Consider the following 41,332-nt stretch of genomic DNA (forward strand, 5'->3'; position numbering starts at 1 on the left):
GCAGGCCCCGCGGCCCCCGACCACTGGGTCGTGGACGTTCCCGGCGGCACCCTCGGCGTGCGGATGCCGGAGGTCGCAGGCGAGCGGCACGTGCTGCTCTCCGGGCCCGCGACCCTGGTCTACACCGGCGAAGTCACGCTGGCCTGACGGCTCTCAGATCTCCGGCAGTGAGATGGGCTCGCTCTGGGGCGAGCCGTGGCGCCGGACCTTCAGCACGCGGAAGCCGCGGGCGGTGGCGGCACGGTAGACGCTGAAGCGGCGATCGAGCGTCGATGCGAGCCATCGCTGCAGGGAGTCCGAGCCGAGATTGCGCTGCACGACGAGCCAGGCGTCCGCCTGCTCGTCCAGGCGGGGAATCCACCGCTCGAGCAGGCCGTGCAGTTCGTTCTTGCCGACGCGGATGGGCGGATTCGAGCGGATCGTGCGGAACACGATGTCGTCGGGAACATCGTCGGGCAGCGCGGCGTTGACATTGTCGAGCCCGAGGTCGGCCGCATTTCGCCGCACGAGGTCCAGCGCTCGCTCGTTCACGTCGACGGCCCACACGGTCGCGTGCGGGGCGTCGAGTGCCAGGCTGAGTGCGATCGGTCCCCACCCGCAGCCGAGGTCGAGGAAGTTCCCGCCGGCCGGTGGCGGGGGAGTGTTCGACAGCAGCACCGCGGTTCCCGCGTCCACGTGGTCGGGGCTGAAGACGCCTCCGGCGGTCGTGACTTCGAGATCGCGTCCGGCGAGCGAGACGCGGATGCGGCGCAGGTTCTCGGGGCTGGCGGGCGTCGCACTGAAGTAGTGGTCGCTCCCCATGGCTGACGAGCCTAGCGGAGGTGCTCCCCGGGAGGGGAGCGTAGAATTCACGGATGCCGCGAACCGGCCGATGAGCGCCGGAAAACGGCATCCCGAAAGGAACACATGACGGATACGACGACACCCCAGAGCACCGACGAGACGCCGGTCGACCCGGTGGATCGCGTGCTGGCGCGCGCCGAAGCGCGCTCGGGGGTGCACGTCTTCGGAGCAGCCCAGGCGCTCCAAGACGAGACCACGATCGGGCGCGCAGACAGCGACGGCGAGCAGTGGGACCGCGAGGAGCGCGCGGCGCTGCGGCGCGTTCCTGGCCTGTCCACCGAGCTCGAAGACGTCACAGAGGTCGAGTACCGGCAGCTGCGACTCGAGAACGTCGTGCTGGTCGGCGTTCACGCGCAGGGCGAGACGGAGGATGCCGAGAACTCGCTGCGCGAGCTCTCGGCGCTCGCCGAGACCGCCGGCGCCGTCGTGCTCGACGGCGTGCTGCAGCGGCGTCCGCACCCGGACCCCGCGACCTACGTCGGCCGCGGCAAGGCCGAGGAGCTGCGCGACATCGTCGCCGCGGTGGGCGCGGACACCGTGATCGCCGACACCGAGCTCGCGCCCAGCCAGCGACGCGCGCTCGAGGACGTCGTCAAGGTCAAGGTGATCGATCGCACCACGGTGATCCTCGACATCTTCAGCCAGCACGCCAAGAGCCGGGAGGGCAAGGCGCAGGTCGAACTCGCCCAGCTCGAGTACCTGCTCCCGCGCCTGCGCGGCTGGGGTGACTCGATGAGCCGCCAGGCCGGTGGCCAGGTGGGTGCGGGCGGTGCGGGCATGGGCTCGCGCGGACCCGGTGAGACGAAGATCGAGCTCGACCGTCGCCGCATCCGCACGCGGATGGCGATGCTGCGGCGGCAGATCCGCGAGTTCACCCCCGCTCGCGACGCCAAGCGCGCCGAGCGCAAGCGGAACACCATCCCGTCGGTCGCGATCGCCGGGTACACGAACGCCGGCAAGTCGTCGCTGCTGAACCGGCTGACGAGCGCCGGCGTGCTGGTGGAGAACGCGCTGTTCGCGACGCTGGATGCCACCGTCCGGCGGAGCGAGACGAGCGACGGCCGCGTCTACACGCTCACCGACACCGTCGGGTTCGTGCGAAATCTCCCTCACCAGCTGGTCGAGGCATTCCGCTCGACGCTCGAGGAGGTCGGCGACGCCGACGTCATCGTCCACGTCGTCGACGGGTCGCACCCGGATCCCGCCGCCCAGCTCGCGACGGTTCGCGATGTGATCGGCGACGTCGGAGCGCGCGACGTCCCCGAGCTGATCGTGTTCAACAAGGCCGATCTCGTCGACGACGACACTCGTCTGCTGCTGCGCGGTCTCGAGCCGAAGGCGATCTTCGCGTCGTCGCGCACCGGCGAGGGCATCGACGAGCTGAGGACCGCGATCGAGGAGGCGCTGCCGCTGCCGGCGGTGGAAGTGCGCGCTCTCGTGCCGTACGACCGGGGCGATCTCGTGTCGGCCATCCACGAGCAGGGCATGATCCTCTCGCAGGAGCACGAGGAGGGCGGCACGGCGGTGCACGCCCGCGTGGGGCAGCATCTCGCCGCGCGCCTCGCGCCTTTCGAGGTCTAGAGCCCGCGTTCCCCGTCGGTGCAGGGCGTTTCGTCTCGCTCGTTCCTCGCTCGCTCAACGACCGGGACGCGAGGGCGAGGGCGTTTCGTCTCGCTCGTTCCTCGCTCGCTCAACGACCGGGACGCGAGGGCGAGGGCGTTCCGTCTCGCTCGTTCCTCGCTCGCTCAACGACCGGGACGCGAGGGCGAGGGCGTTCCGTCTTGCGCGTTCCTCGCTCGCTCGTCGACCGGACTCGGAGTCCGATCGACGAGCGAGCGAGGCTCCGACAGCGCCCGGCGACGACACGCCGGAGCGCGGCGGGCGTCTCACTCCAGCTCGAGCGGCGGCACCCCCGGCGTCTCGAAGCCGAGCACTTGGCCGAGGAACGCGAGCTCGGCCTCCATCGTGCGCACGAGGGTGTCGGCGCCGCGGAACCCGTGTCCTTCGCCCTCGAAGGCCAGATATGCGTGGGCGACGCCGTTCTTCGCGAGGGCGTCGCGCACCGCCTCCGACTGCGAGGGCGGCACGACCAGGTCCTCGAGGCCCTGCTCGATCAGCAGCGGCGTCCGCATCCGGTCGAGGTGCGTCAGCGGCGACCGCTCGACGTACAGCGCCTCGGCGGACGGGAGCGGCCCCACCATGCCGTCGAGGTAGCGGGACTCGAAGTCGTGGGTGTCTGCGGCGAGGCGCCGGAGATCCGCGACGCCGTAGCGACTGATGCCCGCGGCGAAGACGTCGGAGTTCGCGAGTGCGCACAGCACCGTCCAGCCACCGGCCGAGCCGCCGGCGATCGCGAGCCGACGGGCGTCGGCCGCACCTGATGCGGCGAGCCCCTGCGCCGCGGCCACGACGTCGTCGACGTCCACGACGCCCCACTGCCCGCGCAGACGCTCGCGGTAGGCGCGGCCGTACCCGCTCGAGCCGCCGTAGTTGACGTCGAGCACGCCGATGCCACGACTCGTCAGATAGGCGATCTTTCCGGATGCCGCGCCGCCGACATGGTCGGTCGGCCCGCCATGGACGAACACGACGTAGGGGGGCAGCTCGTCCTCAGGTCCCACCACGTCGGGGTTCGTGGGCGGGTAGTCGAAGGCGTGCACCGGGCCGTGCGGCCCGGGCATGGTGACCGCGCGGGCCTGCGGCATCCAGCCCGCGCCCCAGGGTGAGCTGCCGCCGGCTATCAGCCGCGTCGCGGCCGGGTCGTCGACGTCCAGCTCCCACAGTCCGGCGCCGCCGGAGCCCGCGCCGGAGACCAGCACGCGCTGTCCGCGGGCGTCCTCGATCGAGAGCCGCGTGACGGCGTCGAGCGGCAGGATGCGCGTGGACCCGCTGGGTGCGATCACCACGAGGTGGTCGGCGCCATTTGTGCGGGCGGCGACGACACGCCCGTCGTGCAGCGCGACGAACCAGCGGGTGCCGAGCACCCACAGCGGGCCGCCGGTGTCGGCGTCGGCGGGGGCGAACGGCTCGTGGTGCAGATCGGCCGTGAGGCGCAGGTGCCAGAGGTTCCATCTCCCGGTCGGGTCGTCGGCGTAGAGCAGGTCGTCGTCGCCGACCCACACCGGCTGCAACGGGGAATGGAAATCGCCGTCGGACGACTCGCCGCCGGCCACGGTGGTCCATTCCACGACCTCGCCGTCCTCGAGCCGGCCGATCCGAAGCTCGGCGCGGTCCCATGCCATGTGCGGATGATCCCAGGCGATCCACGCCAAGCGGGTGCCGTCGGGCGAGAGCGCGGGATGGGCGACGAAGTCGCTGCCGCCGGCCAGCGAGGTCAGTCGTGAGGGATGCTCTGCTGCCGAGCCGTCGAGCGGAACGTCGACGATGTCGCGCACCGGCGCGCCTCCCGCCGTGTGGTCTTCGCGCACGGCCAGCAGGCGGCCGTGCTGCAGCGTCAGCCCGCCGTAGCGGACATCGCCGGCGTCGGGCGTGAGCGGGCGCGGCTCCTCACCCGGGGCGAGACTCCAGATGCGCTGGTCGGCCTTCTCCACGAAGAGCAGCACACCATCGTCGTCGGCGGTCCAGGATCCGCCACCGTACTCGTGCACCCGCGATCGCGCACTCCACGGGGCGGGAAGGACATCCACGACGGCTCCGGATGCCTCCCGCCGGCGCACGGCGGAACGGCCGCCCTCCTCGGGCACCGACTCGCCCCACCACACGTCGCCGCTCCACACGTCGCCCCGCCGCACCCGGGCCGCCGCGCCGCCGGTCTCCCCGGCCAGCACCTCACCGGCGCCGACGAAGCGGGCGCCTTCGATGCGCGACGACCCAGCCGACACCTGCGCGGCGGAGATGGGGGATGGCCAGCTGCCATAGGGAAGAACATCGCGGGTCGTCACGCCCCCCACGCTACGACCAACGTGTGCGCGATGCGATCGAAACAGTACGTCACAGGCGGTTCCGCACGGACTTGCTCCGCTACCGTGGACGCATCGACGCCCGGTCGTCCGCGAGGACGCCCCCCGAACCTCGGGGTTGCCGGGCAGGAGCGACAGCCGAGCCCGGCACCCGCCCGCGATGACACCCCTTCTGCCTCGCATGTCCTGAACAGCGCGGCGGAGGCGAGGTGCCGCGGCCGCCCGGGTCCTCCCGTTCGGCTGAGCCCGATTCCGATCCTGAGAAGCAGGCCCATGTCCATCGACCTGAGCACTCCTCCCGTGCCGATCTCGTTCGAGGTGTACCCGCCCCGATCCGAGGCCGGTGTCGCCGCGCTGCATGAGACCATCCGCCATCTGGCGTCGGTGGACCCCAGGTTCATCTCCGTCACGTACGGCGCGGGCGGATCCACCGGCGGTCGGTCCCTGGAGCTCCTGACCCACATCCTCCGCGAGACCCACGTCGAGCCGCTCGCCCACCTGACGTGCGTGGGAAACACCTACGCGGGCGCCAACACGCTGATCCGGGAGTTCCTGGATGCCGGCATCACGAGCTTCCTCGCCCTGCGCGGCGACCCGCCGGCGGGGGCATCCGAGGACGACGTGTTCCTGGGCGACCTCCGCAGCGCCGGCGAGCTCGTGCAGCTGATCGACCGGGTGCAGGCGGAGCGCGAGCCGTACACCGAGGCGCCCATCTCGGGCGTGCCCGGTGCGGTGCGGGTCGAGAAGCGGCCCCGGGTCGACATCGCGGTCGCCGCGTTCCCCAACGGTCACCCCCGCTCCCGGCACGCGTTCGAGGACATCGACGCGCTCCTCGCGAAGCAGGCGGCGGGCGCCACCCTCGCGATCACTCAGCTGTTCTTCCACGCCGACGACTACCTCGCGTTCGTGGCGCGTTCGCGCGACGCCGGCGTCAGCATCCCGATCCTGCCCGGCATCATGCCGATCACCTCGAGCACCCGGCTGCGGCGCGTGCTCGAGCTCAGCGGCGAGGCGCTTCCGGCCGACCTCGCGATCGCGCTCGACGTCGAGCCCACGGTCGAGGGGCAGCGCGACATCGGCATCGCCCATGCCGCTCGTCTCGCCCGCGAGGTCGTCGACGGCGGTGCCCCCGGCATCCACCTGTACGCGTTCAACAACCACGACACGGTCCTCGACGTGCTGCGTGAAGCCGGCGTGCTCGCCTCGGCGACGCGAATGCCCGACGCCGTCCACTGACCCGGACGCCGCAATCCGTCGGATGCCCCGATGGTCTCTTCGGCGACCCCGAAAACCCCACTCCGAGATGAACGAAGCGAAAGAGAGAGCACGATGACCGAACCCCGTAGCACCTTCCCCCACGGCACGATCCTGGGCTATCCCCGGATCGGGCGCCGCCGCGAGCTGAAGCGCGCGGTCGAGGCGTACTGGTCCGGAGAGACCGACGCCGAGACCCTCGAGCAGACGGCGGCCGGACTGCGCCGCGCGACGCGCGAGCGCCTCGCCGAACTCGGCCTCGGCCGCGACGACTCGTCGATCCCGGAGTCATTCTCGTTCTACGACCAGGTGCACGACGCGGCCGTCACGGTCGGCGCGCTGCCCTACCGGTTCGCCGCGCTCCGCGATGCCGACGGCGGCATCGGCCTCGACGCGTACTTCACGGCCGCGCGCGGTGCGGGCGAGGACGCCCCCCTCGAGATGACCAAGTGGTTCGACACGAACTACCACTACCTCGTGCCCGAGGTCGGCCCCGAGACGGTCTTCACCCTCTCGAGCGACCGCTTCGCGCGCCAGGTGGCAGAGGCGAAGGCTGACGGATTCACCGTTCGCCCGGTGATCGTGGGCCCGGTGACGCTCCTCGCGCTCGCGAAGGCGACGGATGCCGCGCCCCAGGGCTTCGACCCACTCAGCCGGCTCGACGACCTGCTGCCGGTGTACGCGGAGCTGCTGGCGAGTCTGCGGGCCTCGGGCGCTGAGTGGGTGCAGCTGGACGAGCCTGCGCTCGTCAGCGAGAGTCTGCCGGCCGACGCGGCCGCACTGGCGGATGCCGCGGCCCGCGCATATGCGGCGCTGGGTGTGCGTGGCGACCGGCCCGCGATCCTCGTCGCGGCCGGCTACGCGCAGCTGTCGACCGAGGCGTGGCCCGCGCTCGCGGCCGCTCCCATCGAGGCGGTCGCCATCGATCTGACCCGCGGTGCGGTGCCCGAGGCTGTGCCCGGCCTGGACCGCAAGACGCTCGTGGGCGGGGTCGTCGACGGACGCAACGTGTGGCGAGGCGATCTCGACGGCGCGTGGGAGCGGCTGCAGGCGCTGCACGCACTCGGAGCGTCGGAGATCAGCGTGGGCACCTCCACCTCGCTGCAGCATGTGCCGCACGACGTCGAGGACGAGACGACGCTCGATCCGCGCCTCGCGACGTGGCTGGCGTTCGCCGACCAGAAGGTCGGGCAGGTGGTGACGCTCGCGCGAGGCCTGGTCGACGGCCGCCTCGCCATCGCGGAGGCTCTGGCCGAGGCATCCGCCGCCCTCGCCGACCGTCGCAATGCGCCGGGCGTACGCGACGGTGCGGTGCGGGAGCGGGCGTCGGTGCTCGCCGCGGACGACTTCGCCCGCGGGAGCTACGACGATCGAGTCGCCGCGCAAGAGGCCGAGCTCGCCCTCCCCGTTCTGCCGACGACCACGATCGGATCGTTCCCGCAGACCGGCGACATCCGCCGCGCGCGTGCGCGGCACGGCCGCGGCGAGCTCAGCGCCGACGAGTACGAGAGCTTCCTGCGCGACGAGATCGCGCAGGTGGTGACGCTGCAGGAGGACATCGGCCTCGACGTCCTGGTGCACGGCGAGGCCGAGCGCAACGACATGGTGCAGTACTTCGCCGAGAACCTCGAAGGCTTCGCCGTCACCGAGAACGGCTGGGTGCAGTCGTACGGCTCGCGGGCCACCCGCCCGTCGATCCTCTGGGGCGATGTCGCACGCCCCGCGGCGATCACCGTCGCGTGGTCGGCGTTCGCGCAGTCCCTCACCGACAAGCCGATGAAGGGCATGCTGACCGGCCCGGTGACGATCCTGGCGTGGTCGTTCGTCCGCGACGACCAGCCGCTGGGGGAGACCGCGAACCAGGTCGCCCTCGCCCTCCGCGACGAGATCGCCGACCTCGAGGGGGCCGGCATCCGCGTCATCCAGGTCGACGAACCGGCGCTGCGCGAACTCCTGCCGCTCAAGCGCGCCGACCAGCCCGCCTACCTGGAGTGGTCGGTCGGCTCGTTCCGCCTCGCGACCGCCGGCGCGGCCCCGGCTACGCAGGTGCACACCCACCTCTGCTACTCGGAGTTCGACGCCGTGATCGACGCGATCGCGGCGCTGGACGCCGACGTGACCTCGATCGAGGCCGCGCGCAGCCGCGGCGAGGTGATCGGAGACATCGCCACGTCCGGCTTCGCCGCCGGCATCGGACCCGGTGTCTACGACATCCACTCGCCGCGTGTGCCGTCGGTGGATGAGATCGCCGAGCTCCTCGACCGCACGGTCGCTGAGCTGCCGCTGCGCCGCGTCTGGGTCAACCCGGACTGCGGGCTGAAGACGCGCGGGTACGACGAGACCGTCGCGTCGCTCAAGAACCTCGTGGCGGCGACGCAGGCGGTGCGCGCGGCCGTTCCGGCCTAGGAGCCCTTCTTCGATCCGGGTGCCGCGGCCGCATCGGTCGCGGCATCCGGATCGATCACGAGGGTGTCGGCGTCGGGGTCGGTCGTCGGGGACTCGTCGGCGAGCAGGATCTCCACCGTGGGATTCGCGTCGTCGTCCCCGATGGGTACGCCGCTGTAGAGCAGGTCCGCGTCGCCGACTGCGGCCGCCTCCTCGGGGCGGCGCTGCAGCAGTTCGAGGACCCAGGCGACGCCGAATGCGACGACGGCCACGAGCACGATGTCGCCGACCGACAGCGGCCGCAACAAGAAGAGCCAGATCACCGCGAGCACGGCGATGAGGGTCCGCACCAGGACGCGCTGCCGGCCGAGCCACAGCCCGAACGAATCGGTGTCGAGTCCTCGCGCGGCCAGTTCGCGCCGCCCCGACGCATTCATGCTGTCGATGGCGCTGCGCAAGCCGCGTGCCGGAGCCGACCTGCCGGTCACCCAGCCCAGAATCGCGATGAAGACACCGAGGAACGCGGCGACGAGCGCGGTCTGCTGCATGTTGCCGACCAGCTGCTCGTAGATGACGTTCAGCGCATCGGGTGAGAGGCCGAGCACCCCCGCCGTGACGCCCATGGCGGAATCGCCGATCGCGAGCATGATGGCCAGGGCCACGCCGCCGAGGGCGAATCCGATGCCCGTCCCGAGGACGGCGGCGCTGCGGCGGCGGGCGATCAGGATGCCGAAGCCGAACAGCGCGATCGCGATGATCGGCAGCCAGAGTCCGAGCGTGTTCGCGGCGGCGTAACCGGTGCGGATCGTCGCGAGGTTGTCGCCTTCGCCGAGGATGATGACGCGATCGACGGCGGGGATCAGCTCAGCGGCACCCAGGCCCCGATCGATGAGGTTCTGCTTCACACGCTCGACGACCGCGCCCAACTGGATCCCCACGCCCTCGTCGGTGCGGACGATGAGTCCGCCGCCGTCGGAAGTGGACACGCCCACCAGGGCGCGATGGGCGGCGCGCGTCGCGGTGGCCCACACTTCAGCGAAGGCATCGGACTCGACCACTCGCGTGACCGTCGTCGTCACGAGGCTCTCGAGGCCGTTGGCAGCCGGCGCCTCCAGGAGCTGGAGGGCGTCGGCGGCGCGGGGCGGCAGTCCGAGGCCGGCGATGCCGTCGAAGACGTCCGCAGTGATCTGGTCGAAGTCGACCTGGGCGTTGACCGCCTCCATGGACTCGTCGATGATCATCGACTGCACCGCGGGATCGTCCACCAACGGTGCCAGCGTGGCGACGAAGGCGTCCTCGTCGGTCAGCTGTACACGGGCCCACGCGCCGACGATCGACACCGGGACGAGGATGGCCGCGATGGTGATGCACAGGGCCGAGAGCAGCGAACGCCACCATCCACTGCGAGTGCGTGAGGGGGGTGCGACCTCGTCCGGAGCGACCACGCCCCGCCGGAGTGCTTCGTTCTCGGCCCGCAACGCGGCGAGTTCGGCCTGCAGGTCGACGGTGACTGGCTCGCTCATGAGGCCTCCTCTAGCCGGATGCACTCATTGTGTCGTAGATGCCACGTCCGGCATCACCCATTCCGAATGAATTCGTCCGACGCCGTTCAGACGGCGCGCAGCACCGCCACGACCTTGCCGAGCACCGTGGCCTCATCGCCGAGGATCGGCTCGAACGCGGAGTTGCGCGGGAGCAGCCAGGTGTGGCCGTCGCGCTGGCGGAACGTCTTGACGGTGGCCTCGCCGTCCAGCATCGCGGCCACGATCTCACCGTTGTCGGCCGTCGCCTGCGAGCGGACGACGACCCAATCGCCGTCGCAGATCGCGGCGTCGATCATCGACTCGCCCGAGACCTTCAGCATGAAGAGGTCGCCCTTGCCCACGAGCTGCCGGGGGAGCGGGAAGATCTCCTCGACCTGCTGCTCGGCCGTGATCGGAACGCCGGCGGCGATGCGCCCGACGAGAGGGACGAGGGCCGCATCGCCCACGGAGGGCGAGGCGTCCGCCGGGCTCTCGGTCGCCGTGCCGGGCAGGTCGATCAGCACTTCCATCGCGCGCGTCTTGCCCGCATCGCGCCGCAGATAGCCGCTCAGTTCCAGCTGGTTGAGCTGGTGCGTGACGCTGGAGAGCGACTTCAGGCCGACGGCGTCGCCGATCTCCCGCATGCTGGGCGGGTAGCCGTGGCGCGCGATGGAGCGCTGGATCACCTCGAGGATCGCCAGCTGCTTGTCGCTCAGGCTCTTGCGCCGACGAGTCTGGGGCTTCTCGCGCCCGGCCGCGTCGCTCATCTTCCGGCTCCGTCCTGCGCCCGGCGAGGAGCGCTGTTTCTTCGAATGTCGGAGGCCCGTGGTGGGGTTCTCGTATCGAAACCGTATCCGGATAGCGGGCTTCTGGGGAACATCTCAGCCGCGTGTCGCGTTCGAGAGATCGCCGTCCTGAACCGGTATTGACATCGTACAGACTCGAAGATAGCTTCGGAAGAGAGATTCGCATTCGCCGCTCCCGGCTGAGTGGTGAATGCGAATCTCTCCCCATCACGAGGAGCCCAGCATGACCGCGATCGACTTCACGACCTCCGTCCCGTCGCCGTCCCGCGCCGCGCGTGTCGCGGCGCAGCGCGTGAACAGCTCGGCACGACAGTTCGCCGCCGGCGCGGCTGCGCAGGCCTCGTCCGGGCGGTCCACACGGCTCCGCCTCACCCTGCGCGGGCGTCGGGTGCTGGCCGTCCTCGCGGCGCTGCCGGCCGTGATCGCGCTGAGCGCTGCCGTGATCGGCGGGGGAGCGGCACTCGCCTCCCGTGACGCGGGCGCCCCGGCGGGCTCCTTCAGCACGATGACGGTGGCTGCCGGCGACTCGCTGTGGAGCATCGCCGAAGAGGTCGCGCCCGAGCACGATCCGCGCGATGTGGTCGATGAGATCGTGCGGCTGAACGCTCTCGACACCGTGGTGGTTCAGGCCGGCCAGAGCATCGCGATCCCTGCGGCGTACGGCGACGGCCGCTGAGGCGGTCGCGTTCGGTCGAGCCGGCACTGGCGGCCGCTCACACGACGCTCGCGGGGGCCGCCCCGCGCGGTTCGCGAGCCAGCCCGATCTCCCGATCTCCTGACGTCACGCGGCGCCGGCACAGCCGGCCACGGGCCTAGCATGGGAGAGGTGAGTGCACGTCTCGAAGACCTCCCCTTGCGCACCGATCTCCGCGGTCAGAAGCCGTACGGTGCCCCGCAGGCGCCGTTGCCGGTAGCCCTGAACGTGAACGAGAACACGCATCCGGTTCCGGCGGAGGTCGCGGACGACATCCTCGACTCGATCGCCCGGGCGCTGAGCGACGTGAACCGCTACCCCGACCGCGAGTTCACCGCACTGCGCGAGGGCTTCGCCGACTATCTGGGTCACGGTCTGACGCGCGACGAGATCTGGGCCGCCAACGGCTCGAACGAGGTTCTGCAGCACATCCTGCAGGCCTTCGCGGGACCGGGTCGGACGGCATTCGGGTTTGCACCCACGTACTCGATGTACCCGCTGCTCACCCGTGGCACGGGCGCCGAGTGGATCTCGGGCACCCGATCGGCGGAGTATTGGATCACGGCGGACGATGCGGCATCCCAGATCGCGGATGCCGCGCCCGACGTCGTGTTCCTGTGTTCGCCCAACAACCCCACCGGCACCCCGCTCGGGCTCGACGTCGTCGAGGCCGCCTATGAGGCGACCGACGGGATCGTGATCGTGGACGAGGCCTATTTCGAGTTCGCCCCGCACGACGAGCGGTCGGCGCTGACCCTGCTGCCGGGCCGTGAGCGGCTCGTGGTCTCGCGCACGATGAGCAAGGCCTTCGCCTTCGCTGGCGCGCGCGTCGGATACATGGCCGCCGACCCCGCGCTCATCGACGCACTCCGGCTGGTGCGCCTGCCCTACCACCTGAGTGCGCTCACACAGGCCGCCGCGACGGCCGCGCTGCGCCACGCGCCCATCATGCTCGGCATGGTCGACGAGATCGTCGCGCAGCGCGACCGCATCTCGGCGACGGTCGAGGCGCTGGGCTACACGCCGCACGAGACGTGGACGAACTTCGTCCTGTTCGGGGGAGTGACCGATCCCGCTGCCGTCTGGCAGGCGCTCTACGACCAGGGCGTGCTCATCCGCGACGTCGGCATCCCCGCGCATCTGCGGGTGACGGCGGGGACGGCCGATGAGACCACGGCCTTCCTCGACGCGCTGGCCTCGGTAGGATCGGCGGCATGAGCGCCGCACCACGCACCGCCGAGCTGCGACGGGCGACGAGCGAGTCGACCGTCGAGCTCGAACTCGATCTGGACGGCACCGGCCGCAGCCGGATCGACACGACCGTGCCGTTCTTCGACCACCTGCTGACGGCGTTCGCGAAGCACTCGCTGACCGATCTGACGGTGCGCGCATCGGGCGACACCGACATCGACGCCCACCACACGGTCGAAGACATCTCGATCGTGCTCGGCCAGGCGATCCGCCAGGCGCTCGGCGACAAGTCTGGCATCGCGCGCTACGGCGACGCGCTGGTTCCGCTCGACGAGGCGCTGGCCCAGTCCGTCGTCGACATCAGCGGCCGCCCCTACCTCGTCCATGAGGGCGAGCCCGCGGGCTTCGAGCACCACCTCATCGGCGGTCACTTCACGGGTTCGCTGGTGCGGCACACGTTCGAGGCGATCGCGTACAACGCCGCCCTCACGGTGCACGTGCGCGTGCTCTCGGGGCGCGACCCCCACCACATCGCGGAGGCCGAGTACAAGGCCTTCGCGCGGGCCTTCCGTCAGGCGAAGGCGCTCGACCCGCTGGTCGAGGGCATTCCCAGCACGAAGGGCGCCCTGTGAGCGAAGGCGTGCCCATGGAAGGCGACCGGCCGGTCGTCGCGGTCCTCGATTACGGTTCCGGGAACGTGCACTCGGCCGTGAAGGCGCTCATCGCCGCCGGCGCCGACGCGCGGCTGACCGCCGACCGCGGCCTCGTCGGCGACGCCGACGGGCTCTTCGTGCCCGGTGTGGGCGCGTTCCGCGCCGTCGCCGAGGCGCTGCGGGCCAGCCGCGGCGACGAGCTCATCGAACGCCGTCTCGCCGGCGGACGTCCGGTGCTGGGCGTCTGCGTCGGCATGCAGATCTTCTTCGAGCGCGGCGTGGAGCGCGGCGTCGACACCGAGGGGCTCGGCGAATGGCCGGGGGTCGTGACCGAGCTCGACGCTCCCGTTCTGCCCCACATGGGGTGGAACACCGTCGAGCCGGGTGAGGGCAGTCGCCTCTTCCGCGGCATCGAGCACGAGCGGTTCTACTTCGTCCACTCCTTCGCCGCGCAGAAGTGGCTGCTCGACGTGCAGCCGCCGTTCCCCGAGCCGGTCCTGACATGGTGCGATTACGGCACGCCGTTCCTCGCCGCCGTCGAGAACGGACCGCTGTCCGCCACCCAGTTCCATCCCGAGAAATCGGGAGATGCCGGCATCCGCCTGCTGACGAATTGGATCGACGGGCTTCGCAGGGCTACCCTCTGAGACCGTGCCATCTGCGGGAGCGCGTGCTTCCCGGATCCGCCACCCACAGCTTTCGATGCCTGAGCCAGGAGCCATGAACGATTTCGCGTCCACACCCAAACTCGTCCTCCTGCCCGCCGTCGACGTCGCCGACGGCAAGGCCGTCCGCCTGACGCAGGGCGAGGCGGGCACCGAGACGAGCTACGGCGATCCCGTCGACGCTGCGCTGGACTTCGCGCGGCAGGGCGCCGAGTGGATCCACCTCGTCGACCTGGACGCCGCCTTCGGCCGCGGCAGCAACGCCGGGGTGCTCCGCAAGGTCATCAAGCAGGCCAAGGGCGTGCAGGTCGAGCTGTCGGGCGGAATCCGCGACGACCGCACCCTCGAGGCGGCGCTCGAGAGCGGTGCCTCCCGCATCAACCTCGGCACCGCGGCGCTCGAGAACCCCGAATGGGCCGCCGACGTCATCGGCCGTTACGGCGACGCGATCGCCGTGGGCCTCGACGTGCGGGGCACCACGCTGGCCGCCCGCGGGTGGACCCGTGAGGGCGGCGACCTGTGGACGGTCCTCGACCGGCTGGAGTCGGCGGGCTGCAGCCGTTACGTGGTCACCGACGTCACCAAGGACGGCACCCTCCAGGGTCCGAACCTCGATCTGCTGCGGGAGCTGACCTCGCGCACGCCGAAGCCGATCGTGGCGTCCGGCGGTGTGTCGAGTCTCGACGACATCGCCGCGCTCCGGGACCTCGTGCCCCTCGGTGTCGAAGGTGCGATCGTGGGCAAGGCGCTGTACGCCGGCGCGTTCACGCTCGCCGAGGCGCTGGATGTCGCCGGATACTGACCCTCACGCCGCCGGCCACGGTCAGGGGCAGGGTCACGGTCATGGACACGGCGGCGACTCCGCGGGCGTGCCCTGGGAGGGACGCAGCTTCCAGGCCAACCCGCACGCCTCGGACGACGGCTCGGCCGATCCCGCACTCCTCACCGCGCTCATGGCGTTCCGCGCAGGCTCGGGCAGCCAGCGCGAGGTGATCGACGCCTACCGCTCCGCGCGGCTGCTGATCCCGCTCGTCGCCGAGAAGGGCGAGCACGGCATCGGCGCACATGGCCTCGAGGTCGACAAGACGCAGGAGCTGTCGATCGTCACCGTCGCCGCGCCCGACGGGCGTCGCGTGCTGCCGGTCTTCTCGTCGGTCGATGCGATGGGACGATGGGATGCCGCGGCGCGGCCGGTTCCCGCCGACGGCGTCCGCACCGCGCTGTCGGCCGCCGCCGACGACACCGACCTGATCGTGCTCGACCCGGGATCGGACACCGAGTTCGTCATCCGTCGTCCGGCGGTCTGGGCGATCGGCCGAGGACAGCCCTGGGAGCCGAGCTTCCTCTCGCCGGAGGTGTTCACCGGCTTGCACGAGAGCATCGGGGGAGAGCTCGCGGTCATCGACCTCGCCGTGGAGCCCGGCGACCCCGACGCCCGCCTCCGCGGGCCCGAGCTCGTGGTGCGCCTGCACCTCATGGACGGCCTCGAGAAGGCCGAGCTCGATGCGGTGCTCGCGCGGCTCGCCGCGCGTTGGGCTGCCGACGACCGCATCGCGGTGCTCGTGGACTCGCTCACCGTGAAGCTCGTCCGCGCCTGAGACGCGACGTATCTCACGGCACGCTTCGCCGCCCTCCCTGCGACGGCACCGACGCCGAGGCTGCGTCGGACGGTCGACGCTGGGGCGCGCGGGGTGGTCGCGCTGGGCATCGGCGGGCGAGCCGGCATCGCCCGTCCTCCGGGTACAGCTAGCGGGCGCTGATCATGTGGTCCGTGTCCCGAAATCCGCCATTTGGACACCCGGTCGCGGCCGAATCCGGGACATGAAGGCTGGAAAGCGGGACACGATCGCGGGTGTGGTCAGGTGACCGGGCCGGTCCACTTCTCGCCCGGACCCTTGCCGATCGGGTCGGGGATCACGGATGCCTCGCGGAAGGCGAGCTGCACCGAGCGCAGGCCATCGCGCAGCGAGCGGGCGTGCATGTCGCTGATCTCGGGGGCGCCTGCCGTGATGAGGCCGGCCAGGGCGTTGATGAGCTTGCGGGCCTCGTCCAGGTCGGTCTGCGTCGCGGGATCGTCGGCGAGCCCGACCTTGACGGCGGCGGCGCTCAGCAGGTGCACGGCGGCGGTCGTGATGACCTCGACGGCCGGCACCTCGGCGATGTCGCGCGAGGCCGATGCGGCCGCGCGCTCCTGCTCCTCCCAGCGGGCTTGACGCTCGGCATCCACCGCCGTCGTGCTCGTCGTTTCGCCGTCCTGGTCTCGAATCGTGTCCACGCCGTACTCTCTGATAGACTGCTGCGGTCTCCGGTACGTTCTGTACCGGATCGGAAAGTGGATCACATCCCACCCGCGCTTGCCGTTCCAGGCTACCGGGTCATGCACTCCGCCCCGACCGTCCTGCGGCCACGCAGAAACGGGAGGGGTAGCCGCCAGGGCAACCGCGCGGGAGCTCCGTCACCGGAGAGGGTGCAGGAAGTCGGCGCTCGAAGCGTCTGACGGGTGGAATGGATCTTCCTCCGCCCGCGACATGAACATGTGTCGCGGTGGTCCAGCCCATAAACCCAAGGAGTTCCGCATCAGCGATCCCCGCACCAACGACCGCATCCGCGTCCCCGAGGTCCGCCTCGTCGGACCCGCGGGTGAGCAGGTCGGCGTCGTCCGCATCGAGGTGGCACTGCGCCTGGCCCAGGAGGCCGACCTCGATCTCGTCGAGGTGGCCCCGAACTCGAAGCCCCCCGTGGTCAAGATCATGGACTACGGCAAGTTCAAGTACGAGGCTGCGCAGAAGGCCAAGGAAGCGCGTCGCAATCAGGCGAACACCGTCCTCAAGGAGGTCCGGTTCCGTCTGAAGATCGAGGCCCACGACTACATCACCAAGCTCAAGCGCGCCGAGGGCTTCCTCCAGGCGGGCGACAAGGTCAAGGCGATGATCCTGTTCCGTGGCCGCGAGCAGTCGCGCCCGGAGCAGGGTGTCCGTCTCCTCCGCAAGTTCGCGGAAGACGTCGCCGAGTTCGGCACGGTCGAGTCGAACCCGACGATCGACGGTCGCAACATGGTGATGGTGGTCGCCCCGCACAAGAACAAGTCCGAGGTGAAGACCGAGCAGAACGCGCAGCGTGCCGCCAACAAGGAGGCAGCGCGTTCCGCCCGCAACGGCAGTGGCCCTCAGGGCGACGCCGACTCGGACAGCTCCGACACCGCGGCCGAGACAGCCCCGGCCGCCGAGTCCGAGACCGCCACGGCCGAATAGGCCCCACAGACTCCCGCACCGCGGGATACCGACTCCCGCCTGGGCGGGAAGTGAAACGAAGGAAGAAGAGATGCCGAAGCAGAAGACCCACTCGGGCGCCAAGAAGCGCTTCAAGGTCACAGGCAGCGGGAAGCTCATGAAGCAGCAGGCGAACCTTCGCCACAACTTCGAGGGCAAGTCCAGCCGCCGCACCCGTCGCCTGTCGCAGGAGCAGGTCCTCGCGAAGGGCGACGCCAAGGTCGCCAAGAAGCTCCTCGGTATCTGAGCGCCGACGCAGGAATAGGAATCAATCGAAATGGCTAGAGTCAAGCGGGCCGTCAACGCCCACAAGAAGCGTCGCGTCATCCTTGAGCGCGCCTCCGGTTACCGGGGCCAGCGCTCGCGTCTGTACCGCAAGGCGAAGGAGCAGGTCACCCACTCGCTCGTCTACGCGTACCGCGACCGTCGCAAGCGCAAGGGCGACTTCCGCCGTCTGTGGATCCAGCGCATCAACGCCGCTGCCCGTCAGAACGGCATCACGTACAACCGCTTCATCCAGGGCCTCGGCCTCGCGGGTGTGCAGGTCGACCGTCGCATGCTCGCCGAGCTCGCGGTGAACGAGCCCAAGACGTTCGCGTCGCTCGTCCAGACCGCCAAGAAGGCACTGCCCGAGAACGTCAACGCTCCGAAGAGCGCCTGACCCTCGGCATACGCTGTCTCGAAAGAGGCGCCCTCCTCACGGAGGGCGCCTCTTTTCGTCTCGACGGGACGCCGTCCGCGCAGAATGCGTGCCGGGGGACGGTCCCCACGCCCTCTCCCGACGCCGCTGGCGCGTCGTCCGGAGCCTCGGGGCGCGTGGGCCCAGCCGCGACCCTAGACTGATGCCGTGCTCGAGAACCCTCGCTCTCCGCGTGTCCGCGCCGTCGCGAAGCTGACCAAGCGCAGCGCGCGGCAGGAGACCGGGCTCTTCCTCCTCGAAGGGCCGCAGGCCGCGCGCGAGGCGCTGGCGTACCGGCCGGACACCCTCGTGGAGCTGTTCGCGACGCCGTCGGCGCTCGAGAGGCACGTGGATGTGCGCGATGCCGCGAAGGATGCCGGCCTCGAGGTGGTCTACACCACCGAAGCCGTGCTCGATGCGATGGCCGACACGGTGACGCCGCAGGGGATCGTCGCGGTGGCACGGCAGTCGCCGACGTCGCTGCGCGACATCTTCGCGGCCAGGCCCCGGCTCGTCGCGATCTGCGAGGAGGTCCGCGACCCGGGCAACCTCGGCACCATCATCCGCGCGGCCGACGCCGCAGGAGCAGACGCGGTCATCCTCACCGGCCGCACCGTCGACCCGTACAATCCGAAGGTGGTGCGCGCCACGACCGGTTCGCTCTTCCACGTGCCGGTCGCCGTCGGCGCCGATCTCGCCTCGGCTGTCGAGAAGGCACGCGCCGCCGGCGTTCGCGTCATCGCCGCCGACGTCGGGGGAGGAGACTTCCTCGCCGCGCGCGACGTGCTCGCCGAGCCGACCGCCTGGCTCTTCGGCAACGAGGCCCGCGGGCTCGACGACGAGGCGCTGGCGCTCGTCGACCTCTCGCTGCGGCTGCCGATCTACGGTGCCGCCGAGTCGCTGAACCTGGCGACGGCCGCCAGCGTATGCCTCTACGAGACCGCGTTCGCGCAGCGCGCCGCCGGCTGAGCGGCTCTCGTTCCGACCCTGTTACGGATCGGTAAAGGCTCGCGGGTCCACTGGCAGTGGGTCGCCGCTCGCCCCTAGGGTGAGGGACATGGCGACACCTGATGCCCCGGCGCCGGCGCCCCGGACTTCCAACATCTCGGTGCGACGAGGTGAGCCGCTCGTGGTCGTGGACCACGTCGACAAGCACTTCGGCGACCTGCATGTCCTGAAGGACATCAACACGGTGGTGAATCGAGGCGAGGTCGTCGTCGTCATCGGTCCCTCGGGCTCCGGCAAGTCGACGCTCTGCCGCGCGATCAACCGACTCGAGACGATCGACTCGGGCACGGTCACCATCGACGGAGCGAAGCTCCCGGAAGAGGGTCGAGCCCTCGCCACGCTTCGTGCGGACGTCGGCATGGTGTTCCAGTCGTTCAATCTTTTCGCGCACAAGTCCGTTCTCGAGAACGTCACGCTCGGTCCCATCCGCGTGCGCGGCATGAAGAAGAAGGCGGCCGACGAGAAGGCCATGGCATTGCTCGACCGGGTCGGCGTGGCTAATCAGGCAAAGAAGATGCCGAGCCAGCTGTCCGGCGGTCAGCAGCAGCGCGTCGCGATCGCCCGGTCGCTCGCGATGGATCCGAAGCTGATCCTCATGGATGAGCCGACGAGCGCCCTCGACCCGGAGATGATCAACGAGGTCCTCGACGTGATGATCGGCCTCGCCGCCGACGGCATGACCATGATCGTCGTCACGCACGAGATGGGGTTCGCCCGCAAGGCGGCTGATCGCGTGCTGTTCATGGCGGACGGCGCGATCGTGGAAGAGGCGACGCCCGACGAGTTCTTCACCAACCCGCAGAGCGACAGGGCGAAGGACTTCCTGTCCAAGATCCTCGAGCACTGATCCGTACGTCCGGTCGTCGCCCAAAAGCGGCCGGGATCCGAGAGGCCGTCACGAGCGGTCCCCACAGCAAAGGACGAAAACATGAAGCGAATGCGACTTCCGCTGATCGCGCTGGCAGCCGCCGGTGCGCTCGCGCTGTCGGCGTGCGCCACCGGTGGCACGCCGGGCGGCGAGGAGACGACGACTCCTGAGCCCGAGCCCACGTTCGAGGCCGGCACGACGATGGCCGAGCTCGCCGAGGCCGGCTCGATCACCATCGGCACCAAGTTCGACCAGCCGCTGTTCGGCCTCAAGGGCCCGTCGGGCGACCCCGAGGGCTTCGACGTCGAGATCGGCAAGATCATCGCGTCCGAACTCGGCATTGCCGAAGAGGGCATCGAGTGGAAGGAATCGGTCTCGGCCAACCGCGAGCCGTTCATCCAGAACGGTGAGGTCGACCTCGTCGTCGCGACCTACACGATCAACGACAAGCGCAAGGAGGTCGTCTCCTTCGCCGGTCCGTACTACATGGCCGGACAGTCGATCCTGGTGCTCGCCGACAACGAGGACATCGAGAGCGAAGACGACCTCGTCGGACAGCCCGTCTGCTCGGTGACCGGCTCGACGCCTGCTGCCAAGCTGGCCGAGATCGGCGCAGAGCCGGTGCTCACCGACACCTACTCGAACTGCCTTGAGCCGCTGCGCAGCGGCGCCGTCGTCGCGGTCTCGACCGACAACGTCATCCTCGCCGGTCTCGCCGCGCAGAACGAGGGCGAGTTCAAGGTCGTCGGAGAGCCCTTCACCGAAGAGCCGTACGGCATCGGCGTCACGCTCGAAGACACCGAGTTCCGTATGTGGATCAACGACGTGCTCGAGGAGGCGTACGAGGACGGCCGCTACGAGGAAGCCTGGAACGCGACGGCCGGCACCGTGCTGCCGTTCGTCGATCCGCCGGCACCCGATCGGTACTGATTGATCCGGATGCCTCGGGCCGCGCCCCGGCCCGAGGCATCCGATCCCCTGACCTGACTTCGATGCTCACGAGAGGAGGCGCATGGAACAGCTCTGGTCGCTGATGCCGACGTTCTTCGAGGGCTTCCGCGTGACTCTCCTGCTGCTCGCGGTCGCGGGTGTGCTCTCGCTCATCCTCGGCACGCTCATCGCGGCGATGCGGATCTCACCCGTCGCCGCGCTTCGCGGGTTCGCGGCGTTCTGGACCGAGATCGCCAGGAACACCCCGCTGACGCTTGTCTTCATCTTCACGATGTATGTGCTGCCGATGCTCGGCGTCCGACTGCCGTTCATCATCCTGGCGCTCGTCGCCCTCACCTATTACACGTCGCCGTTCGTCGCCGAGGCCCTGCGATCCGGCATCAACGGCGTGCCGGTCGGGCAGGCCGAGGCGGCCCGCAGCATCGGGCTGGGATTCGGGCAGACGGTCTCGCTGGTCGTCCTGCCACAGGCGTTCCGCATGACGATCCCGCCCCTCATCAACGTCTTCATCGCGCTCACCAAGAACACCTCGGTGGCCGGTGGCTTCTTCGTCCTCGAGCTCTTCGGGACGACCCGGCAGCTCGCGAACGACAACGGGAACATCGTCATCCAGATCCTCATCACCGCAGCCGTCCTCTACCTCGTCATCACGGTCCCGCTCGGCTTCCTCGCCGGGCGGCTCGAGCGGCGCTGGGTGGTGCAGCGATGAGCGCACCGAGCGTCCTCTTCGATGCGCCGGGCCCGAAGGCCAGGCGACTGTCGCTGATCCTGTCGATCGTCGCTCTGGTCCTGCTCATCGCGGGAGCCGTGTGGGTGGTCCTGACGCTGGCTGCGCCGCGCGACTCCGGCGGCATCACGCTTCCCGGCATGTTCGACGGCACCCGCTGGGATATCTTCATCGACCCGGTCGTCTGGGGCTTCATCCTGGAGGGTGTCGTTGCGACTTTGCAGGCGGCGGCGATCGCGGCGGTAGGGGCCATCGCCCTCGGCATCGTGCTGTCGCTCATGCGCAGCTCCCGCATCGCGTGGGTGCGGGTGCCGACCGCAGTGGTGATCGAGTTCTTCCGTGGGATGCCAGTCCTGCTGATGATGCTGTTCATCCTGCTGGTGGCCTCGACCGGCGCTTTCTGGGCGGTTGTGATCGCGCTGATCCTGTACAACGGCACGCTGATCGGCGAGATCCTGCGTGCCGGCCTCGTGGCCCTGCCGCGCGGACAGCGCGAAGCGGCGCTGAGCGTCGGCATGCGCGAGTTCCAGTCCAAGATGCTGGTGGAGTTCCCACAGGCGTTCCGGCAGATGCTGCCGATCATCATCGCGCAGCTCGTGGTGCTGCTCAAGGACACCTCGCTCGGCTACATCGTCGGCTACGAGGAGATCATCCGCAAGAACATGAACATCCTCGGCAGCTTCTACGGCAACCGCTATCTTTTCTCGCTGTTCGTCGTGACGCTGTGCATCTACCTGGCCATCAACTTGACCCTGTCGTGGTTCGCGCGGTGGCTGGCGCGTCGCACGGCGAGCGGGGGGACCCGCATCAAGCGGGGCACGAAGGTCACCGACCCCACCGCTCCCGGTGCGCTGCTCGAGGTCGAGGCCAAGGCCGACCTCCAAGGTCCACCACCGCGCTGAGCGGCTCCGAGGATAGGCGCGGAGGCGACGGTCCGCCGTCGGTAGACTCGACTCTCGTGTCAGACGCTGCTGAGAACACCGAGATCACGCCCGAGGCGGTGAACGCCGCCGTCGACGCCGCCCTCGCCGCGATCGCCGGCTCGGCAGACACCGCGGCGTTGAAGGCCGCACGGTCCGCGCACGCCGCCGAGGGTTCGCCGCTGGCGAAGCTCAACGCGCGCCTGCGCGACGTGCCGAACGACAGGAAGGCCGAGTTCGGCAAGCTCGTCGGCCAGGCTCGCGGCCGGGTGAACCAGGCGTTCGCGACGCGCGAAGCGGAGCTCGCCGCGGCGGAGACGGCCGCTCAGCTCCAAGCCGAGCGCGTGGACATCACCGCATTGGCCGCTCGCGCGCGCGTCGGGGCGCGGCATCCGATCTCCCTGCTCCAGGAGCAGATCGCCGACATCTTCGTGGGGATGGGCTGGGAGATCGCGGAGGGTCCCGAGCTCGAGCACGAGTGGTTCAACTTCGACGCGCTGAACTTCGACGTCGACCACCCGGCGCGTCAGATGCAGGACACGTTCTTCATCGACCCGGTGGAGCGCCATCTCGTCATGCGCACGCACACGAGTCCCGTCCAGGTGCGCTCGATGCTCGAGCGCGACCTGCCGCTCTACGTGCTGTGCCCGGGCCGCGTCTACCGCACCGACGAGTACGACGCGACGCACCTGCCGGTGTTCACCCAGTTCGAGGGCATCGTCGTCGACAAGGGCATCACGATGGCGCATCTCAGGGGCACTCTCGACCACGCCGCCAAGGTGCTGTTCGGCCCCGAGGCGAAGACGCGGTTCCGCGCGAACTTCTTCCCCTTCACCGAGCCTTCGGCCGAGCTCGACCTCTGGCACCCCACCTTCAAGGGCGGCGCCCGATGGATCGAGTGGGGCGGGTGCGGGATGATCAACCCGAACGTGCTCCGAGCGGCCGGGATCGACCCCGAGGAGTACTCGGGCTTCGCGTTCGGCATGGGCGTCGAGCGGACGCTCATGTTCCGCAGCGATGTCCAGGACATGCGCGACATGGCCGAGGGCGATGTCCGCTTCAGCGAGCAGTTCGGAATGGTGGTCTGATGCGCGTCCCGCTCTCATGGTTGCGTGAGTACGTCGACGTTCCGGCGGATGCCTCGCCCGAGGACGTCCTCGCGGCGCTCGTGCGCGTCGGGTTCGAAGAGGAGGACGTCCACCGCTTCGAGCTGCAGGGTCCCATCGTCGTCGGCGAGGTGCTCGAGTTCGTCGAGGAGCCGCAGTCCAACGGCAAGACGATCCGCTGGTGCCAGGTGCGCGTCGCGCCAGACGGCGAGACCGCGGCCGACGGCGGCGAGGCGGTGCACGGCATCGTGTGCGGTGCCCGCAACTTCTTCGCCGGCGACAAGGTCGTGGTGACGCTTCCGGGCGCCGTGCTTCCGGGACCCTTCCCGATCGCCGCACGCAAGACGTACGGCCATGTGTCGGACGGCATGATCGCCTCCGCCCGCGAGCTCGGGCTCGGGGAGGAGCACAACGGCATCCTGCGGCTCGTCGAGCTCGGCATCGACGCGCCCGTCGGCACCGACGCGATCTCACTGCTGGGCCTCGACGACGTCGCCGTCGAGATCAACGTGACACCCGACCGCGGCTACGCGCTGTCCATCCGCGGTGTCGCACGCGAGTACTCGCATTCGACCGGTGCCGCGTTCCGCGACCCTGCGGAGCGACCGTGGGACGAGGTCGCGCCGGGCCAGGGGTTCGCCGTCACCGCCGACGATCTCGCCCCGATCCGCGGTCGCGCCGGCGTCACCGAGTTCGTGGCGCGCGTCGTGCGCGACGTCGATCCGACGAAGCCCACGCCGGCATGGATGATCGCGCGCCTGTCGCTCGCGGGCATCCGTTCGCTCGGCATCCTGATCGACATCACGAACTACGTGATGCTCGAGCTCGGCCAGCCCATCCACGGCTACGACCTCGACAAGCTGCAGGGCGGGATCACGGTGCGCCGCGCCACCGCCGGCGAGAAGCTCGAGACGCTCGACGGCAAGGTGCGCACGCTCCACCCCGAAGACCTCCTGATCACGGACGAGTCCGGGCCGATCGGTCTGGCCGGTGTCATGGGCGGCGGCGCCACCGAGATGAGCGATACGACCCGCAACGTGCTCATCGAGGCCGCCACGTTCGACACCGTGTCGATCGCACGCACGGCTCGTCGGCACAAGCTGCCGAGCGAGGCGTCCCGTCGCTTCGAGCGCGGCGTCGACCCGCTCGTGCCGTTCGTCGCCGCCCGCCGCGTCGCCGAACTGATGGAGGAATACGCCGGGGGCACGAGCGACGACACCTTCGGCGCCGCGCTCTTCGCCGAAGTGTTCATGCCGGGCATCGAGCTTCCGCCGCTGTTCGTCCAGCACCTCATCGGCGTCGACTACACGCCCGGGCAGATCGAGGCGGCGCTGCGTCTCATCGGCTGCGAGGTCGTGCCCAACGAGGACGACGCCGCCGGCTGGCAGGTCATCCCGCCGTCGTGGCGCCCCGACCTCACCGACAAGTGGACGCTCGCCGAGGAGGTCGCCCGCATCGAGGGCTACGACCGCATCCCGTCGGTGCTGCCGCTGCCACCGTCGGGTCGCGGCCTCACCGCCGCCCAGCAGGGCCGGAGCCGGGTGGCCAACGCGCTCGCCGCCGCCGGCTACGTCGAGACGCCGTCCTTCGGATTCACCACCGAGGAGCAGAACGACCTGCACGGCTCGCCGTCGGGTGAGCACCTGCCCAGCGTCAAGCTCGCCAACCCGCTCGACGGCCAGTCGCCGTTCCTGCGCCGCTCGCTCGTGCCGGGGCTGCTGCAGGTCGCGCACCGCAACGTGGCGCGCGGGCTGACCGACCTCTCGCTGTTCGAGACCGGTGTCGTGTTCCTTCCCGAGCCAGGGGTGCAGTACGGCACGCCGCACGTGCCGCCGCTCGCGGTGCGCCCGGATGCCGCCACCCTCGCCGAGCTCGACGCCTCGATCCCGCCGCAGCACCGGCACATCGCCGTGCTGCTCACGGGCAACCTCGTGACGAAGCAGCCCGGGGTCGCGCCGGTGACCGCCGGGCTCGGCGACGCGCTCGACGCCGTCCGCACCATCGCCGCGGCCGCGGGCGTCACGATCGACGTCGTGCAGGGCGAGCGGGCGGCGCTTCACCCCGGCCGCACTGGCGTGCTGTCGGTCGCCTCGACGACCTCGGCGACCGGCGTCGAGGTGGGCTACGTCGGCGAGCTGCTGCCGGGTGTGGCGGAGGCATCCGATCTTCCCGGTCGTGTGATCGTCGCCGAACTGGATCTCGATCTCGTGCTGTCCCTGGCGGGCGAGAAGGTCGTCGCCGCGTCGCTGTCGGGCTTCCCCGCCGCGACCCAGGACGTGTCGCTCGTGCTGCAGGCCGACGTGCCGGCCGCCGAGGTGCAGGCGGCGCTCACCGAGGGCGCGGGGGAGCTGCTGGAGTCCGTGCGGCTGGTCGACGACTATCGCGGCCAGGGTGTATCGGAGGGGCAGAAGAGCCTGACATTCGCGCTGCGCTTCCGCGCCGCCGACCGCACGCTCACGGCCGCCGAGGCGAGCGAGGCCAGGCTGGCCGGCGTCGCCGTGGCGTCCGAGCGCTTCGGAGCAACGCTGCGCGAGTAGGCGCCCGCAGGCCGCGCAGATTGGTCGAGAGCCCGTGCTCACACTGAACGCCCACGTTCTGAACCGAGAACGACGTGGGCTTCCGGTGGGGAGCACGGGCTCTCACCGTTCTCGGATGAGGATGCCGCCACCCGCTGCGACGCAGGGATCGGGTGGGAACTACCGTCGCGGAGTGGCCGCGGCGATCACGTCGCCGAGGCGCAGGATCGCCTCGACGACGGCCTCGTCGTCGATGTTGCCGAAGCCGAGGACGAGGGCCGGCGGGAGGTCGCGCCGGTGCCGGGTGAATGCCGCGAGGCCGGCGATGCGGAGGGAGGCATCGGTGGCAGCGGCGACGACGCCCTCTTCGCGGACACCCGACGGAAGCCGCAAGACACCGTGGAATCCAGCCACTAGACCCGTCAACGTCAGCCCGGGAGAGATCCGGTCGAGCGTCTGGAGGACCACGGCTCGGCGGGCCGAGTACACGCCGCGCATGGTGCGCACGTGCCGATCATGGCGTCCGGACTGGAGCAGCGCCGCGAACGCGAGCTGGTCGATGACCGGTCCGCCGCGGTCTGCCGCGATCCTCCGTGCGGCGACATCGTCGATCAGCTCGCCTGGAATCGCCATCCATGCGACCCGCACGCCGGGCGCGTGCGTCTTGCTCGCCGAGCCGATCAGCACGACCCGGTCGGGCGCGAGGCCCTGGACCGCGCCGATGGGCTGACGGTCGTACCGGAACTCCGAGTCGTAGTCGTCCTCGATGATCCATCCGCCGCTGCGGCCGGCCCACTCCACCAGCTCCACCCGCCGGGACGCCGAGAGCACGACCCCGGTGGGTGACTGGTGCGCCGGCGTGACCAGCACCGCGTGGGCGCCGGCCCTGTCGAGCAGGTCGGTGCGGATGCCGTGCGCATCGACCGGGATGGGCGCGAGCTCCATTCCGGCGGCGGCAGCGGCAGCGTCGACGCCCCGGTCGCCCGGATCCTCCACGGCGAGCACGCGGGCACCGCGCGCGGCGAGCGCCGGCAGAACGAGGGCGAACCCCTGGGCGAAGCCCTGGCAGAGGACGACATGGTCGGCGTCGGTCGACGCGGCGCGGATCCGACGCAGATGGCCCGCGATGGCCTCGCGCGCTGCCGGATGCCCGAGCCCGTCGCCGTAGTCCAGATCATGCGAGCCCGCGCCTCGCGCCGCCCGTGCATAGGCCCAGGCCCAGTCGTCGGCGGGAAAGCGGCGGAGATCAGAGATCCCGGGACGCAGATCCGCGCCTGCCGGAGCCGCGGCCGGCGGCGAGGGCGGCGTGCCGCCCGGCGGGACGGCACGCGACGAGACCCGCGTGCGGCCGCCGGGGCGTGCGACGAGGTAGCCCTCTGCGCCGAGCTGCTCGTAGACATGAACGACGGTGCCGCGCGCGACCCCCAGCGCTGCGGCGAGCTCACGCGTGGACGGCAGCGCGTCGCCGTCGTCGAGCACACCCTGCCGGACGGCATCCCGCAGCGCGGTCTGCAGCTGCTCGCCGGGCCGTCGGCCGGGCGGAAGCGCCAGTGCGAGCGCCAGATCGGAAGTGGTCCAATTCTGAGCCATCACGCTGGACCATATCACTGGGCCACTTTCGCCATACGCTCCTGAGAGCCGGACCGACCGGCGGTATCCGAAAGGAGCGGCTCATGGGTTCGACGGTGCTGTACGTCTCGGTCTCGGTCGATGGATACGCCGCAGCGCCGGGCGACGACCTCTCGCGGCTCCACCGCTGGCTCGACGACACCGCGCCGCCGGACGAGGACCACGTCGCCGTGGAGCTGATCGACCGATTCCGCAGGGCGGGCGCGATCATCTTCGGGCGCCGCACCTGGGACGCCGGCCAGGAGCCGTGGGGCGACGACGACGTGTTCTCGAGCCCGGTCTTCGTGATGACCCACGAGCAGCGCCCGCCCGAGGTGAAGAACGGGACGGTGTTCACCTTCCTCTCCGGTGAGCCGGCGGCGGCGCTCGCGCTGGCGCAGGACGCCGCCGGAAGTGCCGAGGTGATCATCATGGGCAGCCCGAACACCGCCCAGCAGTTCCTCCGCGACAACCTCGTCGACGAGCTGCTGCTGCACATCGTGCCCGTCCTGCTCGGGGGAGGCATCCGCCTCTTCGACGGATTGCCGGCACCCGCCGAGCTGCGGCTCCTCTCGTCGCGTCGCGCCCGCGAGGTGACGGCCGTGAACTTCACCGTGCTCTCGGACGCGCTCCACTGACTCGCATCCGCCGTCGGCGGAGACGGATGCCGCGACCCGGCGCGTCTGGTTGGCTGGTGACATGACCGACGTACTGGTGCTGGGCGGGACGGGCTGGCTGAGCGGGCGCATCGCCGAGAGATGGGCGGATGCCGGAGCCGCCGTCACCTGCCTGGCCCGGGGTGGACGCGAAGCGCCCTACGGCACGACGCTCGTCGTCGCCGACCGCGACGATCCTGGCGCGTACGACGCCGTCGCCGGTCGCGACTGGGACGAGGTGGTGGACATCTCGTCGAACCCGGTGCACGTCGCGGCGGCGGTGACGGCGCTGGGGGAGCGCGCGAAGCACTGGACTTACATCTCTACCGTGTCGGTGTACGCGGCGAACGACGTTCCCGGCGCCGACGAGACTGCAGACCTGCTGGCGCCGGCCGGACCGGACGAAGAAGACGACTACGGGCAGGCGAAGGTGCGGGCCGAGGCATCCGTCCGTGCAGCGCTCGGCTACCGCGCCGCCATCGTTCGACCCGGTCTCATCGTGGGCCCCGGCGACCCCACCGACCGGTTCGGCTACTGGGTCGGCCGTCTCGCGCTCGCCGCGGACGGCGGCGTGCTGGTACCCGACACGACGGACCGCGGCGCGCAGGTGATCGACGTGGACGACCTCGCCGAGTTCGTCCAGGCGCTCGGCCGAGAGCGGTGGACCGGGGTGGTGAACGCCGTCGGAGACCCGATCGAGCTCGCCGAGGTGCTGAGGCTCGCTCGCGAGGTGGCCGGCCACACCGGCGCCCTGGTCCCGGCGTCCGACGAGTGGCTTGCGGCGCACGACGTGTCGTACTGGGCCGGCGCCCGGTCGCTCCCGCTCTGGCTGCCCGCCGGCATCCCCGGCTTCTGGACGCGATCCCACGCCGCCTTCCGCCTTCTCGGCGGTGGCCTGCGTCCGCTGCGCGCGACGCTCGAGCGCACGCTCGCCGACGAGCGCACCCGCGGCCTGGATCGCGACCGCCGCTCGGGGCTGACGCGGTCCGACGAGCTCGCGCTGCTCGCCGAGCTCGAGGGCTGACCCCGGAGGCGCGAAAGGGTAGATTCCCGCACCCTGACGTGCGGAAATCTACCCTTTCGCGATTCCGGAGGGCGGGTCGGATTTGCGGATGCCGCGGGCGGGCCGCTATCGTCGGCGCATGCCTTCGGCTGCCCAGGGATTCGCGACGCTCGTTCCGAGCGTCGTCCCCGCGCGCCGACGCCGTCTGGGAGACCGCCGACTCTAGGCGACCCTGCGCACCTTCTGAGGAGGGCAGCTGCGGGCGTCGCCGTCTCCGGCCCCTGCACCCAGACTCTAAGGTGGAATCCATGACATATTCGGTCGCCGTCTCCGGCGCATCCGGCTATGCGGGCGGCGAGATCCTGCGGATCCTCGCCGCGCATCCCGACGTCGAGATCCGCACCGTGACCGCGCACTCCAACGCGGGACAGCCGCTCATCCAGCACCAGCCGCACCTGCGGTCGCTCGCACACCTCACTCTTTCCGAGACGACGCCGGACGTGCTCGCCGGCCACGACATCGTCTTCCTGGCGCTGCCGCACGGACAGTCCGGGCAGTACACCGACGCGCTCGGCGACACGCCGCTCGTGATCGACGCCGGCGCCGACCACCGTCTCGAGTCGGTCGCGGACTGGGGCAGCTTCTACGGCGGCGACTTCCACGAGCCGTGGGTGTACGGCGTCCCGGAGCTTCCGGTGGCCGGCTCGAAGCAGCGTGACCGGCTCGTCGGCGCGACGCGCATCGCGGCCCCCGGCTGCAACGCCTCGACGGTGAGTCTCAGCCTCGCTCCGGGCGTCGCCGCGGGCGTCATAGATCCGTCCGACATCGTGACGGTGCTGGCGGTGGGCCCCTCGGGCGCCGGCAAGAGCCTCAAGACGAACCTCCTCGCCAGCGAGATCCTGGGCACGGCGAACCCGTACGCCGTCGGAGGGACGCACCGGCACATCCCCGAGATCCGTCAGGCGCTCGCCGCCGCTCGCCCGTCGACGGAGACGGCATCGTCGGATGCCGCGGACCAGGGCATCCGCATCTCGTTCACGCCCGTTCTGGTCCCGATGTCGCGCGGCATCCTCGCGACCTCGACGGCACCCATCGCACCCGGCACCACCGACGCGCAGATCCGCGCGGCCTGGGAGGCCGCCTACGGCGACGAGACCTTCGTGCAGCTGCTGCCCGAGGGCCAGTTCCCACGCACGGCCGACGTGCTGGGTGCGAACACGGCGCTGATGGGTCTCGCGATCGATCGCGCGGCGAATCGCGTGGTCGTCGTGACCGCCGTCGACAACCTCGTCAAGGGCACCGCCGGAGCGGCCGTCCAGTCCATGAACATCGCGCTGGGCCTCGCCGAAGGCACCGCGCTCACCGTGAACGGAGTCGCCCCGTGAGCGTCACCACGCCCCAGGGATTCGCCGCAGCCGGCGTCGCCGTCGGACTCAAGTCGTCGGGCAAGCCCGACGTGGCCGTCGTCGTCAACCGCGGCCCGCTCAAGGTCGGCGCGGCCGTCTTCACCAGCAACCGCGCGAAGGCGAACCCGATCCTCTGGTCGCAGGAGGTCATCCGTGACGGCGTCGTCGAGGCGATCGTCCTCAACTCGGGCGGTGCCAACTGCTTCACGGGCTCGTTCGGCTTCCAGACGACGCACCAGACCGCCGAGAAAGCGGCGGAGCTGCTCGACGTGAGCGCGGGCGACATCCTGGTGTGCTCGACCGGTCTCATCGGCACGGGCGATGAGGTGTTCCGCGCGAAGGTGCTGGCCGGCACCGAGCAGGGTGTCGCCGAGCTCTCCGCAGACGGCGGGGACGCGGCATCCCTCGCCATCATGACGACCGACTCCCATCCCAAGCGCTCCGCCGTAGCGAAGGACGGCTGGTCGATCGGCGGCATGGCGAAGGGCGCCGGGATGCTGGCGCCCGGTCTCGCGACGATGCTCGTGGTGATCACGACCGACGCCGTCCTCGACGCGGCACAGGCCGACGCCGCGCTGCGGCAGGCCACCGGTCGCACGTTCGACCGGCTCGACTCGGACGGCTGCATGTCGACGAACGACCAGGTCACGCTCATGGTCAGCGGCGCCTCGGGTGTCACGCCGGACGGCGACGCGTTCGCCGCTGCTCTCGCCGAAGTCTGCCAGGACCTCGCCAAGCAGCTGCAGGGGGATGCCGAGGGCTCGAGCCACGACATCACCATCGAGGTCGTCAACGCGGCCTCGGAGGAGGACGCCGTGGAGGTCGGCCGCTCGGTCGCCCGCAACAACCTCTTCAAGGCGGCGGTCTTCGGCAACGACCCCAACTGGGGCCGCGTGCTCGCGGCGATCGGCACCACCCAGGCGGCCTTCGACCCGTACGACGTCGACGTGTGGATGAACGGCGTGCGTGTGTGCAGCGCCGGCGGCCCGGACGCGCCGCGCGAGGCCGTCGACCTGACGCCCCGCGCCACCGACCTCGTCATCGACCTGAAGGTGGGCGCCGCGACGGCGACCATCCTCACCAACGACCTCACCCACGACTACGTTCACGAGAACAGCGCGTACTCCTCATGAAGAAGCAGGCCTCATGACTGATCTGCAAGAGACCGATCCCGGCGAGGCCAGCGCGCGGGCGGTCACGCTCATCGAGTCGCTGCCCTGGCTCAAGCGCTTCCGCGACCAGATCGTCGTCGTGAAGTACGGCGGCAATGCGATGGTGAGCGAGGAGCTGCAGGATGCCTTCGCCGCCGACATCGCCTACCTCCGCTACGTCGGGGTGAAGCCGGTCGTCGTCCATGGCGGTGGCCCTCAGATCTCGTCGATGCTCGACCGCCTGGAGATTCCGAGCGAGTTCAAGGGCGGATACCGCGTCACCTCCACCGAGGCGATCTCGGTGGTGCGCATGGTTCTCACCGGGCAGATCAACCCCCAGCTCGTGTCGAAGATCAATGCCCACGGCCCGGTGGCCACGGGTCTCAGCGGGGAGGACGCGGGCCTGTTCGGCGGACGCCGACGCGGTGTCGTGATCGAGGGCGTCGAGCACGACCTCGGCCGGGTCGGCGACGTCGTCGAGGTCGATCCGCAGCCCGTGCTCGACCAGATCACCGCCGGTCGCATCCCCGTCGTCTCGAGCATCGCGCCCGACCTCGACCACCCCGGGCATTCACTGAACGTGAACGCAGATGCCGCGGCATCCGCGCTCGCCGTGGCGCTGGGGGCGGCGAAGCTCGTCGTGCTCACCGACGTGGCCGGGCTCTACGCCGACTGGCCCAACCGCGACTCGCTCGTGTCGCACCTGACCTCGACCGAGCTGCGCGCGATGCTGCCCACGCTCGAGTCGGGCATGATCCCGAAGATGGCGGCGTGCCTGGAGGCCGTAGAGGGCGGCGTCGAGACCGCGGCCATCATCGACGGGCGGGTGCCGCACTCGGTGCTCGTGGAGATCTTCACCAGCAAGGGAATCGGAACAGAGGTGGTGCACGGATGAGTTGGCACGATGACGCAGGACGCGATCTCGTCCGCAGCTTCGGCGAGCGGATGGCGCTGTTCGTGCGAGGCGAGGGCTCGTATCTGTGGGACGCCGACGGCAAGCGGTACCTCGACTTCCTCGCGGGCATCGCGGTGGACTCGCTCGGTCACGCACACCCGGTGTTCGTCGACGCGATCGCGACCCAGGCAGCGACGCTGGCGCACGTGTCGAACTACTTCGCGACGCCGCCGCAGCTCGCGCTCGCGTCGACGCTGAAGCGTCTCGCGGGCACGGGCGACGATGGCCGGGTGTATTTCGGCAACTCGGGCGCGGAGGCCAACGAGGCGGCGTTCAAGCTCGCCCGCCTGCACGGGGGCTCCGAGCGCCCGCGGATCCTCGCGCTGCAGGACGCCTTCCACGGCCGCACGATGGGCACGCTCGCCCTCACCGGGAAGCCGTACATGCAGGAGCCCTTCCTGCCGATGACGCCGGGTGTCGAGTTCATCGACTCCACGGTCGAGGCGCTCGAGGCGGCGATCGACGACCGCGTCGCCGCGCTCTTCGTCGAGCCCGTCAAGGGTGAGGCCGGTGTGCTCCCGCTGCCCGAGGGCTACCTCGCCGCGGCCCGCGAGATCACCGAACGCCACGGAGCGCTGCTGATCATCGACGAGATCCAGACCGGCGCCGGCCGCACGGGGGAGTGGTTCGCCTTCCAGCACGAGGGCATCACCCCCGACGCGATCACGGTCGCCAAGGGCATCGGCGGCGGGTTCCCCATCGGCGCGCTGATCACCTTCGGCAGCGCGAGCGAACTGTTCTACCCGGGCACGCACGGCTCGACGTTCGGCGGCAACGCGCTCGGCACCGCTGTCGCGGGCGCCGTGCTCGGTGAGATCGAGCGTGCCGACCTCGTGCGCAACGCGGCCGAGCGCGGTGCGCAGCTGCGCGAGGCGATCGCGGGCATCGACTCCGAGCTGATCACCGGATGCCGCGGCGCGGGGCTGCTGATCGGCGTGGGGCTGCGGCATCCCGTCGCCAAGGCGCTCGTCGCGGCCGCGCAGGAGCACGGCCTCGTGATCAACGCGCCCAACGACGAGACCATCCGGCTGGTTCCCGCCCTCACGATCGGCGACGTCGAGATCGACGAGTTCATCGAGCTGTTCACGGCTGCGATCCGCACGGTGGAGGACGCCCTGGTGCTCGATACCCCGACGGAGGTTCCCGCATGACCCGCCACCTGCTGCGCGACGACGACCTGACGCATGCCGAGCAGGACGAGATCCTCGATCTCGCCATCGCGCTCAAGAAGGACCGCTGGAAGCTCAAGACGCTCGAAGGCCCCCAGACCGTCGCGGTCATCTTCGACAAGTCCTCGACCCGGACGCGCGTTTCGTTCGCCGTCGGCATCGCCGATCTGGGCGGCTCGCCGCTCATCATCTCGACCGCGAACAGCCAGCTCGGCGGCAAGGAGACGCCGGCCGATACGGCACGAGTGCTCGAGCGCCAGGTCGCGGCGATCGTCTGGCGCACCTACGCGCAGGCAGGGCTCGAGCAGATGGCGGAGGGCACGCGCGTGCCGGTCATCAACGCGCTCAGCGACGACTTCCACCCCTGCCAGCTGCTCGCCGACCTGCTCACCATCAAGGAGCACAAGGGCGACCTGAGGGGCCTGACGCTGGCGTTCTTCGGCGACGGCAAGTCCAACATGGCCCACTCCTACGTGCTGGCGGGCGTGACTGCGGGCATGCACGTGCGCGTGGCATCGCCCGAGACGTACGCGCCGCGCGACGACGTGATCGCGGACGCGGATCGACGGGCGGCGGAGACCGGCGGATCGGTCACCCTCTACACCGACGCGAACGAGGCGGCCGCCGGAGCGGACGTGATCGTCACCGACACGTGGGTGTCGATGGGCAAGGAGGAGGAGAAGCTCGAGCGGCTGCGCGACCTGGGCGGGTACAAGGTGACCCAGGAGCTCATGGCGCTCGCGCAGGACGACGCGATCTTCATCCACTGCCTGCCCGCCGACCGCGGCTACGAGGTCGACGCGGAAGTCATCGACGGGCCGCAGAGCGTGGTCTGGGACGAGGCCGAGAACCGGCTGCACGCCCAGAAGGCCCTGCTGGTCTGGCTCCTCCGTCAGGACTGAGCGCGGCGGCGCGGAAGAGCCCGGTCGTTGAGCGAGCGAAGCGAGACGAAACGCGCCGAGCCGCGCCACGACGGCTGGCTCGCATCGCGCTGGGTGCGCCTCAACGGGCCGGGCCGCATCGCCGGGGTCGATCTCGCGCGCGGGCTCGCGGTGCTCGGCATGTTCGCGGCGCACCTGCTGTGGATCAGCGGACCTTTCGACGCGACAGAGCCCGACACCTGGATCACCGTCGTCCAGGGCCGCTCGTCGATCCTGTTCGCGACCCTCGCCGGTGTCTCGATCGGCCTCATGACGGGCGGGCGGGTCCCGCTGCCGGCGGACCGCATGACGACGGCACGCGGTCGGCTCGCGGTGCGGGCGGGACTGCTGTGGGTGCTCGGCATCCTGCTGATCGCCACCGATGTGCCGGTGTACGTGATCCTCCCGGCGTACGCGCTGATGTTCCTGCTGGCGCTGCCGCTGACGTCGCTGCCGGTCCGCGTCCTGCTGCCGCTCGCGGGCGCCCTGGCCCTCGTCATGCCGTTCGTGCAGATCGTCCTCGATGCGCCGCTGGTCTGGAGCACGCCCACCGGGTACACGGTGTCGGCGGGACTCGGCTGGCATTACCCGTTCACCACCTGGATCGCGTTCGTGGTGGCCGGACTCGGCGTCGCCCGCGCCGACGTGACGCTGCTGCGCACGCAGGTGTGGCTGGTCGTCGCCGGCGCGTGCCTGGCCGTGGTCGGCTACGGAACGGATGCCGCGACCGGCGCCGGTCCGGAGGCCGAGACGGCGTCGTACCTCGGGGCGCTCTGGACGGCTCGGCCCCACTCCACGGGGCTGCTAGAGGTCATCGGGTCCGGCGGCTTCGCGCTCGCCGTGCTCGGTGCCTGCCTGCTCTTGTGCCGCACCGTGCTCCGGTGGGTCGTGCTGCCCCTGCGCGCCGTCGGTGCGATGCCGCTGACCGCCTACACGCTGCAGCTCGTGGTGTGGGCGGCGATCGCCGCCGCGACGCTCGACCGCGTCGGCGACCTCGCCGGCTTCCGCGCGCTCGAGCCGTTCTGGCCGCTCACGATCGGCACCGTCGTGCTGTGCACCGCGTGGGCGCTTCTGGTCGGGCGCGGCCCGCTGGAGACGGCGCTGGACGCGGCGTCGCGCTTCGCAGTCCCAGGTGACCGCCCGCCCAGGCATCCGGCGGCGTCGCCCACACGCTGACAGCGGTGACAGGGGCCGCTGGCGCCGCTGACACGGAGCGGGTGCGCCGCGGGCCGGCGGATAGGCTGGTCGGGTGAGTGAATCGAAGGCTGACGGCACCAACGAAGGCGCACTGTGGGGAGCCCGTTTCGCGACGGGGCCGTCCCCGGAGCTGGCCGAGCTCAGCCGATCGACCCATTTCGACTGGGACCTGGCGCTCTACGACATCGCCGGCTCGCACGCGCACGCCAAGGCGCTCGCCGCCGCGGGGTATCTCACCCCGGACGAGGAGCACGCCATGCACGACGGGCTCGATGTGCTCGCACGGGGCGTGACCGACGGCACACTTCGGCCCGCGGCATCCGATGAAGACGTCCACGGCGCTCTCGAACAGGCGCTGATCGGCGTCGTCGGCGCCGAGCTGGGCGGCAAGCTGCGCGCCGGACGCAGTCGCAACGACCAGATCGCGACGCTCGTGCGCATGTATCTGCTCGACCACTCGCGCACCATCGCACGCGAGATCCTCCGGTTGGTCGACGCCCTCGTGGCGCAGGCCGAGGCGCACCCCGACGCGGTCATGCCGGGCCGCACCCATCTGCAGCACGCGCAGCCGGTGCTGCTGGCCCACCATCTGCAGGCTCACGCGTGGCCGCTGGTGCGCGACCTGGAGCGCCTGCGCGACTGGTCCGCGCGAGCGGCGGTCTCGCCGTACGGCGGAGGCGCGCTCGCCGGCTCGACGCTCGGGCTGGATCCCCAGCTGGTCGCCCGGGAACTCGGCCTCGACCGCCCCGCCGAGAACTCGCTCGACGGCACATCGGCGCGCGACGTCGTCGCCGAGTTCGCGTTCATCACGGCCATGGTCGGCATCGACGTCTCGCGCTTCGCGGAGGAGATCATCCTCTGGAACACGCGCGAGTTCGGCTTCGTGACCCTCGACGACGGGTATTCGACCGGCTCGAGCATCATGCCGCAGAAGAAGAACCCCGACATCGCCGAACTCGCCCGAGGCAAGGCCGGGCGGCTCATCGGCAACCTCACCGGGCTGCTCGCCACGCTCAAGGCGCTCCCGCTCGCGTACAACCGCGACCTGCAGGAGGACAAGGAGCCGGTGTTCGACTCGGTGCGCACGCTTGAGACGGTGCTGCCGGCCTTCGCCGGCATGGTCGCGACGCTGCGGTTCGACACCGATCGCATGGCGGCGCTCGCTCCGCAGGGCTTCTCGCTGGCGACCGACGTCGCGGAGTGGCTCGTGAAGCGCGGCGTGCCGTTCCGCGATGCGCACGAGGTCTCCGGACACCTCGTGCGGGTGTGCGAAGAGAACGGGATCGAGCTGCACGAGGTCACCGATGAGCAGCTCGCGTCGGTCTCGCCGCACCTCGCTCCCGAGGTGCGGGATGTGCTCACCGTCGAGGGCTCCGTCGCGAGCCGCACCGGCGCGGGCGGGACGGCGCCCGTCAGGGTCGCCGAGCAGCGTGCCGAGCTGATCGAGCGCGTGCAGGCGGCCGCACACATCCTCGGGCTGTAGTCCGCTGCGCTGCGGGTGTGGCGGCGGCGATCACCAGATCGCCAGGCGCACCAGCGCGGCGACGATGCACGCCCAGACCAGACTGGCGAGCGTGCCGATGATGAATCTCTCGCGCGCTTCCGCGCTGGCCAGCTCCGAGAACCGGCCGATGCCCTTGAGAGCGACCACCACGGCGATCGCCTCGGGGAACCCGGCGATGATCCCGAGCGCCACCGCCACGCGTTCCAGATAGCCGATCGTGGTGCCGCCGCGCATCACCTCGCGCACGGCTCCTTCGCCGGCGACCGCTCCCGGCAGGGACGGCGCACGGAGGAGGATGCCGCCGTTGTCGCCCTCTTCCACGCGACCGTGGCTCGCGATGTCGAGCACCCGGCGGGTGACCGGGTTGCCGCCGAGCACGGCCAGGGCGGTTCCCAGCAGCGCGATGCCCAGTCCGAGCAGCAGCGGCACGTTCACCGGCGACACCGTCACGGCGAGCAGGCACAGGACCACGAGGACGCCCGCGACGATGAGCGGGATGTCGGTCGGCTTCCGCAGGCTGAGGACCACGAGCACGAGCGCTCCGCACAAGGCGACGAACAGGAAGATCGAGAGCACGGCGACGAGGAGCACGTCCGGGGAGACCATGGCGTCAGTCTGGCACGGCGGCCGGATCGAGGCCCGCGAGCACGCGGATCAGGGCCGGGACGGCCGCTTCCTCGGTCCGCAACCCGGCGGATCTGACGCGCAGGCTGACAGCGGCCTCCGAGATGCCGAGCCGCGCCGCCGCCTCGCGCTGTGTGATGCCCTCGGCCAGGAGGTCGTAGACTTCCCATCCTTCAGCGGTCCGGCGATCGCGCAGCTCCACGAGGAGGCGCACCAGCGCCTCGGCATCCTCCCCGCCCTCGGGCGCGGTGACCGCCACCCGTGTGGTGGCCTTCTTGGCCCGGTCGACGGCGTCGCGCGCGTTGAGGAACGCCTCGCCCCTGGCCGCGCGGACGCTGTCCGGCAGCGGCGTCTCGACGTCGCCGACGCCCACGCCGACACTCCATCGGCCGGCCCGGGTGAGGTCGAGGAGGATCGCGAGCACGGCCGCGGCGTCCGTGACCGCCACCTGCACCTCGTCGCCCGCGGTCCGCTCGGGCGCGAGTGCGACGCCCCTCGGTGCGTGCGTCGCCACGGCTGAGAGGGCGGCGGGCACGAGATCGGCGCTGGTGCGGCTGTCGCGCTGATCACTGGTGATCACGTACATGGCTCCACCCTTGTGCATCGAGACTTAATTATGACCTACTTTAGCCTGTGCACTTCAGTGAAGCAAGGCTCTGGGCTGAAGTGGGCCGACTTCAGCCCAGATCGTTAACGTGGCGTTCCCCCCCAGTGCCGGCGTTGCCAGGCACACGCCGCTGACCTCACGGCGGCTCGTCGGCGAAAGGGCCGCCCCATCCGCGCTGATAACCTGGCTCGCGTGTCTGAAACCGTCGTGAGCACGACTGCGCCTGCGATCGACCCCGCGTTCGAGAATGTGTGGGACGAGATCGTCTGGCGGGGGCTCGTGCATGTGTCCACCGATCAGGAGGCGCTGCGCGCCCTTCTCGCCGGGGACCCGATCACGTACTACTGCGGGTTCGACCCCACGGCGCCGAGTCTGCACCTCGGCAACCTCGTGCAGCTGCTCACGATGCGCCGCCTGCAGCTCGCGGGCCACCGGCCGCTGGGCCTGGTCGGCGGATCGACCGGCCTCATCGGCGACCCCCGGCCGTCGGCCGAGCGCACGCTGAACACCAAAGAGACGGTCGGGGAGTGGGTCGGCTACCTGCAGTCGCAGGTCGAGCGGTTCCTGAGCTTCGAGGGCGACAACGCCGCGCGCATCGTCAACAACCTCGACTGGACGGCGCCGATGAGCGCCATCGACTTCCTGCGCGAGATCGGCAAGCACTACCGGGTCGGCACGATGCTCAAGAAGGACGCGGTCGCGGCCCGCCTGAACTCCGAGGCCGGCATCAGCTACACCGAGTTCAGCTACCAGATCCTGCAGGGCATGGACTACCTCGAGCTGTACCGGCAGTACGGCTGCGTGCTGCAGACCGGCGGCAGCGACCAGTGGGGCAACCTCACCAGCGGCACCGACCTCATCCACCGCGTCGAGGGCGTCTCGGTGCACGCGATCGGCACGCCGCTGATCACGAACAGCGACGGCACCAAGTTCGGCAAGAGCGAGGGCAACGCGATCTGGCTCGACGCCGCGATGTGCAGCCCGTACCGGATGTACCAGTTCTGGCTCAACACCGACGACGCCGACGTGATCGAGCGCCTCAAGATCTTCACGTTCCTCACGCGGGCCGAGATCGAGGAGTACGAACGACTCGTCGCCACGGAGCCGTTCCGTCGCGCCGCGCAGAAGCGCCTGGCGATGGAGGTCACCGGCCTCGTGCACGGGGTGGATGCCGCGGCCGCCGTGATCGCGGCATCCGAGGCGCTCTTCGGTCAGGGCGACCTCGCGGCGCTCGACGCGACGACGCTCCGTCACGCTCTCGAGGAACTGCCCAACGCCACGGTCACCGCCGGCACGCCGGTCGTGCAGGCGCTCATCGACACCGGCCTCGTCTCGAGTCTGTCGGAGGGCCGGCGCGCGATCGCCCAGGGCGGGGTCTCGCTGGACGGTGCGAAGATCGAGGACGATGCGGCGACCGTGTCGGGCGCACTGCCCGGCGGGGTCTCGGTGCTCCGGCGCGGCAAGAAGACGCTCGCCGGCGTGTTCGTCGGCTGACGGGACGCTCGTGACCACGGCCATCGCGCCGACAGAGGGATGACGGATGCCGTTCACCCCGAGTCACGCGGTGGTCGCGCTGCCGTTCGTGCGCACGCCGCTCGTGCCGGCGGCGATCGCCATCGGGGCCATGACCCCCGACCTGCCGCTGTTCGTCCGCGGGCTGCCGTTGCATTACGGAGTCACGCACTCGTTCGCGTGGCTGCCCGCAACGGTCGTCCTGGCGCTGGTGCTGCTGCTCGTCTGGCGGTGCGTGCTGCGGCCGGCCGCGCGTGAGCTCTCGCCGCGATGGCTCGCGACACGACTGCCGGCGCAGTGGGATGCCGGTGCCGGCGCCGCGCTGCGCGAGACGCTGGGAGGAGCTCCGGCGGGCGAGCCGCGTGTGTCCTGGCGGGGGATGCTGCTCCTCGTCGCCTCGCTGCTGCTCGGCGTCGTGAGCCACATCGTGTGGGACCTCTTCACGCACGAGGGTCGCTGGGGCACGACCGTGATCCCCGTGCTGGCCGCAGAGTGGGGACCGCTTCCCGGCTACAAGTGGCTCCAGCACGGCTCGAGCGTGATCGGCCTCGCGATCATCGTCGTATGGATGCTCGTGTGGCTGCGTCGGCGTACCGCCGCGGCATCCGTTCCGTGCGTGCTGCCCGATGCGGCCCGCTGGATCTGGTGGGCGTCGCTCCCTCTCGCGCTCGCACTGGCATGGGGATGGGGCATCGCCGTTCATGGTCCCCTGGATGCCGAGTTCACCGCCGCGCATCTCGCCTACCGCGTGCTGCCGCCGGCGTGTGCGGTCTGGGGCGCCGTGACGGTGTCGCTCTGCATCGCGGTGCAGGTGATGCGAGCACGAGTGACCGCGAGCGTGTGACCGTCGGGGACGTCCGATCGAGGCCGAGCGGAGCACGGTTGTCATCACGATCCACCCGTCCGCCGTGCTGCGGCTGCGTGATTCGTCCGAGCGAGCCGCCGCGGTGGCCGGGCTCTCGGCCGATCTTCGGATGGCGGCGGAGGTGTCGGCGACCGCGTCTTCCGCGTGTTTCCGGGGGTGTGGGGGTGCGACACGCCC

38 protein-coding genes and 1 pseudogene are annotated in these 41,332 nt (G+C 70.6%); 31 read left to right on the top strand and 8 right to left on the bottom strand.

Going from position 1 to position 41,332, the window contains the following annotated elements; translation table 11 throughout:
- Positions 1-147 (top strand): annotated as a pseudogene (locus B2K11_RS20705) (diaminopimelate epimerase); the annotation flags it as partial.
- 6 nt (positions 148-153) lie between these two features.
- On the opposite strand, the gene B2K11_RS17900 reads toward B2K11_RS20705, so the two are convergent.
- Positions 154-801: a methyltransferase gene (locus tag B2K11_RS17900; protein ID WP_163620386.1), complete on the bottom strand. Its 648-nt coding sequence runs from the start codon at positions 799-801 to the stop codon at positions 154-156.
- A 105-nt stretch (positions 802-906) separates the two neighbouring features.
- On the opposite strand from B2K11_RS17900, the gene hflX reads away from it, so the two are divergent.
- Positions 907-2,424 carry a GTPase HflX gene (gene hflX, locus B2K11_RS17905; RefSeq protein WP_163620388.1) on the top strand — a complete coding sequence of 506 codons (1,518 nt, stop codon included), beginning with the start codon at positions 907-909 and terminating at the stop codon, positions 2,422-2,424.
- A gap of 305 nt (positions 2,425-2,729) precedes the next feature.
- Here the strand turns inward: hflX and B2K11_RS17910 are convergent, their stop codons facing one another.
- Positions 2,730-4,745, bottom strand: coding sequence for a prolyl oligopeptidase family serine peptidase (locus B2K11_RS17910; RefSeq protein WP_163620390.1), 2,016 nt, complete (start codon positions 4,743-4,745; stop codon positions 2,730-2,732).
- Between the two features lie 291 nt (positions 4,746-5,036).
- Between B2K11_RS17910 and B2K11_RS17915 the strand changes: the two genes are divergently transcribed.
- Together B2K11_RS17915 and metE are read left to right on the top strand one after the other, a co-directional pair.
- Positions 5,037-5,999 carry a methylenetetrahydrofolate reductase gene (locus B2K11_RS17915; protein ID WP_163620392.1) on the top strand — a complete coding sequence of 321 codons (963 nt, stop codon included), beginning with the start codon at positions 5,037-5,039 and terminating at the stop codon, positions 5,997-5,999.
- A 93-nt stretch (positions 6,000-6,092) separates the two neighbouring features.
- Positions 6,093-8,423 (top strand): 5-methyltetrahydropteroyltriglutamate--homocysteine S-methyltransferase, encoded by a 2,331-nt coding sequence (gene metE / locus B2K11_RS17920; RefSeq protein WP_163620394.1) that lies wholly within the window; start codon positions 6,093-6,095, stop codon positions 8,421-8,423.
- Here the strand turns inward: metE and B2K11_RS17925 are convergent.
- Together B2K11_RS17925 and lexA are read right to left on the bottom strand one after the other, a co-directional pair.
- On the bottom strand, positions 8,420-9,925 hold the full coding sequence (locus B2K11_RS17925; protein ID WP_163620396.1) for a hypothetical protein: 1,506 nt from the start codon (positions 9,923-9,925) through the stop codon (positions 8,420-8,422). The genes metE and B2K11_RS17925 overlap by 4 nt on opposite strands.
- A gap of 86 nt (positions 9,926-10,011) precedes the next feature.
- Entirely contained in the window at positions 10,012-10,692 is a 681-nt protein-coding gene (gene lexA / locus B2K11_RS17930; protein ID WP_163620398.1) for a transcriptional repressor LexA, read from the bottom strand.
- Positions 10,693-10,954: 262 nt separating this feature from the next.
- On the opposite strand from lexA, the gene B2K11_RS17935 reads away from it, so the two are divergent.
- The 6 genes from B2K11_RS17935 to B2K11_RS17960 all read left to right on the top strand — a co-directional run bounded on the left by B2K11_RS17935 (position 10,955) and on the right by B2K11_RS17960 (position 15,532).
- Positions 10,955-11,407 (top strand): LysM peptidoglycan-binding domain-containing protein, encoded by a 453-nt coding sequence (locus tag B2K11_RS17935; protein ID WP_163620400.1) that lies wholly within the window; start codon positions 10,955-10,957, stop codon positions 11,405-11,407.
- A gap of 141 nt (positions 11,408-11,548) precedes the next feature.
- On the top strand, positions 11,549-12,643 hold the full coding sequence (locus tag B2K11_RS17940; protein ID WP_163620402.1) for a histidinol-phosphate transaminase: 1,095 nt from the start codon (positions 11,549-11,551) through the stop codon (positions 12,641-12,643).
- On the top strand, positions 12,640-13,248 hold the full coding sequence (gene hisB, locus B2K11_RS17945) for an imidazoleglycerol-phosphate dehydratase HisB (protein ID WP_163620404.1): 609 nt from the start codon (positions 12,640-12,642) through the stop codon (positions 13,246-13,248). The genes B2K11_RS17940 and hisB overlap by 4 nt, the downstream gene beginning before the upstream one ends.
- Positions 13,249-13,262: 14 nt before the next feature.
- Positions 13,263-13,916: an imidazole glycerol phosphate synthase subunit HisH gene (gene hisH, locus B2K11_RS17950; RefSeq protein ID WP_163620406.1), complete on the top strand. Its 654-nt coding sequence runs from the start codon at positions 13,263-13,265 to the stop codon at positions 13,914-13,916.
- Between the two features lie 73 nt (positions 13,917-13,989).
- Positions 13,990-14,736, top strand: a complete 747-nt coding sequence (gene priA, locus B2K11_RS17955) for a bifunctional 1-(5-phosphoribosyl)-5-((5-phosphoribosylamino)methylideneamino)imidazole-4-carboxamide isomerase/phosphoribosylanthranilate isomerase PriA (protein ID WP_163620408.1) — start codon at positions 13,990-13,992, stop codon at positions 14,734-14,736.
- Positions 14,720-15,532, top strand: coding sequence for an SseB family protein (locus tag B2K11_RS17960; protein WP_163620409.1), 813 nt, complete (start codon positions 14,720-14,722; stop codon positions 15,530-15,532). The genes priA and B2K11_RS17960 overlap by 17 nt, the downstream gene beginning before the upstream one ends.
- Before the next feature lie 260 nt (positions 15,533-15,792).
- On the opposite strand, the gene B2K11_RS17965 is transcribed toward B2K11_RS17960, so the two are convergent.
- Complete coding sequence (locus B2K11_RS17965) at positions 15,793-16,161, bottom strand: DUF1844 domain-containing protein (RefSeq protein ID WP_163620451.1); 369 nt, start codon at positions 16,159-16,161, stop codon at positions 15,793-15,795.
- Positions 16,162-16,462: 301 nt separating this feature from the next.
- Here B2K11_RS17965 and infC point away from each other — a divergent pair, with 301 nt between their 5' ends.
- The 10 genes from infC to pheT all read left to right on the top strand — a co-directional run bounded on the left by infC (position 16,463) and on the right by pheT (position 25,999).
- On the top strand, positions 16,463-17,185 hold the full coding sequence (gene infC / locus B2K11_RS17970) for a translation initiation factor IF-3 (RefSeq protein ID WP_239526234.1): 723 nt from the start codon (positions 16,463-16,465) through the stop codon (positions 17,183-17,185).
- A 70-nt stretch (positions 17,186-17,255) separates the two neighbouring features.
- Positions 17,256-17,450 carry a 50S ribosomal protein L35 gene (gene rpmI, locus B2K11_RS17975; protein WP_163620411.1) on the top strand — a complete coding sequence of 65 codons (195 nt, stop codon included), beginning with the start codon at positions 17,256-17,258 and terminating at the stop codon, positions 17,448-17,450.
- Positions 17,451-17,480: 30 nt separating this feature from the next.
- Entirely contained in the window at positions 17,481-17,864 is a 384-nt protein-coding gene (rplT, locus tag B2K11_RS17980) for a 50S ribosomal protein L20 (protein WP_045297244.1), read from the top strand.
- Positions 17,865-18,050: 186 nt separating this feature from the next.
- Positions 18,051-18,851 (top strand): RNA methyltransferase, encoded by an 801-nt coding sequence (locus tag B2K11_RS17985; RefSeq protein ID WP_163620412.1) that lies wholly within the window; start codon positions 18,051-18,053, stop codon positions 18,849-18,851.
- A gap of 88 nt (positions 18,852-18,939) precedes the next feature.
- Positions 18,940-19,737 carry an amino acid ABC transporter ATP-binding protein gene (locus B2K11_RS17990; protein ID WP_163620414.1) on the top strand — a complete coding sequence of 266 codons (798 nt, stop codon included), beginning with the start codon at positions 18,940-18,942 and terminating at the stop codon, positions 19,735-19,737.
- A gap of 81 nt (positions 19,738-19,818) precedes the next feature.
- Complete coding sequence (locus B2K11_RS17995; RefSeq protein ID WP_163620416.1) at positions 19,819-20,688, top strand: glutamate ABC transporter substrate-binding protein; 870 nt, start codon at positions 19,819-19,821, stop codon at positions 20,686-20,688.
- An 82-nt stretch (positions 20,689-20,770) separates the two neighbouring features.
- A complete protein-coding gene (locus B2K11_RS18000; RefSeq protein ID WP_163620418.1) occupies positions 20,771-21,418 on the top strand; it encodes an amino acid ABC transporter permease in 648 nt (215 codons plus the stop codon).
- The gene (locus B2K11_RS18005) at positions 21,415-22,338 is read left to right on the top strand and encodes an amino acid ABC transporter permease (protein ID WP_163620420.1); all 924 of its coding nucleotides are present in this window, start codon (positions 21,415-21,417) and stop codon (positions 22,336-22,338) included. Before B2K11_RS18000 ends, B2K11_RS18005 begins: the two co-directional genes overlap by 4 nt.
- 56 nt (positions 22,339-22,394) lie before the next feature.
- On the top strand, positions 22,395-23,444 hold the full coding sequence (pheS, locus tag B2K11_RS18010; protein WP_163620422.1) for a phenylalanine--tRNA ligase subunit alpha: 1,050 nt from the start codon (positions 22,395-22,397) through the stop codon (positions 23,442-23,444).
- Positions 23,444-25,999, top strand: a complete 2,556-nt coding sequence (pheT, locus tag B2K11_RS18015) for a phenylalanine--tRNA ligase subunit beta (RefSeq protein ID WP_163620424.1) — start codon at positions 23,444-23,446, stop codon at positions 25,997-25,999. Before pheS ends, pheT begins: the two co-directional genes overlap by 1 nt.
- Positions 26,000-26,158: 159 nt before the next feature.
- Here the strand turns inward: pheT and B2K11_RS18020 are convergent, their stop codons facing one another.
- On the bottom strand, positions 26,159-27,568 hold the full coding sequence (locus B2K11_RS18020) for a PLP-dependent aminotransferase family protein (protein ID WP_163620426.1): 1,410 nt from the start codon (positions 27,566-27,568) through the stop codon (positions 26,159-26,161).
- Positions 27,569-27,651: 83 nt separating this feature from the next.
- Between B2K11_RS18020 and B2K11_RS18025 the strand changes: the two genes are divergently transcribed.
- The 9 genes from B2K11_RS18025 (at position 27,652) to argH (ending at position 37,526) form a co-directional block, all read left to right on the top strand.
- The gene (locus tag B2K11_RS18025) at positions 27,652-28,224 is read left to right on the top strand and encodes a dihydrofolate reductase family protein (RefSeq protein WP_163620428.1); all 573 of its coding nucleotides are present in this window, start codon (positions 27,652-27,654) and stop codon (positions 28,222-28,224) included.
- A gap of 61 nt (positions 28,225-28,285) precedes the next feature.
- The gene (locus B2K11_RS18030) at positions 28,286-29,266 is read left to right on the top strand and encodes an NAD-dependent epimerase/dehydratase family protein (protein ID WP_163620430.1); all 981 of its coding nucleotides are present in this window, start codon (positions 28,286-28,288) and stop codon (positions 29,264-29,266) included.
- Positions 29,267-29,553: 287 nt separating this feature from the next.
- A complete protein-coding gene (argC, locus tag B2K11_RS18035; RefSeq protein ID WP_163620432.1) occupies positions 29,554-30,630 on the top strand; it encodes an N-acetyl-gamma-glutamyl-phosphate reductase in 1,077 nt (358 codons plus the stop codon).
- Entirely contained in the window at positions 30,627-31,784 is a 1,158-nt protein-coding gene (gene argJ / locus B2K11_RS18040; RefSeq protein ID WP_163620434.1) for a bifunctional glutamate N-acetyltransferase/amino-acid acetyltransferase ArgJ, read from the top strand. Before argC ends, argJ begins: the two co-directional genes overlap by 4 nt.
- Before the next feature lie 13 nt (positions 31,785-31,797).
- Positions 31,798-32,697, top strand: coding sequence for an acetylglutamate kinase (gene argB / locus B2K11_RS18045; RefSeq protein WP_163620436.1), 900 nt, complete (start codon positions 31,798-31,800; stop codon positions 32,695-32,697).
- On the top strand, positions 32,694-33,908 hold the full coding sequence (locus B2K11_RS18050) for an acetylornithine transaminase (RefSeq protein ID WP_163620437.1): 1,215 nt from the start codon (positions 32,694-32,696) through the stop codon (positions 33,906-33,908). Before argB ends, B2K11_RS18050 begins: the two co-directional genes overlap by 4 nt.
- Complete coding sequence (gene argF, locus B2K11_RS18055) at positions 33,905-34,828, top strand: ornithine carbamoyltransferase (protein ID WP_163620439.1); 924 nt, start codon at positions 33,905-33,907, stop codon at positions 34,826-34,828. Before B2K11_RS18050 ends, argF begins: the two co-directional genes overlap by 4 nt.
- Positions 34,829-34,855: 27 nt before the next feature.
- On the top strand, positions 34,856-36,022 hold the full coding sequence (locus tag B2K11_RS18060) for a heparan-alpha-glucosaminide N-acetyltransferase domain-containing protein (RefSeq protein ID WP_239526235.1): 1,167 nt from the start codon (positions 34,856-34,858) through the stop codon (positions 36,020-36,022).
- A 73-nt stretch (positions 36,023-36,095) separates the two neighbouring features.
- Positions 36,096-37,526 carry an argininosuccinate lyase gene (gene argH / locus B2K11_RS18065; protein ID WP_163620441.1) on the top strand — a complete coding sequence of 477 codons (1,431 nt, stop codon included), beginning with the start codon at positions 36,096-36,098 and terminating at the stop codon, positions 37,524-37,526.
- A gap of 30 nt (positions 37,527-37,556) precedes the next feature.
- Here argH and B2K11_RS18070 read toward each other — a convergent pair whose 3' ends face one another.
- Together B2K11_RS18070 and B2K11_RS18075 are read right to left on the bottom strand one after the other, a co-directional pair.
- Positions 37,557-38,153 (bottom strand): hypothetical protein, encoded by a 597-nt coding sequence (locus B2K11_RS18070; protein WP_163620443.1) that lies wholly within the window; start codon positions 38,151-38,153, stop codon positions 37,557-37,559.
- Positions 38,154-38,157: 4 nt separating this feature from the next.
- Positions 38,158-38,757 (bottom strand): DNA-binding protein, encoded by a 600-nt coding sequence (locus B2K11_RS18075; protein ID WP_163620445.1) that lies wholly within the window; start codon positions 38,755-38,757, stop codon positions 38,158-38,160.
- A gap of 213 nt (positions 38,758-38,970) precedes the next feature.
- Here B2K11_RS18075 and tyrS point away from each other — a divergent pair, with 213 nt between their 5' ends.
- Positions 38,971-40,272, top strand: a complete 1,302-nt coding sequence (tyrS, locus tag B2K11_RS18080; RefSeq protein WP_163620447.1) for a tyrosine--tRNA ligase — start codon at positions 38,971-38,973, stop codon at positions 40,270-40,272.
- A 46-nt stretch (positions 40,273-40,318) separates the two neighbouring features.
- Positions 40,319-41,134, top strand: coding sequence for a DUF4184 family protein (locus tag B2K11_RS18085; RefSeq protein ID WP_163620449.1), 816 nt, complete (start codon positions 40,319-40,321; stop codon positions 41,132-41,134).
- Positions 41,135-41,332: the final 198 nt, after the last annotated feature.

This window comes from Microbacterium sp. B35-30, assembly GCF_010634855.1.
Lineage (GTDB): Bacteria > Actinomycetota > Actinomycetes > Actinomycetales > Microbacteriaceae > Microbacterium.

Excerpts from the sequence above, each read along its gene's own strand:
- B2K11_RS17900 (WP_163620386.1), bottom strand. The coding sequence starts at position 801 with ATGGGGAGCGACCACTACTTCAGTGCGACGCCCGCCAGCCCCGAGAAC.
- hflX (WP_163620388.1), top strand. The coding sequence starts at position 907 with ATGACGGATACGACGACACCCCAGAGCACCGACGAGACGCCGGTCGAC.
- B2K11_RS17915 (WP_163620392.1), top strand. The coding sequence starts at position 5,037 with ATGTCCATCGACCTGAGCACTCCTCCCGTGCCGATCTCGTTCGAGGTG.
- metE (WP_163620394.1), top strand. The coding sequence starts at position 6,093 with ATGACCGAACCCCGTAGCACCTTCCCCCACGGCACGATCCTGGGCTAT.
- B2K11_RS17925 (WP_163620396.1), bottom strand. The coding sequence starts at position 9,925 with ATGAGCGAGCCAGTCACCGTCGACCTGCAGGCCGAACTCGCCGCGTTG.
- lexA (WP_163620398.1), bottom strand. The coding sequence starts at position 10,692 with ATGAGCGACGCGGCCGGGCGCGAGAAGCCCCAGACTCGTCGGCGCAAG.
- B2K11_RS17935 (WP_163620400.1), top strand. The coding sequence starts at position 10,955 with ATGACCGCGATCGACTTCACGACCTCCGTCCCGTCGCCGTCCCGCGCC.
- B2K11_RS17940 (WP_163620402.1), top strand. The coding sequence starts at position 11,549 with ATGGGAGAGGTGAGTGCACGTCTCGAAGACCTCCCCTTGCGCACCGAT.
- hisB (WP_163620404.1), top strand. The coding sequence starts at position 12,640 with ATGAGCGCCGCACCACGCACCGCCGAGCTGCGACGGGCGACGAGCGAG.
- hisH (WP_163620406.1), top strand. The coding sequence starts at position 13,263 with ATGGAAGGCGACCGGCCGGTCGTCGCGGTCCTCGATTACGGTTCCGGG.
- priA (WP_163620408.1), top strand. The coding sequence starts at position 13,990 with ATGAACGATTTCGCGTCCACACCCAAACTCGTCCTCCTGCCCGCCGTC.
- B2K11_RS17960 (WP_163620409.1), top strand. The coding sequence starts at position 14,720 with ATGTCGCCGGATACTGACCCTCACGCCGCCGGCCACGGTCAGGGGCAG.
- infC (WP_239526234.1), top strand. The coding sequence starts at position 16,463 with ATGAACATGTGTCGCGGTGGTCCAGCCCATAAACCCAAGGAGTTCCGC.
- rpmI (WP_163620411.1), top strand. The coding sequence starts at position 17,256 with ATGCCGAAGCAGAAGACCCACTCGGGCGCCAAGAAGCGCTTCAAGGTC.
- rplT (WP_045297244.1), top strand. The coding sequence starts at position 17,481 with ATGGCTAGAGTCAAGCGGGCCGTCAACGCCCACAAGAAGCGTCGCGTC.
- B2K11_RS17990 (WP_163620414.1), top strand. The coding sequence starts at position 18,940 with ATGGCGACACCTGATGCCCCGGCGCCGGCGCCCCGGACTTCCAACATC.
- B2K11_RS17995 (WP_163620416.1), top strand. The coding sequence starts at position 19,819 with ATGAAGCGAATGCGACTTCCGCTGATCGCGCTGGCAGCCGCCGGTGCG.
- B2K11_RS18000 (WP_163620418.1), top strand. The coding sequence starts at position 20,771 with ATGGAACAGCTCTGGTCGCTGATGCCGACGTTCTTCGAGGGCTTCCGC.
- B2K11_RS18005 (WP_163620420.1), top strand. The coding sequence starts at position 21,415 with ATGAGCGCACCGAGCGTCCTCTTCGATGCGCCGGGCCCGAAGGCCAGG.
- pheT (WP_163620424.1), top strand. The coding sequence starts at position 23,444 with ATGCGCGTCCCGCTCTCATGGTTGCGTGAGTACGTCGACGTTCCGGCG.
- B2K11_RS18020 (WP_163620426.1), bottom strand. The coding sequence starts at position 27,568 with ATGGCTCAGAATTGGACCACTTCCGATCTGGCGCTCGCACTGGCGCTT.
- B2K11_RS18025 (WP_163620428.1), top strand. The coding sequence starts at position 27,652 with ATGGGTTCGACGGTGCTGTACGTCTCGGTCTCGGTCGATGGATACGCC.
- B2K11_RS18030 (WP_163620430.1), top strand. The coding sequence starts at position 28,286 with ATGACCGACGTACTGGTGCTGGGCGGGACGGGCTGGCTGAGCGGGCGC.
- argC (WP_163620432.1), top strand. The coding sequence starts at position 29,554 with ATGACATATTCGGTCGCCGTCTCCGGCGCATCCGGCTATGCGGGCGGC.
- argB (WP_163620436.1), top strand. The coding sequence starts at position 31,798 with ATGACTGATCTGCAAGAGACCGATCCCGGCGAGGCCAGCGCGCGGGCG.
- B2K11_RS18050 (WP_163620437.1), top strand. The coding sequence starts at position 32,694 with ATGAGTTGGCACGATGACGCAGGACGCGATCTCGTCCGCAGCTTCGGC.
- argF (WP_163620439.1), top strand. The coding sequence starts at position 33,905 with ATGACCCGCCACCTGCTGCGCGACGACGACCTGACGCATGCCGAGCAG.
- B2K11_RS18070 (WP_163620443.1), bottom strand. The coding sequence starts at position 38,153 with ATGGTCTCCCCGGACGTGCTCCTCGTCGCCGTGCTCTCGATCTTCCTG.
- B2K11_RS18075 (WP_163620445.1), bottom strand. The coding sequence starts at position 38,757 with ATGTACGTGATCACCAGTGATCAGCGCGACAGCCGCACCAGCGCCGAT.
- B2K11_RS18085 (WP_163620449.1), top strand. The coding sequence starts at position 40,319 with ATGCCGTTCACCCCGAGTCACGCGGTGGTCGCGCTGCCGTTCGTGCGC.